The organism is Thiorhodococcus mannitoliphagus (genome assembly GCF_010915725.1).
GTDB classification, from domain to species: domain Bacteria; phylum Pseudomonadota; class Gammaproteobacteria; order Chromatiales; family Chromatiaceae; genus Thiorhodococcus; species Thiorhodococcus mannitoliphagus.
The window spans coordinates 1-57671 of sequence record NZ_JAAIJR010000015.1 but is presented as its reverse complement, the minus strand read 5'-3'; the positions used below and the strand labels follow the sequence as shown (position 1 = coordinate 57671).

Annotated in this window: 39 protein-coding genes, 2 tRNA genes, 1 pseudogene and 1 riboswitch (1 of these 43 running past the window's edge); of the genes and pseudogenes, 17 read left to right on the top strand and 25 right to left on the bottom strand. The window is 61.9% G+C overall.

All coding sequences use genetic code 11. The annotated features are described in order from the left end of the window. The 6 genes from pyk to G3480_RS05540 form a co-directional block, all read right to left on the bottom strand. A protein-coding gene (gene pyk / locus G3480_RS05565) for a pyruvate kinase (RefSeq protein WP_164652686.1) crosses the window boundary here: on the bottom strand, positions 1-977 show its 5' portion. Its footprint begins 466 nt before the window's first position; only the first 977 of its 1443 coding nucleotides appear in the window; the start codon lies at positions 975-977; its stop codon lies off the left edge, out of view. 69 nt (positions 978-1046) lie between these two features. Continuing rightward, on the bottom strand, positions 1047-2228 hold the full coding sequence (locus G3480_RS05560; RefSeq protein WP_164652685.1) for a phosphoglycerate kinase: 1182 nt from the start codon (positions 2226-2228) through the stop codon (positions 1047-1049). 342 nt (positions 2229-2570) lie between these two features. Next, positions 2571-3572 (bottom strand): type I glyceraldehyde-3-phosphate dehydrogenase, encoded by a 1002-nt coding sequence (gene gap, locus G3480_RS05555; RefSeq protein ID WP_164652684.1) that lies wholly within the window; start codon positions 3570-3572, stop codon positions 2571-2573. Between the two features lie 146 nt (positions 3573-3718). Further along, the gene (gene tkt / locus G3480_RS05550; RefSeq protein ID WP_164652683.1) at positions 3719-5722 is read right to left on the bottom strand and encodes a transketolase; all 2004 of its coding nucleotides are present in this window, start codon (positions 5720-5722) and stop codon (positions 3719-3721) included. Positions 5723-6086: 364 nt separating this feature from the next. Beyond that, on the bottom strand, positions 6087-6644 hold the full coding sequence (locus G3480_RS05545; RefSeq protein WP_164652682.1) for a thioredoxin family protein: 558 nt from the start codon (positions 6642-6644) through the stop codon (positions 6087-6089). Between the two features lie 163 nt (positions 6645-6807). Continuing rightward, on the bottom strand, positions 6808-8556 hold the full coding sequence (locus tag G3480_RS05540) for a diguanylate cyclase (RefSeq protein WP_164652681.1): 1749 nt from the start codon (positions 8554-8556) through the stop codon (positions 6808-6810). Positions 8557-9174: 618 nt separating this feature from the next. On the opposite strand from G3480_RS05540, the gene metK reads away from it, so the two are divergent. The 11 genes from metK (at position 9175) to G3480_RS05480 (ending at position 27900) form a co-directional block, all read left to right on the top strand. Further along, positions 9175-10365, top strand: a complete 1191-nt coding sequence (metK, locus tag G3480_RS05535) for a methionine adenosyltransferase (RefSeq protein ID WP_164652680.1) — start codon at positions 9175-9177, stop codon at positions 10363-10365. Positions 10366-10897: 532 nt separating this feature from the next. After that, positions 10898-10986, top strand: a riboswitch (S-adenosyl-L-homocysteine riboswitch). A 22-nt stretch (positions 10987-11008) separates the two neighbouring features. Next, positions 11009-12415 carry an adenosylhomocysteinase gene (gene ahcY, locus G3480_RS05530; protein WP_164652679.1) on the top strand — a complete coding sequence of 469 codons (1407 nt, stop codon included), beginning with the start codon at positions 11009-11011 and terminating at the stop codon, positions 12413-12415. A 193-nt stretch (positions 12416-12608) separates the two neighbouring features. Then, on the top strand, positions 12609-13472 hold the full coding sequence (metF, locus tag G3480_RS05525; RefSeq protein WP_164652678.1) for a methylenetetrahydrofolate reductase [NAD(P)H]: 864 nt from the start codon (positions 12609-12611) through the stop codon (positions 13470-13472). A gap of 375 nt (positions 13473-13847) precedes the next feature. After that, positions 13848-14357, top strand: coding sequence for a bacteriohemerythrin (locus G3480_RS05520; protein WP_164652677.1), 510 nt, complete (start codon positions 13848-13850; stop codon positions 14355-14357). Positions 14358-14728: 371 nt separating this feature from the next. Continuing rightward, on the top strand, positions 14729-16039 hold the full coding sequence (locus G3480_RS05515) for an MFS transporter (protein WP_164652676.1): 1311 nt from the start codon (positions 14729-14731) through the stop codon (positions 16037-16039). A gap of 378 nt (positions 16040-16417) precedes the next feature. Next, positions 16418-17659 (top strand): ABC transporter substrate-binding protein, encoded by a 1242-nt coding sequence (locus G3480_RS05510; protein WP_164652675.1) that lies wholly within the window; start codon positions 16418-16420, stop codon positions 17657-17659. A 14-nt stretch (positions 17660-17673) separates the two neighbouring features. Next, complete coding sequence (locus G3480_RS05505; RefSeq protein ID WP_164652674.1) at positions 17674-18555, top strand: carbohydrate ABC transporter permease; 882 nt, start codon at positions 17674-17676, stop codon at positions 18553-18555. Further along, positions 18552-19403, top strand: a complete 852-nt coding sequence (locus G3480_RS05500) for a carbohydrate ABC transporter permease (protein WP_164652673.1) — start codon at positions 18552-18554, stop codon at positions 19401-19403. Before G3480_RS05505 ends, G3480_RS05500 begins: the two co-directional genes overlap by 4 nt. Before the next feature lie 75 nt (positions 19404-19478). Continuing rightward, complete coding sequence (locus G3480_RS05495) at positions 19479-20630, top strand: ABC transporter ATP-binding protein (protein ID WP_164652672.1); 1152 nt, start codon at positions 19479-19481, stop codon at positions 20628-20630. A 673-nt stretch (positions 20631-21303) separates the two neighbouring features. Continuing rightward, entirely contained in the window at positions 21304-25818 is a 4515-nt protein-coding gene (locus G3480_RS05485) for a transporter substrate-binding domain-containing protein (protein WP_164652671.1), read from the top strand. A gap of 3 nt (positions 25819-25821) precedes the next feature. Further along, entirely contained in the window at positions 25822-27900 is a 2079-nt protein-coding gene (locus tag G3480_RS05480) for a putative bifunctional diguanylate cyclase/phosphodiesterase (protein WP_164652670.1), read from the top strand. 310 nt (positions 27901-28210) lie between these two features. Here the strand turns inward: G3480_RS05480 and G3480_RS05475 are convergent, their stop codons facing one another. From G3480_RS05475 to G3480_RS05390, 18 genes and pseudogenes are all read right to left on the bottom strand, one after another. Then, complete coding sequence (locus tag G3480_RS05475; protein ID WP_164652669.1) at positions 28211-28939, bottom strand: M48 family metallopeptidase; 729 nt, start codon at positions 28937-28939, stop codon at positions 28211-28213. Beyond that, positions 28929-32099 carry a type I restriction endonuclease subunit R gene (locus G3480_RS05470; RefSeq protein ID WP_164652668.1) on the bottom strand — a complete coding sequence of 1057 codons (3171 nt, stop codon included), beginning with the start codon at positions 32097-32099 and terminating at the stop codon, positions 28929-28931. Before G3480_RS05470 ends, G3480_RS05475 begins: the two co-directional genes overlap by 11 nt. An 80-nt stretch (positions 32100-32179) precedes the next feature. Next, a complete protein-coding gene (locus G3480_RS05465) occupies positions 32180-33331 on the bottom strand; it encodes a Fic family protein (protein WP_164652667.1) in 1152 nt (383 codons plus the stop codon). Between the two features lie 159 nt (positions 33332-33490). Then, positions 33491-34804 carry a restriction endonuclease subunit S gene (locus G3480_RS28245; protein ID WP_164652666.1) on the bottom strand — a complete coding sequence of 438 codons (1314 nt, stop codon included), beginning with the start codon at positions 34802-34804 and terminating at the stop codon, positions 33491-33493. Further along, positions 34804-35532: an HIRAN domain-containing protein gene (locus G3480_RS05455; protein ID WP_164652665.1), complete on the bottom strand. Its 729-nt coding sequence runs from the start codon at positions 35530-35532 to the stop codon at positions 34804-34806. The genes G3480_RS28245 and G3480_RS05455 overlap by 1 nt, the downstream gene beginning before the upstream one ends. Then, the gene (locus G3480_RS05450; protein ID WP_164652664.1) at positions 35529-36434 is read right to left on the bottom strand and encodes a HipA domain-containing protein; all 906 of its coding nucleotides are present in this window, start codon (positions 36432-36434) and stop codon (positions 35529-35531) included. The genes G3480_RS05455 and G3480_RS05450 overlap by 4 nt, the downstream gene beginning before the upstream one ends. Positions 36435-36448: 14 nt before the next feature. Continuing rightward, a pseudogene (locus G3480_RS05445) lies at positions 36449-38911 on the bottom strand (type I restriction-modification system subunit M); the annotation flags it as partial. A gap of 80 nt (positions 38912-38991) precedes the next feature. Next, the gene (locus tag G3480_RS05440) at positions 38992-39285 is read right to left on the bottom strand and encodes a ribbon-helix-helix protein, CopG family (protein ID WP_164652662.1); all 294 of its coding nucleotides are present in this window, start codon (positions 39283-39285) and stop codon (positions 38992-38994) included. 127 nt (positions 39286-39412) lie between these two features. Further along, on the bottom strand, positions 39413-39760 hold the full coding sequence (locus tag G3480_RS05435) for an HGGxSTG domain-containing protein (protein ID WP_164652647.1): 348 nt from the start codon (positions 39758-39760) through the stop codon (positions 39413-39415). Continuing rightward, positions 39757-40359: a hypothetical protein gene (locus G3480_RS05430; protein ID WP_164652661.1), complete on the bottom strand. Its 603-nt coding sequence runs from the start codon at positions 40357-40359 to the stop codon at positions 39757-39759. The genes G3480_RS05435 and G3480_RS05430 overlap by 4 nt, the downstream gene beginning before the upstream one ends. A 58-nt stretch (positions 40360-40417) precedes the next feature. Then, entirely contained in the window at positions 40418-40930 is a 513-nt protein-coding gene (locus G3480_RS05425; RefSeq protein WP_164652660.1) for a hypothetical protein, read from the bottom strand. Further along, positions 40927-43965 carry a hypothetical protein gene (locus G3480_RS05420; protein ID WP_164652659.1) on the bottom strand — a complete coding sequence of 1013 codons (3039 nt, stop codon included), beginning with the start codon at positions 43963-43965 and terminating at the stop codon, positions 40927-40929. The genes G3480_RS05425 and G3480_RS05420 overlap by 4 nt, the downstream gene beginning before the upstream one ends. A 285-nt stretch (positions 43966-44250) precedes the next feature. After that, positions 44251-44466 (bottom strand): hypothetical protein, encoded by a 216-nt coding sequence (locus G3480_RS05415; protein ID WP_164652658.1) that lies wholly within the window; start codon positions 44464-44466, stop codon positions 44251-44253. A 133-nt stretch (positions 44467-44599) separates the two neighbouring features. Next, positions 44600-45208 carry a hypothetical protein gene (locus G3480_RS05410; RefSeq protein ID WP_164652657.1) on the bottom strand — a complete coding sequence of 203 codons (609 nt, stop codon included), beginning with the start codon at positions 45206-45208 and terminating at the stop codon, positions 44600-44602. Then, a complete protein-coding gene (locus tag G3480_RS05405) occupies positions 45205-46302 on the bottom strand; it encodes a tyrosine-type recombinase/integrase (protein WP_164652656.1) in 1098 nt (365 codons plus the stop codon). The genes G3480_RS05410 and G3480_RS05405 overlap by 4 nt, the downstream gene beginning before the upstream one ends. 468 nt (positions 46303-46770) lie before the next feature. Further along, positions 46771-46857, bottom strand: a tRNA-Leu gene (locus tag G3480_RS05400). An 83-nt stretch (positions 46858-46940) separates the two neighbouring features. Beyond that, positions 46941-47384, bottom strand: a complete 444-nt coding sequence (locus tag G3480_RS05395; RefSeq protein ID WP_164652655.1) for a tetratricopeptide repeat protein — start codon at positions 47382-47384, stop codon at positions 46941-46943. Between the two features lie 245 nt (positions 47385-47629). Beyond that, the gene (locus G3480_RS05390) at positions 47630-48448 is read right to left on the bottom strand and encodes an inositol monophosphatase family protein (RefSeq protein ID WP_164652654.1); all 819 of its coding nucleotides are present in this window, start codon (positions 48446-48448) and stop codon (positions 47630-47632) included. Between the two features lie 91 nt (positions 48449-48539). Here G3480_RS05390 and G3480_RS05385 point away from each other — a divergent pair, with 91 nt between their 5' ends. The 3 genes from G3480_RS05385 (at position 48540) to G3480_RS05375 (ending at position 51384) form a co-directional block, all read left to right on the top strand. Then, positions 48540-50036, top strand: a complete 1497-nt coding sequence (locus G3480_RS05385) for a mannose-1-phosphate guanylyltransferase/mannose-6-phosphate isomerase (RefSeq protein WP_164652653.1) — start codon at positions 48540-48542, stop codon at positions 50034-50036. A 120-nt stretch (positions 50037-50156) separates the two neighbouring features. Continuing rightward, a complete protein-coding gene (ychF, locus tag G3480_RS05380; RefSeq protein ID WP_164652652.1) occupies positions 50157-51248 on the top strand; it encodes a redox-regulated ATPase YchF in 1092 nt (363 codons plus the stop codon). Between the two features lie 59 nt (positions 51249-51307). After that, positions 51308-51384, top strand: a tRNA-Met gene (locus G3480_RS05375). 66 nt (positions 51385-51450) lie between these two features. Here G3480_RS05375 and G3480_RS05370 read toward each other — a convergent pair. Next, positions 51451-51816, bottom strand: a complete 366-nt coding sequence (locus tag G3480_RS05370) for a helix-turn-helix domain-containing protein (RefSeq protein WP_164652651.1) — start codon at positions 51814-51816, stop codon at positions 51451-51453. Positions 51817-52119: 303 nt separating this feature from the next. On the opposite strand from G3480_RS05370, the gene G3480_RS05365 reads away from it, so the two are divergent. The 3 genes from G3480_RS05365 to G3480_RS05355 all read left to right on the top strand — a co-directional run bounded on the left by G3480_RS05365 (position 52120) and on the right by G3480_RS05355 (position 57264). After that, the gene (locus G3480_RS05365; RefSeq protein WP_164652650.1) at positions 52120-52524 is read left to right on the top strand and encodes a bacteriohemerythrin; all 405 of its coding nucleotides are present in this window, start codon (positions 52120-52122) and stop codon (positions 52522-52524) included. A gap of 837 nt (positions 52525-53361) precedes the next feature. Then, a complete protein-coding gene (locus tag G3480_RS05360; RefSeq protein WP_164652649.1) occupies positions 53362-55734 on the top strand; it encodes a tetratricopeptide repeat protein in 2373 nt (790 codons plus the stop codon). A gap of 240 nt (positions 55735-55974) precedes the next feature. Continuing rightward, positions 55975-57264, top strand: coding sequence for a TIGR03790 family protein (locus G3480_RS05355; RefSeq protein ID WP_240905605.1), 1290 nt, complete (start codon positions 55975-55977; stop codon positions 57262-57264). Positions 57265-57671: the final 407 nt, after the last annotated feature.

The following is a 57671-nucleotide window of genomic DNA, read 5'->3' as shown; positions in this document are numbered from 1 at the left end:
TCCACGACCTTGGCGGGGTTCTTGCCGATCGAACTCTCGGCAGAGAGCATGACCGCGTCCGTGCCGTCGAGGACGGCGTTGGCGACGTCGAAGACCTCGGCGCGGGTCGGGATCGGGCTCTCGATCATCGACTGCATCATCTGCGTCGCCGTGATGACCACAGCGTTGAGTTCGCGCGCCCTGCTGATGAGGCGCTTCTGCACCGCCGGTAGCTCGGCGTCGCCGATCTCCACGCCCAGGTCGCCGCGCGCCACCATGATGGCGTCGGCCGCGTTGATGATGTCGTCGATGTCGTCGAGCGCCTCGGCGCGCTCGATCTTGGCGACGATGCCGCCGCGTCCGCCGGCCGATTGGAAAAGCTCCCGGGCGAGCCGGATGTCGTTGCCGTTGCGTACGAAGGAGACGGCCAGATAGTCGGCGTCGATCTCGGCGGCGAAACGGATGTCTTTCTTGTCCTTTTCTGTCAGAGCAGGAGCGGAGAGTCCGCCGCCCTTCTTGTTGATGCCCTTGTTGTTCGAGAGTGTGCCGCCGACGACCACCTTGCAGTCGATGCGGCCGTTAGCGACCTTGTCGACCCAGAGTTCGATGGCGCCGTCGTCGAGCAGCAGGCTGTCGCCGTGACGGACGTCGTTGGCGAGGGGCGCGTAAGTCGTCCCCACCTGTGTTTGATCACCGTCGTCCAAACCACAGGCGGTGTCGATTGCGAAGGCGTCGCCGTAGCTGAGCTGGATCTTACCCTCGGTGAACTTGCCGATGCGGATCTTGGGGCCTTGGAGGTCCATGAGGACCGCGACCTCGCGCCCGGCGGCGGTCGCCCGCTCGCGGATGCTCTTGGCGCGCTCGCGGTGGCGCTCGTGACTGTCGTGAGAGAGATTGAGGCGAACGACATCGACGCCGGCGGCGAGGATGTCATCAGCGACGGAAATTGGGTCTGTCGCTGGACCGAGGGTCGCGACGATCTTTGTGCGTCTAGGCATATGCAAGCTTCCAGCTTCCAGCCGTCAACCCCCGGCCGATACGGCCGGAGGCTGGGTGTGGAAGTGTGATCAGTCCTTGGAGCGGGCTTCCAGCATGGCAACCGCGGGCAGGGTCTTGCCCTCGAGGTATTCCAGGAAGGCACCGCCCGCAGTGGAGATGTAGGACACCTTGTCGTAGATGTCGTATTTCTGGATGGCGGCGATGGTGTCACCGCCGCCGGCCAGGCTGAAGCCGGGGGCGTCGGCGATGGCCATGGAGACCGTCTTGGTGCCCGCGCCGAACTGGTCGAACTCGAAGACGCCGACCGGGCCGTTCCAGACGATGGTGCCGGCCTTGGCAATGATGTCGGCGAGCGCCTGGGCGGAGTCCGGGCCGATGTCGAAGATCATGTCGTCGTCGGCAACCTCGTCGGCCGACTTGGCGACGGCAGGCTCGTTCTCGTCGAACTGCTTGCCGCAGACCACGTCGGTCGCGATCGGGATGGTGGCGCCGCGCGCGGTCATCTTCTTCATCAGGGCCTGAGCCGTCGGGATGAGGTCATGCTCGCACAGGGACTTGCCGACGTTGTGACCCGCCGCCGCGAGGAAGGTGTTGGCGATGCCGCCGCCGACGACCAACTGGTCGACCTTCTCGGACAAGGCTTCGAGCACGGTCAGCTTGGTCGAGACCTTGGAGCCGCCGACGATGGCGACCATGGGGCGTGCAGGATTGGCCAGGGCCTTGCTCAGGGCATCCAGCTCCTCGCTCAGCAGCAGACCGGCGCAAGCGGTGGGCGCGAACTTGCCAGCGCCATGGGTCGATGCCTGGGCGCGGTGAGCGGTGCCGAAGGCGTCCATGACGAAGACGTCGCAGAGGGCTGCGTACTGCTTGGCCAGATCCTCGGCGTCTTTCTTCTCGCCCTTGTTGAAACGTACGTTCTCGAGCAGCACCAGCTCGCCGTCGGCGACTTCGGGGGCCGTCTCCAGATAGTCGCGGACCAGCCGGACCTCGCGGCCCATCTTGGCGCCGAGATCCTCGGCGACCGGCTTGAGGGAGTTCTCCTCGGAGAAGACGCCCTCCTCGGGGCGGCCCAGGTGCGACATGACCATGACCTTGGCGCCGGCCTTGAGGCAATGCTCGAAGGTGGGCATGGAGGCGGTGATGCGCGCGTCCGAGGTGACCTTGCCGTCCTTGACCGGGACGTTGAGGTCGGAGCGAATGAGAACGCGCTTGCCGGCTAGGTCGAGGTCGGAGAGCTTGATGAAGGACATAGTCGTACCCTCTTGAGTCTTGTAGTTGTGTAAAGGCTTCAGGGCCAAGGTGGGCCTTGCCTCAAGCCTCTTGTTTTGGCTGTCAGCGACCAGCCGCCAGCTTGCGGTGGACTGCGCTGCGCTTGTCCACCCTACGGCTCGGAGCGAGCACTGTAGGGTGGACGAGCCTTAGCGAAGTCCACCAAGCCAGCTTGTAGGATGGGTAGAGCGGCTGCCTCTGTACCGGCAATTTCACGCCGACGCGAGCGCCGCGAAACCCATCAGCTTCGGGATGCGCAGCGAACCCCATCGCGACGCCGGTCGGTCCGGCGCCTTGATGGGTTTCGCTGCGCTCTACCCATCCTACTTCGCGACGTGCTGGACCATGCGCAGCATGTTGCAGGTGTAGCCGTACTCGTTGTCGTACCAGGCGACGACCTTGACGAAGGTCGGATCCAGGGCGATGCCGGCCTCGGAGTCGAAGATCGAGGGGTTCTGGCAGCCGCGGAAGTCGGTCGAGACGACCTTCTCGTCGGTGTAGCGCAGGACGCCGGCGAGATCACCGGACTCGGAGGCTGCCTTCATCGCGGCGCAGATCTCCTCGTACTTGGCCTCCTTGCTCAGCTCGACGGTGAGGTCGACGACCGAGACGTCGGAGGTGGGCACGCGGAAGGCCATGCCGGTCAGCTTGCCGTTGAGTTCGGGCAGGACCTTGCCGACGGCCTTGGCGGCGCCGGTGGATGAGGGAATGATGTTCTCCAGGATGCCGCGGCCGCCGCGCCAGTCCTTCATGGAGGGACCGTCGACAGTCTTTTGCGTAGCCGTGGCGGCGTGGACCGTGGTCATGAGGCCGCGCTTGATGCCCCAGTTGTCATGCAGCACCTTGGCGACCGGAGCCAGGCAGTTGGTGGTGCAGGAGGCGGCGGAGACGATGGCCTGGCCGGCATAGGTGTTGTGGTTGACGCCGTAGACGAACATGGGGGTGGCGTCCTTGGAGGGCGCGCTCTGCACGACCTTCTTGGCGCCCGCGTCGATGTGCTTCTGGCAGGTCTCTTCGGTCAGGAAGAAGCCGGTGCACTCGATGACCAGTTCGGCGCCGACGTCGCCCCACTTGAGATTGGCGGGATCGCGCTCGGCGGTCAGACGGATGTTCTTGCCGTCGACGATCATGGTGTTGCCGTCGACGGCGATGTCGCCTTGGAAGTTACCGTGGACCGAGTCGTACTTGAGCATATAGGCCAGGTACTCAGGGTCGAGCAGGTCGTTGATGCCGACGACCTCGATCTCCGGGAAGTCCTTGCTGATCGCGCGGAATGCCATGCGGCCGATGCGGCCGAACCCGTTGATGCCAACCTTGATTGTCATGCGTGTTGCTCCTGTGGGGGGAAGTTCTCAGTTGTCAGTTGTCAGTTGTCAGTTGTCAGTGCGTAGGATGGGCAAAGCCCCTGTCACTCAAGTCGAGTCAAGTGCCGAGCGAGGTCGGGCGTGCCCATCCTCCAAGCGAAGTCGGCTCAGAGAATCCCCTTCACCGTAGCGACCAGATTGTCGACGGTGAAGCCGAATTCCTTGAAGAGTGCGCCTGCCGGGGCGGATTCGCCGAAGCGGTCGATGCCGAGCACGGCGCCCTGGCTGCCGACGTATTTCCACCAGCCGTCGGTGACCGCGGCCTCGACGGCGACGCGGGCGGTAACGGCCTTGGGCAGGACGGACTCCTTGTAAGCCGCATCCTGGGCGTCGAAGGCGTTGGTCGAGGGCATGGAGACGACGCGGATCGCCTTGTCACTCATGGCCTCGGCTGCCTGGACCGCGAGCTCGACCTCGGAGCCGGTGGCGATGATGATCGCGTCCGGCGTGCCCGCGCAGTCGCGCAGCACATAGCCGCCGCGCGCGACGTTGGCGAGCTGCTCGTCCGTGCGGGCCATGTGCGCCAGGTTCTGGCGCGAGAAGATGAGGCAACTCGGGCCGCTGGTCCGCTCGACGGCGAGCTTCCAGGCGATGGCCGACTCGACGGCATCGCAGGGGCGCCAGACGCTCATGTTGGGGATCATGCGCAGCGTCGGGATCTGCTCGACCGGCTGGTGGGTCGGCCCGTCCTCGCCCAGACCGATGGAGTCATGGGTGTAGACGAAGATCGACTGGATCCGCATCAGGGCCGCCATGCGCAGGGCATTGCGGGCGTACTCGGAGAACATGAGGAAGGTCGCGCCGTAGGGAACGAAGCCGCCGTGCAGGGCGATGCCGTTCATGATGGCGGACATGCCGAACTCACGCACACCGTAGAAGATGTAGTTGCCGCCGTCGCTCTTGCTGACGCCCTTGCAGCCCTTCCAGAGGGTGAGGTTGGAGCCGGCGAGGTCGGCCGAGCCGCCCATGAGTTCGGGCAGCAGCGGGCCAAAGCCGTTGAGCGCGTTCTGCGAGGCCTTGCGCGAGGCGATGGTCTCGCCCTTCTCGACCACGGAGGCGACGAAGGCATCCGCCTTTTCGGACCAGTCGGCGGGCAGGTCGCCGGCCATGCGGCGCTTGAACTCGGCGGCTTCGGCCGGGAAGGCCTTGGCGTAGGCGTCGAGCTTGGCGTTCCAGTCGGCCTCTGCCGCAGCGCCACGCTCTTTGGCGTCCCAGCTCTGATAGATGCTGCCCGGGATCTCGAAGGGCGGAGAATTCCAGCCCAGGTTCTCGCGGGTTAGCGCAATCTCGTCCTCGCCGAGCGCGGCACCATGGCACTCTTCCTTACCCTGCTTGTTCGGCGAGCCATAGCCGATGATGGTCTGGCAGCAGATCAGGGTCGGCTTGTCGCTGTTGGCCCGTGCCTGCTCGATGGCGGCCTTGATGGCCTCCGGATCATGGCCGTCGACCTTGGGGATGACCTGCCAACCGTAGGCCTCGAAGCGCTTGGGCGTGTCGTCGAGGAACCAGCCGGGCGTGTCGCCATGGCCGCGGACCTCGCCGTCGATGGAGATATTGTTGTCGTCATAGAAGGCGATCAGCTTGCCCAGGCCAAGCGCGCCGGCGAGCGAGCAGGCCTCGTGGGAGATGCCTTCCATGAGGCAGCCGTCGCCCAGGAAGACATAGGTGCTGTGATCGACGATCTCGTGGCCGGGCTTGTTGAACTCGGCGGCCAATGCCTTCTCGGCGATGGCCATGCCGACGGCATTGGTGATGCCCTGGCCGAGCGGGCCCGTGGTGGTCTCGACGCCTGGGGCATAGCCGTACTCGGGGTGGCCCGGGGTCTTGGAGTGCAACTGGCGGAACTGCTTGAGATCCTCGATGCTCAGCTCATACCCGGTGAGGTGGAGGAGGGCATAGATCAGCATGGAGCCGTGACCGTTGGAGAGCACGAAACGGTCGCGGTCGGCCCAGGCGGGGTTGGACGGGTTGTGGGTCATGAAGTCGTTCCACAACACCTCGGCGATGTCCGCCATTCCCATGGGTGCGCCCGGGTGGCCGGACTTGGCCTTCTGCACGGCATCCATGGCGAGCGCGCGGATGGCGTTGGCAAGTTCTCTGCGTGAGGACATGAGCCTCTCCTCTAAGCTAGCGGTGACAAAAATGTTGCCCGGGCCGCAACCGTCGGCAGCCGGTTTATGTTGAAGCAGCAGTCGATGAGACGGAACGTGGCACAGTGCCGATAGGCGCTTGGTGGGCTTGCTGCCACATTCGACGCGGGATTTCGTTACTCGAAGCGGGAGCCCCCGCTGAAACGACGATGCCAGGCCGTGGCGCCCTCAAAGGAGCGACATTCTGTACCAAAACACCCAAGCCCCAGAATCAAAACAAACTTATGCCGCCAAAAACAAATTTATAACTTCCTAATATTAAGAATTGGCGGCGGAAATAGCCAGCATTTTCCGCCGCCAATTCTTAATGTCGGCATTTGTTCGGCTAATCAGCGCGCCATTTGATGGAGCAGCCGATGCTGGGGATCTGGTCCTTGGGGCCGGCGCCAGTCTGCGCCACCAATTTCATGGACTCGAAGAGATCGCGGCGGACGTCGGCGGGTGCGGCCTCTTTGCGGCTGGCGTCCAAGCGGCCGCGGTATTGCAATCCCAGGTCGGCGTTGTAACCGAAGAAGTCGGGCGTGCAGACGGCGCCGTAGGCCTTCGCGACCTCCTGACTTTCGTCGTACAGGTAGGGGAAGGGGAAGTCAAATTCCTCCGCGACGCGCTTCATGTGATCGAAGGAGTCCTCGGGGTAGTCGGCGACATCGTTCGAGCTGATGGCGACGCAGCCAATGCCGAGCTTCGCGAGTTCGCGGGCGTCACGCACCAGGCGATCACGCACGGCTTGAACGTAGGGGCAGTGGTTGCAGATGAACATGACCAAAAGACCACGCTCGCCCTTGCAGTCGTCGCGAGTCCAAGTCTTGCCGTCGACGCCGGGCAAGGAAAAGTCCGGCGCTGGGGCACCGAAATCGCAGACTGGTGTCTCAGTCGAAGCCATGCGAAACCTCCGAGTTCTTTGCTTGGTTACAGTGATCGCGGCATGGTACCGGAAGCGCCGCGAATTCCAAATCCCGGCGTCGCTCGACCAGCCGGTGTTGCGCCCGTCGATTCTGAAGTCATGTCTGATGGCACGACTTTAGCTTGTTCGCGGCGTCTTGGCGTCAGGCGTTGGGGATCTGGTCGAGCCTTTGCGGCGCGACTAGGTAAGGAAAGAAGGTGCGATCGGCTCTGAGCAGGTGCAGGGCAATGACGTCGTGGGCCAAAAAGTGGAACAACTCTCCGGTGTCGAGGCTTCCGACCCGGAAGCGGTTGGCCAAGCTGCGCGCCTGATCGATGAGCGCGCGGTGGATGGCAGCATGATTCGCCGCGCCAGGATAACCTGCGGCCGTGATGATGGCCTCTTCGTCCTTGAAATGCTGGATCGTATCGTGGATGAGGAGTTCGATCAGGCCGGCGATCTCGTCGGCGGGTTGGGACAAGAGCAGAGCATCGAGCAGGCGGTTGACGTGCTCGAATAAGGCGCGGTGCTGCTGGTCGAGCAGGGGATGACCGCAGGCATACGCCTGATGCCAGTTGAGTTGCACCAGGTTCGCGGCAGCTTTGTTGCTGCCGTCGTGTGGCGGTGTTTCGGGCGCGGTCTGAATCTGGTTGCGGCCCCCCGCCTTGGCGCGATAGAGCGCGGCGTCGGCCCTGGCAAACCACTGTTCCCAGCATTCCTGGGGTAGGCATTGGGCCACGCCAAGACTCACGGTGATCGTATCGACCGCTGGGAAGACGGTCTTGGCAATCTGCTCGCGCAATCGCTCGGCGATCAGCGCTGCGCTCTCTAAGGTTTCGCAGGGGGTCAGGACGATGAATTCCTCCCCGCCCCAGCGTGCTAGCGAATCCGTTGGGCGCAACATCGATCGGACGACCGCCACCAATCCGATCAGCACTTGATCGCCTGCCGCATGACCATGCACATCGTTGACCTTTTTGAAGAAATCGATGTCGATCGCGATCAGGCTCAACGGCTGGCCGTACCGTTTGAGGCGTTGCATCTCGTTGGCCGCAGCTTCTTCTAGGCGCCTTCGGTTCCAGGCGCCGGTGAGCGCATCCGTGGTGGCGAGCTGACTGAGTTCCGTATTGGCGGTTTGCAGCGCACGGTTGGTCGTCTCGGCGACATCCCGAGCCTGCCGCAGTTCGACCTCGTGGCACTTGCGCTCGATGATGTCCTGCTCCAGTTGCGTCTGAGCGATCCGTAACTCGTATTCCAGCCGCTGAGTATTCATGATGACTTGGCTCAAGGCGATCAGGAGCGACGCGAAGAGGATGAGCGGAATCCAGAGACTCAGGAACACGGGCGCGTTCAGCGCGGGCGTGATCAGGAAGTCGGTTAGCGGCGGCACAGCCATCAAGACAAACCAGGCGTGGCTCAGGTTGAGCCCTGCAAGGCCACCCCAAATGCCTGCCTGCCAGCGATCAATGAAACCAAAATATGGCGGACGACGGGTCAGGAGCACCCGGACCATCCAGGCATTCCAGGCGGCGCAGTAGAGCGAGATCACGGCGATACGGGCGTTGAGGCTCGGCGTGATGTAGGTGAAATAGACGCAGAGGGCGATGAAGGTCACGGACGCGGCGATTTCCCAACCGTAACCGACCACTTGCCCCCGAAAGACCAGTGTTCCCCGCCGGTAGAACATGATCTCCGCGAGCAGCAGGTAATTGGCCAGGATGATGGTCAGCCAGAGCGGCAACTGATCGCGGGGCAGCAGAAAAAGCACTGCCGCCAAGACGCGGCAACTGCTCCCGATGACCCAATACCCGAAGCCAGGATAGGTGCGGCTCGTCCAGAAGACGGTGGCCATGCTCAGGGTGATTGCCAAGGCAGCCGGCAGCGTGAGAATGATCAGCGTGTTGATGTCCATTTCGGTGCCCGGTGATCAGTGGGGTGACGCTTCCAAGGTGCGCTTGACGGGGCACCTCATACCAGGTGGCGCCGGATCGAGGTTCATCCGCCTAGAGCACCAGCGGGAACATCGCCGAGCGCTGTGACTGCCGCTGTGAGGCGGAAGGCGGACCAGAAGACACCTCAGGCTGGTCTGAGATTTGATGGGATTTGTCTGCAACCATACTGCTTTCACGCCGCACCTTCTTCGAGCCTCAACGTGGACTGCTCCAGTATCCACATTTTGACTCCTGAGAGCAGCTATTCCTCTGTGCATGCTTCGGCGCTTGTCGGAAAATCTCATTCCAAATGGGGCAGGTCGAGGGCTGTCATCAAGGGGCGTCGACGGGAGCATCGCAGGGCTCTGTGGTCGCCGGTGCGACACGGAAGAGGGGGCGAGACAAGCCGGTGCCGATGAGCTTTGACAGAAGTCGCCTTGGCACAGGCAGCCGTCACAATGAGCCTTCGGACGCCGCGCTGACGCGAGGGGAGGATAAATTCGACGTCAACCCCTGGGTTTGAAGGCTGCGAATGAAGCGGTATGATGGCCGGCTTCAGCAACGCGCTTCAAAGCGCCCCGATCAGGCCTCATCTTCTTATGGGCAAGGACTACATCTTTACCTCTGAATCCGTTTCCGAAGGCCATCCAGACAAGATGGCGGACCAGATTTCCGACGCGGTTCTCGATGAGATCTATCGCCGCGATCCTAACCACGCCAAGGCGCGCGTCGCCTGCGAGACCCTGGTCAAGACCGGTTTCGTGATGTTGGCTGGTGAGATTACGGTGACCGATTCGGATCTGAAGATCGACTACGAGAATGTCGTGCGCCGGGTCGTCAAGGAGATCGGTTACGACAATTCCGAATGCGGCTTCGATGGCAACAACTGCGGCGTGCTCATCGCGCTGGGTGAGCAGTCGAAGGACATCAACCAGGGCGTCGACCGCGAGTCCGAGGAGGCGCAGGGCGCTGGCGACCAAGGCCTGATGTTCGGCTACGCCACCAACGAGACCGACATGCTGATGCCGGCGCCGATCGACTATGCGCACCGTCTGGTCAAGCGCCAGGCCGACGTCCGCAAGAACGGCACCCTGCCGTGGCTGCGCCCGGACGCCAAGTCGCAGATCACCATGCGCTACAGCGCTGGCAAGCCGGTCGCAGTGGATGCCGTGGTGCTCTCCACCCAGCACAGCGACGACGTCAGCGAAAGCGTGCTGCACGAGGCCATCATGGAAGAGGTCATCAAGCCCGTGCTGGATTCCACCGGCTGGCTGACGGCCGAGACCAAATACCACATCAACCCGACTGGCAAGTTCGTCATCGGCGGCCCGGTGGGCGACTGTGGTCTGACCGGCCGTAAGATCATCGTCGACACCTACGGCGGCATGGCCCGTCACGGCGGCGGCGCCTTCTCCGGCAAGGATCCGTCCAAGGTCGACCGCTCCGCTGCCTATGCCGGGCGCTATGTGGCCAAGAACATCGTCGCCGCCGGCCTGGCCGACAAGTGCGAGATCCAGGTCTCCTACGCCATCGGTGTCGCTGAGCCGACCTCGGTGTCCATCGACACCTTCGGCACTGCGCGTGTCAGCGAGGACCGCATCATTGAGCTGGTCCGCGCCCATTTCGACCTGCGTCCCTACGGCATCATGCGCATGCTCGATCTCACCAACCGTGAACTCATCAAGTATCAGGACACGGCGGCCTACGGCCACTTCGGCCGTTCCGAGCCTGGCTTCACCTGGGAGCGGACGGACAAGGCTGCGATGCTGAAGGAGGCTGCCGGGATCTGAGGACAGGGCAGATTCGATTGGCTAAGCAAGTGTCCATCAATTGTTTCCCGATGCGAGCGACGCCGCCCGAAATCCCCCTAGCCCCCCTTTGCGAAAGGGGGGAAGTTGTTGATGGACGCTTTCTAAGGGCGCTGTCTCATTGGCCGCTCGCAAGCGACCGGGTCTCGAGATTCAATGGGTCTCACGCTCAAGACGGAGGGTTGTCATGTCGCCCGTGCTCAACAAGGAAGATGCGCATCGCCTGGTCGATCAATTGCCGAAGCATGCAACCTGGGGCGATCTGATGCAGGAGATCGATTGTCCGAGAGGCCATCGAGCGAGGGCTGGAGGACAGCGACGTCGACAGGGTTCGGGAGGTCGGCGAGGTGAGGGCGAGGTAGGGCCTCTCCGCGTGAGGGTCTGTTGAACGGCAGTAGCCGAGCGCCATCTGGGCGCTATCCATGCGTCTATCGCGCAGGATTCCGAGCCTATGCCCGTCGGACCGTCGACCGGATGACGCCATGATCAATCCAGTCTAGAACTAACAACCCCCGCCGCCGAGGAGCGTTGCGACCCGATCCCAGTCAGGATCGGGCCAGGCTCGGCGATTGGGTCGACTCTTCAAAACGGCGCTCACTCACGATTCATCAGGAGCTGATCAACCATGAGTGAGTTTACCGACTACAAGGTTGCCGATATTTCCCTGGCCGCGTTTGGCCGCAAAGAGTTGAACATCGCCGAGACCGAGATGCCGGGTCTCATGGCCCTGCGCGAGAAGTACGGCGCCTCCAAGCCACTCGCCGGCGCCCGCATCACCGGCAGTCTGCACATGACCATCCAGACCGCGGTACTGATGGAGACCCTGGTCGCCCTCGGAGCCGAAGTGCGCTGGTGCTCCTGCAACATCTTCTCGACTCAAGATCATGCCGCCGCCGCCATGGCTGCCGCCGGCATTCCGGTCTATGCCTGGAAGGGCGAGAGCCTCGAGGAATACTGGTGGTGCACCGAGCAGGTACTCAACTGGCCCGACGGCAAGGGTCCCAACATGATCTTGGACGACGGCGGCGATGCGACGCTCTTGGTCCACAAGGGTGTTGAGTACGAAAAGGCCGGCGCGGTTCCGGCGCCGACCGCCGACGACAACGAGGAGTGGACGGCCGTGCTGGGCGTGCTGGGCCGCACCTTCGACAAGGACAAGGAGCACTGGCACAAGATTGCTCAAGACATCAAGGGCGTGACCGAGGAGACGACCACTGGCGTGCATCGTCTCTACGAGATGGCGAAGGCGGGAACCCTGCTGTTCCCTGCCATCAACGTCAACGACTCGGTCACCAAGTCCAAGTTCGACAACCTTTACGGCTGCCGCGAGTCATTGGTCGACGGCATCAAGCGCGCGACCGATGTCATGATCGCGGGCAAGATCTCGATGGTCTGCGGCTATGGCGACGTTGGTAAGGGTTGCGCCCAGTCGCTGCGCGGGCTTGGCGCGACTGTCTGGATCTCCGAGATCGATCCCATCTGTGCCCTGCAGGCAGCGATGGAAGGCTTTCGCGTCGTCACCATGGAAGATGCCGCGCCGCTCGCCGATATCTTCGTCACCACGACCGGCAACAAGGACATCATCACCCACGACCACATGGCCGCCATGAAGGACCAGGCCATCGTCTGCAACATCGGTCACTTCGACAACGAGATCGATATCGCCAGCGTCAGCAAGTACGAGTGGGAAGAGATCAAACCCCAGGTCGATCACATCATCTTCCCGGACGGCAAGCGCATCATCATGCTCGCCCAGGGGCGTCTGGTGAATCTGGGTTGCGCGACCGGCCATCCGAGCTTCGTGATGTCGAACAGCTTCACCAACCAGGTGCTGGCCCAGATCGAGATCTTCACCAAGCCCGAGGAGTATCCGATTGGCGTCTATGTGCTGCCCAAGCACTTGGATGAGGAGGTCGCGCGGCTGCACCTCGGCAAGATCGGCGCCAAGCTGACCAAGCTCTCGGAGTCGCAGGCGGCCTACATCGGCGTCAGTGTCGAGGGTCCCTACAAGCCCGAGCACTATCGGTACTAGGGAGCCGCCAGCTTCCAGCGGCCAGCCTTCAGCGAGCGTCTTGCGGCGCTCGGCTGGAGTGCTGGAATCGAAGCGCTCTGCAGACCCTGCGTCTGCGGAGGGCAGATGACTAGCTGGGTCTCCAGCCGTCAGTGTCGAGCCAAGCCGCCATCAGGGCTGCTGGTCGCTGGCGGCTGGAGGCTGGAGGCTCAAGATGTCGACTGATACCCATCGATTACCCATCTACAGCGTCGAGCTGTTCCCGCCCAAGACATCCGAGGGCATGGCGAAGCTCAAACGCGAGATCGATCGCCTCAGCGCCGTGGGGCCGCGCTATTTCTCGGTCACCTACGGCGCCGGGGGCACGACCCGCGAGCGCACCTTCGAGACCGTGGATTGGCTCCGTAGCCAGGGGATCGACACCGCGCCGCATCTCGCCTGCATCGGCTCGACGCGCGATGAGGTGCGCGAGATCCTCGCGCGCTACCGCGATCAGGGCATGCGTCGTCTGGTCGCGCTGCGCGGGGACATGCCGTCTGGCATGGGCAGCGGGCATGGCGGGGATTTCCGCTATGCCAATGAACTCGTGACCTTCGTGCGCTCGGAATTCGGCGACGCCTTCTTCATTGAGGTCGCTGCCTATCCCGAGTATCACCCCCAATCGAGGAATCCGGCGCAGGACCTCGAGAACTTCAAGCGCAAGGTGGATGCGGGCGCGGATGGCGCCATCACGCAGTACTTCTACAATGCCGACGCCTACTTCGGTTTCCTCGAGAGCTGCCACAAGGTTGGGATCGATCTGCCTATCATCCCGGGCATCATGCCGATCACCAACTACACCCAGTTGGCGCGTTTCTCGGATGCGTGCGGGGCGGAGATCCCACGCTGGGTTCGCCGTCGGCTCGAGGGCTACGGAGACGACGTCGAGAGTATCCGCGCCTTTGGTCACGAGGTGGTCGCTAGCCTCTGCCGTCAACTCATCGATGGCGGGGCGCCAGGGCTGCACTTCTACACCATGAATCAGTCAAAGCCAGTCGTCCGGCTCTGGGAGGAGCTTGGGCTGCCGACACCCGGCTGATTCGATGGTGCGAATGGGATACACAATGGGGTGGTTTTCTCGTTGAATTGCGAAATCGCATGTTCACTCGGCAGTCGGGGTTGATAACCTCCTCCTCGCGAAATCATCCACTCCTCCTTAGAAAGCCGCTCATTTCCTTCGAGCGGCTTTTTTTCTGTCTGAGCTCTGTCGCGGCCACGGGCAAACCGCTGCCGTTCGGCGGATCTTCCTCTGATCGCATTCAATCTGTGAACTCGAGCCGACCTTGGCAATAGTACGGCTTGTCCGCTGTCGGTATGCTTTGGGGCGATCCCGCTGGAAGTGGCTCGGCGCGCCCAGCGCCGCACTGGATCGAACTCAAGAAGGATCAGTTGAACCGTCAGAGGACCACTCAGCATGAGCCAGCACGATGAAAGTCTGCCGCCGTTGATCGAATGGAGCCAGGATCTCAGCGTCGGCATCCAGGAGATCGACGATCAGCATCGCGTGCTCGTTGATCTGCTGAACCAGATCAACGAGGCAATTCACAGCCATCATGGCAGTGATGCGAGCCAGGCGATCCTCAAGGAGCTGGTGGACTACACCAAAATCCACTTCGCCGTTGAGGAGAGTCTTATGCGGGTGCTGGGCTATCCAGGCTATGGGGAGCACAAGGCCCGCCATGAGGAGCTGATTCACGAGGTGGAAGCGCTACAGGACAAGCTGCTCAGCGGCAAGAAGGGCCTGAGCTTCGAACTCTTGCACTTTCTCAAGATGTGGCTGACCAAACACATCCTGACCGAGGACATGAGCTATGCACCTTTCTTCCTCGAAAAAGGGGTGCTCCCCGGCTCACCGCGCCTGTCGCCGGGGCGTCGTCTTTGGCAATTCGTGACCGCTTCCGGGCGGCGTCAGGACCAAGAGTGACCCGCGTCAGCCATCGCGATTGCCAAGACTGTGCGAATTGCTGGGCCTTTTTGTCTCGCACGGTCGGGGATGTTTGCTGATACACCTAGCGAGGCTTCGCCTCAGATCGACGCGTCATGCCATCGGGATCGCTATCGTCGGTTCGATCCCGATCCCGATCCCGATCCCGATCCCGATCCCGACGGCCTTTTGCGCCCCCAAGGATTCTAGCGGGCACCCGACATCTGACGCGACTCAGGTGCCTTGAGTCGCCATCTTCGTCTCAGGATTCTCGGCGTCCGAGTAGGCGCGAGGCGCAAGTGATGGAATAATCGCGCCCTTCACGCTATCCATCCAAGAACGAACGGCCAACGGCCCAGAGACGAGCCCCTATGTCTGACCTTGACCGAACCTACCGGATCGGCCCGATCCATCTCGCCCCGACGGTGACGCGCTTGCAGGGCTGGACCCTGCTGCTTGGCGCCTTCTTCTCCATCGGCCTGATGACCTTCATCTCCATCGGTCAGACCTACATCCTCAACGAGCATCTGGGCATCCCGACCTCCGAGCAGGGCACCATCAGCGGAGACCTGGTGTTCTGGACCGAGATCATCACCTTGATCTTCTTTATCCCGGTCGGCATCGTCGTCGATCGCATCGGCCGCAGGAGCATCTTCGCGCTCGGCTTCCTGCTCTTGGCCGCGACCTATCTGCTCTACCCGAACGCCGCCGGGGTGGATGACCTCTACGCCTACCGCTTCGTCTATGCGCTGGGCGTGGTCACCATCGCCGCTGGGCTTTCCACCGTATTGGCGGACTATCCGGCGGAGCGTTCGCGCGGCAAGCTCGTCGCCATCGTTGGTCTGCTGAGCGGGCTTGGCATCGTCTTTACCAATCAGGGCTTCGGGGCCTTGCCAAAGGCCTTGATCGAGCGCGGCATGGATGGCGTCCAGGCGGGTTACTACACCCACTATGCCGTGGCCGCGCTCGCCATCACCGTCGCAGTCCTGGTCTTCCTGGGGCTGCAGAAGGGCATCCCCGTGCGCCGCGAGGAGCGCCCGAGCGTGCGTGATCTCTTCCTGAGCGGCTTCAGTCACGCCCGCAATCCGCGCGTGCTGCTCTCTTACGCGGCCGCCTTCATCGCGCGCGGGGATCAGTCGGTCAACGCGACCTTCCTCATCCTCTGGGGGACCACCGCAGGGCTCGCTGCAGGGATGGAGACTGCGGAGGCGGTCAAGAACGGCACCATCATCTTCGTGCTCGCCCAGGTCGCCGCCCTGGTGTGGGCGCCGATCATGGGTCCGATCATGGACCGCATGGACCGCGTCAGCGGCTTGGCCTTGTCGATGGTGCTGGCTGCCATCGGCAATCTCTCGGTGATCTGGCTGGTCGATCCCATGCCAGGAACGGGCATGGTGTTCTACATCCTGCTGGGCATCGGCCAGATCAGCGTCTATCTGGGTGCCCAGTCGCTGATCGGACAAGAGGCGCCGGCCGCCAAGCGCGGCTCGGTGCTAAGCGCCTTCAATGTCGCGGGCGCCATCGGTATCCTGCTCATCACCGCTGTTGGCGGGCGCATCTTCGACGCTATCGACCCACGTGCGCCCTTCGTGCTCGTCGGCATCATCAACATTCTGCTCTTCTTCGGCTGCATCCTGGTGCGCCTGCGGTTTTCGTCGCCGGCAATGACGACCGCGGACTGAAGCGCGCGGGGGAGGTTGACCCTTGTGTTCAGGCCTTCTAAGGTCATGGCATGTGCAATCCAGGCGCCCGCATTGGCGATGCTTCAGGCGTCCTAGGGTGGAGGAGCAGCGCGGCCGGTGGATTTGGCCGCGCTCATCCACCCGACGCGTGCGCGCTTGGTCATTGCGTCCCTAGAATCCTTGAGGGCGCAAAATGCTTGCAGATGAGTCAAATTTCGATGAAGCGTCCGACCATCCAATCCCGTCGGTATCGGTATCGGTATCGGTATCGGTATCGGTATCGGTATCAGGATCGGTATCGAACCAACGATGGCGATACCGATCCCGATGGCATGACGCGTCGGTCTGATGCGAAGCCTGGCTAGATAGGGCGACGAGATGCTGGCTCCTCCCGCCGTCTTCCTCGCCCTTGCCGTGGTTGCGCTCGCAGGCTGCGATGGCTCCGAATCTGACGACCTACCGACGCTGCGCTGGTATGTCTTCAAGGAGCAGTCCGGCGCCTTCGAGGAGGCTGCACGCCGCTGCACGGCGCTATCGGAGGGTCGCTATCGCCTTGAGCTGGCCTCTCTGCCGACCGATGCCGACCTCCAGCGCGAGCTGCTCGTCCGGCGCCTGGCCGCCGGCGACAAGGATATCGACCTCATCGGGATGGACGTCATCTGGACCGCCGAGTTTGCCGAGGCCGGCTGGATCCTGCCTTGGCCGGACGACCGCGCGCGGGCCGTGCTCGACGGGCGCATCGCCGGGCCGGTGGCGAGCGGCGCTTATGACGACCGTCTCTGGGCCGCCCCCTTCACCACCAATACCCAGCTCCTCTGGTACCGCACCGACCGTGCGCCGACGCCGCCGACCACCTGGGATGCCATGATCGACCAGGCCGAGTCGATCGGGGAGGGCGGTCTGATTCAGGCGCAAGGCGAGCGCTACGAGGGGCTGACCGTCTTCTTCGTCTCGCTCCTCGCCTCCGCTGGCGGGGCCGTCCTCGATGAGAGCGGCCAGCAGGTCTCCCTCGAGCCGGAACCTACGCGCAAGGCACTTGAGGTGATGCGGCGCCTGGCGCGCTCGTCGGCGTCGGATCCATCCCTCGCGAGCAGCCGCGAGGACCAGTGCCGGCTCGCCTTCGAGAGCGGTCGTTCGGCCTTCATGCTCAACTACAGCTACGTCTGGCCGAGCGCCCACGCCAATGCGCCCGAGGTCGCCGAGCACATGGGTTGGGCGCGCTGGCCGGCCGTCGACCCCGCGATGACGAGCCGCGTCACCATTGGCGGCATCAACCTTGGCGTGGGTGCCAACAGCCGTCATCCCAAGCTGGCATTCGAGGCGGCGAGCTGTCTGGTGTCCGAGGAGAATCAGCGCCTGGCCGCGCGCCTGGGTGGGTTGCCGCCAACCCTCTCCGCCTTGTACGACGATGCCGAGATCCGCGCGATCTTCCCCTTCGCGGATGTCCTGCGCGCGACCTTGGCGGACGCGGTTCAGCGTCCAACCACGCCCGTCTACAGCGATCTCTCCATCGCCATCAGCCGCACCCTGCACCCGCTGCGCGAGATCGACCCTGAGCGCGATGTTGCGCGGCTGCGGCGGGCCGTGGAGCGCGCCCTGCACTCGGAGGGCCTGCTGTGAGCGGAATAGCTGCTATGAGCCGCCAAGCACTGGATGAGCGCCGCCTCGCTTGGTTGCTCTGCGCGCCGGCGGTGCTGGCGATGCTCTTGGTGACCGCCTATCCCATTGGCTATGCCGTCTGGCTGTCGCTGCACCGCTACGATCTGCGCTTTCCCGATCAGCAGGCCTTCGTCGGGCTGGCCAACTATGCGAGCGTACTGACCTCCGAGGTCTGGTGGCGATCGCTCTTCAACACGCTGCTGATCACGGCCGGCTCGGTCGCCGTCGAGCTACTGCTGGGCTTTGGCCTGGCCCTGGTGATGCATCGCGCCGTCGTCGGGCGCATCGCCGTGCGCACGGCCTCCTTGGTGCCCTATGCCATCATCACCGTGGTCGCCGCCCTGGGCTGGCGCTTCGCCTTCGATCCCACGACCGGCTTCGTCAACGCCTTGCTCGGTCTGGATCAAGCCTGGCTCTCGGAGCGCTGGTCGGCCTTCTTCGTCATCATCGCGACCGAGATCTGGAAGACGACCCCCTTCGTTGCCCTGCTGCTGCTCGCCGGCCTGACCCTGGTGCCCGTGGATCTGATCCGCGCCGCGCGTGTCGACGGGGCCAGCGCCTGGCAGCGGCTGGCGCACATCACGCTGCCGCTGATGAGGCCGGCCATCCTGGTTGCCCTGCTGTTTCGCACGCTCGACGCCTTCCGCATCTTCGACACCGTCTACGTGCAGACGCGCGGCGCCCAAGACACGGAGACGCTGTCTATCCTGGCCTACCAGACGCTGATCGCCCGGCTGAATCTCGGTCTGGGCGCGGCCGTGTCCGTCCTGATCTTTGTCGGGACCATCCTCATCGCACTCGTCTATGTTCGCTTGCTCGGTGCCGGTGTCCTGGGGCGCGCCGGGAGGCAGGTATGAGCGGACAGCCAATCCGCGCGGATAGCGCTTGGGCCGAGCGCCTCTTCTGGCGCTTCACCGTGGTCATTCTCATTGCCTATGCGCTGCTGCCGGTTGCTTGGCTGACGTCGCTCTCGCTCAAGCCGGCCAGTACGCTGACGGACGGGCACTTCTTCCCGCGCTCGATCAGCCTGGAGCACTACGCCGCCGTCTTTCGGGATCCGCAGTTTCCGGCGGCCTTGGGCAACTCGCTCGGCATCGGCCTCATCGCGACCGGCATCTCGGTGACGCTCGCGACCCTGGCGGCCTACGCCATCGTGCGCTTGAGCTTTCCCGGCCGTCAGGCGATCCTGGTCGGGGCGCTCGCCGTCGCCATGTTCCCGCCCATCGCCATCATTGGCCCCTTGTTCGACCTCTGGCGTCTGCTGGGGCTCTTCGATACCTGGCTGGGACTCATCATCCCCTACATCACCCTGACGCTGCCGCTTGCCATCTGGACCATCTCCGCCTTCTTCCGCGAGATCCCCTGGGAGCTGGAGCAGGCCGCCCGCGTCGACGGCGCGACGCGCCTGGGCGCCTTCCGGCACGTCATCCTGCCCTTGGTCGCCCCCGGTGTCTTCGCCTCCGCCATCCTGGTCTTCATCTTCGCCTGGAACGACTTTCTCTTCGCCGCCGCGCTGACCTCGACGACCAGCTCGCGCACCGTGCCGGCCGCCATCGCCTTCTTCACCGGCGCCTCGCGCTTTGAGCAGCCGACGGGCTCCATCGCAGCGGCTTCCGTTGTCGTGACCATTCCAGTGGTCGTGCTGATTCTGCTGTTTCAGCGACGCATTGTGGCCGGGCTGACGGCTGGGGCGGTGAAGGGGTGAGGGGAGGTTTCAGTTGTCAGTTGTCAGTTGTCGGTGGGCCGGGGCTCGGGCTGACTGCATTGATCAGGAGGTCGGATGGCTGAAATGGTACTAGATGGCGTGACGAAGCGGTTTGCGGATGGGACCTTGGCGGTTCGCGATGCCTCTTTCACCATCCGCGACGGTGAACTCTTCATTCTGGTGGGACCATCCGGTTGCGGAAAGTCGACCCTGCTCAACATCATCGTAGGACTGGAGGAGATGACCGGCGGGGACTTGCGGTTGGATGGTCGGTCGCTGCGGGGTGTCGATCCCAAGGATCGCGATATGGCGATGGTCTTTCAGAGCTATGCCATCTATCCGCACATGAGCGTGCGCGAGAACATCGCCTTTCCGCTCAAGCTCGCGAAGCTGCCCGCCGCAGAGGCCGACGCTCGGGTTCGCGAGGTCGCCGATCTGCTTGGGCTCTCTGCCTTGCTGGACCGCAAGCCCGAGACCCTTTCCGGCGGCCAGCGCCAGCGTGTGGCCATGGGGCGGGCCATCGTCCGACGGCCCAAGGTCTTCCTGCTCGACGAGCCGCTCTCCAATCTCGACGCCCAGTTCCGCGGTCAGATGCGGGCCGAGCTAGCGCGCCTGCAGCGCCGCCTCGGGACCACCACCCTCTATGTCACCCACGACCAGACCGAGGCCATGACCCTGGGCGACCGTGTCGCTATTCTGCGCGGCGGCGAGGTGCAGCAAGTCGGAACGCCGCGTGCGCTCTATGCTCAACCGGCGAATCTCTTCGTCGCGGGCTTCATCGGCACACCGCCGATGAATCTGCTGCCCGCTGTCATCACCCCCGACCGGCTGCGCTTGCCAACGACCGAGCGGTCACTGACGGCCGATGAGCGAGCCGCGATCCAGATTCAGAATGGCCCCGTGATCGTCGGCATTCGCCCCGAGTCGCTGGTGCCGACGGATGATGCGGGACTGGGTGCGGCCCTGACCGGACAGGTCGACCTCGTCGAATGGCTCGGCTCCGAACTCTACGTCCACCTGGACCTCGGTGACACCGATCTAGAGCTGCCGCAGGCCTTGCTGGAGTCCGGCGCCAAGGGGGCCGGCGGCGGGCTTCGGCTCATCGCGCGATTGGACCCCGATGCGCCGGTCCAAGAGGGGCGAGCGCTCAGTCTCGATCTCGCGTTCTCCGCGCTGCACTTCTTTCATCCGGAGACGGGCGTCAACCTCAGGCGGGCCAAGGCCTGAGTCGTCAGGATTGAGCGCCCGCCGTTGCGATCAGTGCGTCGCCATCGCATTCGAGGTGCTCAGCGATTCGGCCATCACACGCCGCAGGTGCGGGAACGGCCGCGGCGAGTCGCGATCGGCGAGATCGAGATTTCCGCGATCCTACTGGCTGTAAGGCGATTTCCGGGAAACAACATCCCAGCTCAGCGTCTTGCGAGATGGGCACGTCCGTCTGGCGTCGAGGTTGCGCTCGATCCCAGAGCGCGGACTTTGCCCAGCCTACCGACTCGGGTCTATATTGGCTAAAGCCGGAAGGACAGGCCGGTCTATAAATTCGACGATACCCACATCTATATTTTTGCTATTGGCGGGCACTAGGATTTCTTTGAGTCTTAACGTCTTATCTAGCCGGCCCAATACTGCGCTACCTCCGCGCCGATTTGTTGCGCTGAGCGATGTGCGCAGTATTGGGGCGGCGCTTACCGGCAAGTGTCTAGGCGCTGTCTTCTATTCGATTTCTCCGACGGGCTTTAGCAATCAATTGAATTGTCCTCCGAATTCGCACCAAGCGCTGCCCCGGCAAACTGATCAGGGGCGGCTGGTTCCCCAGCGCGAAAACTTCGGCAAATCCATGATCAGACAGGATCGATACAAGAAGATTGGTTGGGCGCTCTGTCTTGTTGTCCTTTTCAGCTTGGCCTGGACATGCGTTGCCGAAGCAGCGCGCGAGCCCACCGTCGAGCTGAGTCCCGAGGAGCGCGCCTGGCTGGCGGCCAACCCGGAGATCCTCATTGGCACGGCGCGAACCTGGACGCCTTACGTACAGACGACTAGTCGTGGCGAGGTCGTCGGCATCGAGCCTGACATTCTGGCACGCATCAAGGCGCTGACCGGCGCCAATATCCGTCTTGTCTTGGGGGAGTGGTCGGAGATGGTCCGCCAAGCCGAGCAGGGCGAGCTGTACGGTCTGGCATTGTCGGCCAAGCATCCCGAACGGGCTGATACCTTTCTATTCAGCAAGAGTCCTTTCCGCCTCTCGCGCTATGTCTACGCGCGCGACGGCGCCTCCGTGACGCGCATGGAGGATCTGTCCGGTCAACGCGTCGGCTATCTGGACGGCAACCTGGCCGAGTTCAAGACACTTCAACGCTGGCCGGAGATCGTGCCGGTGTCCTTTTCCTCGAATCAGGTGATCGCCACGGCATTGCTCAAGGGCGAAGTGGACGCGGCCATCTCGAGCATCAGTCTGCTGCTGACCATTCGCGAAGATCTGTTTCCCGGTCTCGGCATCGCCTTTAGCGTCCCCGGCAGCGAGGTAGAGCTGCGCTATTCCATTCGCAAAGAATATCCCGAGCTGCTCAGCATCATCGACAAGGCGCTGGCGGCGATCGGCGCGCGGGAGATTGATGCGATCCTGGACAAATGGGGTGGTCTGCCAACGTCGCACATGCCAAGGCTCGACCTCAGCGACGAGGAGCGCGACTGGTTGGCGGGGCACCCGAGGATCCTGCTCGGGATCAGTGATCAATTCCAGCCGGATATCATCCTCGGCCCCGACGGGAGTCGCGCTGGCCTGGTTGTCGATTACTTCGACCTGATCAACCGACAGTTGGGGGGGCGCCTCGAGCTGCATGTGGAACATGATTGGAGCGCGGTCACGGAACAGGCGATGCGCGGGGAACTCGACGGACTGGCCTCATCCGCCCCCAACCCCACCTGGGATCGATATTTTCTCTATACCAGACCCTTCTATCACGGCTATTTTCATATCTATGTCCGTCGCGATGCGGAGCCCGTGCAACGGCTCGACGCGCTCGCCGGCAAGCGTGTCGGTTATCTGTCTGGGATGAAGTTTGTCGAGCATCTCATCGCGTCGGTGCCAGGTGTGACGACGAGCGGATTCGAAACCAATGAGGATCTGGCAAAGGCACTGCTGGAAGGTCGGGTCGACGCCCTGATCGGCGGCATCGATCTGGAATGGTGGCGCAAGCAAAACAGCCTCCTCGGTTTCAAGATCTCCGGATTCATCGAGTCGAGCCGACACCCGGTGCTGATGTCGATACGCAAGGATTGGCCGCTGCTGGTGAGTATCCTCAACAAGGCACTGGAGAACATTCCCCTGTGGGAGCGGGAGCGTATCAGACAGACCTGGCTGGGTGTGCCTGAACCTGGCAGCGATGAACGTCTTCAGCTGTCAGCGCGGGAGCGCGCCTACCTTGATACCAGGGTCTTTCGGCGTGCCACGGCTCGGGGTTGGCCGCCATTGAATTTCATCGGCAACGATGGCCGGGTGGTGGGGATTAGCGAGGACTACTGGTCACTGGTCAAAAATAAGCTGGGGCTAAAGGAAGACACCCTGGAACCGGTGGACTTTGCCGAAGTCTTGCAATCCATGCAGCAGGGGGAGGTGGACATCTTTGCCAGCACGACCCGCACCAGTAGCCGCGAGGCCTACGCGGTGTTCAGCAACAGTTGCGAACACTATCCCATTGCCATTGCCATGCGTCGCGAGAGTGGCTTCATCACCGATGCCGCGGCTCTGCAAGGCCAAGTTGTGGCGGTGGGTAAGAATTACAGCGCCTATCACATGCTCAAGGCCCGCTACCCCAAAATCGAGTTTCTTCCGGTGCGAGATACCCGCGCCGCAATCGCCGCAGTCGCCGCAGGCGAGGCCTTCGCGGCGGTGGATATTCTACCGGTCTTGCAACAAGAAATTGCTGAGCGCGACGACCACGAGGTGCTCCTGTCCGGTGTCACCGACCTGATGTTCAAGCTGCAAATCATGGTGCGCAAGGAGGACGCGCGCCTGGTGCCCCTGCTCAACCTCGCGATTGCCGCCATTACTCCTGAGGAACGCCTGGAGATTCATAAAAAATGGATGTGGCGCGATGTGCTCACGACGCGCGAAATCGACTACGGCTTGCTGTGGCGAGTGATCGGTATAGGGGTGCTGGTCATTTTGGCGATCCTGTATTGGAACCAACAGCTCAGCCGTCAAATCAGACAGCGCAAGGGCGCCGAGCGGCAATTACAGGAAACCGGGGAGCGCCTGCGCTCCATCTTGGCTTCGATGGAGGATCTGGTCTTCGTGCTCGATACCGAACAGCGCTTTATCGATGTCTACTATCAAGATGAGCGGCGTCTGTGGATGCCTCCCGCGCAATTCCTGGGCAAGCCCTGTTCTGAGGTGATGCCGCCAGCGCTCTACGCGAAACTGGATGACGCCATCAAAACCATTCGCGGCCAGGGCGCGCAACAATTCGAATATTTCATACCGCTGCCAGAGGGTGGGCGCTGGTCCAATGCCAGCGTTTCAGCGCGTTATGACGACAGGGGGGACTTCATTGGCGTCACGATGGTGACGCGCGACTTCACCGACCGTAAAGAGGCCGAGATCGCCTTGCGTCAAAGCCACGCCAAGTATCAGCGTTTGATCGATGACATCGGCGGTCAGCTTGTTGTCTATGCTCATGACAAGGCCGGGATATTCACCAATGTGAGCAAGAACGTCGAACGGGTATTCGGTCTGACTCAAGCCCAATGCATCGGGCAAAGTTTCGCGGAAATCATCGACTGGCTGCCAGAATCCCTTGAGCGCGCCTGGGGGAAGATTACCTGCATGCTGCAGAGTGGCGAGGCGCTGCCGCCCTGGGAAATCGAGTTCAATCGACCGGATGGTCAAGTCGGCACACTCTTAGTGATTTCCAGACCGGCCAAGGATGACGCGGGCAACTTTGCTTCGATCGAAGGTATTGTCGAGGACATCACCGAGCGCAAGCTGGCCGCTGAAGAGCTGCGCCTCGCCAAGGAGGCCGCGGAAAGCGCCAATCAGGCGAAGAGCGCATTTCTCGCGAACATGAGCCATGAATTGCGGACCCCGCTGAATGTCGTTCTCGGGTATGCGCAGATCCTCGAACGCGAGGCTACGCTCACCGAGATGCAGCGGGAGAGCATTGGTATCATCAAACGCAGCGGCGATCATTTGCTCAAGCTGATCAACGATGTCCTGGATCTGGCGAAGATCGAGGCCGGTTACCTGGAATGCTCGCCGGCTCCTTGTCGGTTACAAGAGGTGGTGAGGGAGTTGTGCGAGCCCTTCCAGTTACGCGCCGAGGAAAAGCGGGTCGCCTTCCGCTATCGAGAAGGGATCTTGCCCGCGAGCGTGGAGGTGGATGCCAAGCGCCTGCGGCAGATTTGCATGAATGTGCTCGGCAATGCGGTGAAATTCACCGAGCAGGGAGAGGTCAGTCTGGAGGCCGATTATCAGGCGGGAGCCCTGATCATTCAGGTGGCCGATACCGGCATTGGCATTCGCGCCGCCATGCGTGAGGCGGTGTTTGAGCCTTTCGTTCAGGCTGGCGAAGGGCGCCATAAACAGCAAGGCACGGGCCTGGGCCTGACCATCAGCCGCTCGCTGGTGGCCAATATGGGGGGGCGCATCGAGTTGGACAGCGAGGAAGGGCGCGGCACTTGCGTGACCCTTTCGATTCCCGCGCCTATGCTTGAGTCGGAGCTTCCAGCGCCGGCCTTGGTGCCCGATGCCGCCATGTTCGATGGCTATCGGCGCACCGATGGTCGGCACCAGCCATTGCGCATCCTCGTGGTGGATGACGAACCGACCAATCGCCTCTTGCTTGAGCGCCAGTTGGAGCCCTTGGGCTTTAGCGTCACCTCGGCGATCGATGGCCAGCACGCGGTGGCGATGACCGCTGAGTCGGATTTCGATTTGATTCTCATGGATATGGTGATGCCGAATCTCGACGGTCCGACGGCCACGCACACCATCCTCTCCCGACCTGGTGAACGCAATCGGTGTATTGTCGCCGTCACTGCACGCGCCTTTGAGGAAGACCGTCTCGAATGCATGGCTTGCGGCTGCCGTGACTTCCTCTCCAAGCCCTTGGACTGGAATCTGCTCTTTCAGGTGTTCCAGGCGCATCTGCCGCTGCTCTGGGTGAGATCCGGGCGGGCCGCGTCGATCTCCGCGGCCAACGCGCCGCCAGCCCCCTCGGGCGGCCCGCTCCCGCCAGCCTGGCTCTCGGCGTTGGAACACACCATCATTCGCGCCAAACCGGATCGGGCCATCGAACTCTTGGCGGAATTGCCCGAGCAGAACGCAGTGCTGAGCGAGCATCTGCGGCATTGGATCGAATACTATGACTATCAGCGCGTTCTGGACTGGATCGCGGCCCAGAAGCGAGAGGCATAACGAATGGCCGAGAACAAGCCCGTCAGCATTTTGCTCGTCGACGATATTCCGGAAAATCTCAGAGTCCTCAAGTCCATTTTCTCCGCCGAGCGCTACGAGGTTCGTCCGCTCTCCTGTGGCGAACTGGCCGTGCGCGCGGCCCTGTCCGAAGTGCCGGATTTGATCTTGCTCGATATCATGATGCCCGGCATGAATGGCTATGAGGTCTGCGAGCGGCTCAAATCTGACCCGCTCACCCGCGACGTGCCCGTGATCTTCATCAGCGCCCTGCACGACGCGGAGGACAAAGTACGGGCCTTCGCCGCAGGCGGGGTCGACTATGTGAGCAAACCCTTTCAGGTCGATGAAGTGCTGGCGAGGGTCGAGACCCATCTGCGCTTGCATGCCCTGCAACAGGCCCTGCGGAGTCAAAACCAGCAATTGCAGGAGGCCGCCACCCTCTTTGAGGTGAGCAGCGAGGGTATTCTCCTGACCGATGCGGATGGCGTGATCCGCCGGGTCAATCGCGCCTTCACCGACATCACGGGTTATGCCGCCGAGGAGGTGATCGGCCAAACGCCACGGCTCTTCAAGTCGGGACATCACTCGCCCGAGTTCTACGAAACACTCTGGCGCGAGTTGCTGAGCAAGGGCGTCTGGGAAGGCGAAATCTGGAACCGGTACAAAAATCGCTCCATCGTTCCACAGTGGGAGACGATCACCGCGATTCGCGACGATGACGGCAAGGTGACCGGCTATGTGTCGCAATGGAGCAATATCGCACGGCGCCAGCTGACGGAACGGGAAATCCGCGATCGTGGTAACTATGACGCATTGACGGGGCTGGCCAATCGCTCCCTGCTCCTGGAGCGGCTCGACATGGCGCTCAAGAAGCATCGACATAATGGACGCCGATTGAGCCTCTTGTGCATCAGTTTGGATAGGTTCAAGGCGGTCAATGAAACCATGGGTTACACCCGTGGCGACCGGCTGCTGCAACAGGTGGCCGCGCGGCTGACGGCGGAGGTTCGTGACATCGACACCGCCGCGCGGATCGGTGGCGATGAGTTCGTGCTCATGATCGTGGATCAAGCCGACTATGAAGAGACTGAACGCCTGGCCTATCGGCTGCTCGAAACCCTGTCGCAACCCTTTCCCCTAGAGGGGGCGTATGCCGAGATTGGCGTGAGCATTGGTATCGGCCTCTTCCCCGATGACGGCGACGGTGTCGAGGTCGTGCTGCGCAACGCCATGATCGCCATGTCGCGGGTCAAGGAGCATGGCGGACGGCAAGTCCGCTTCTTCACCGAGGCCATGGGACGCGAGCTGTTCGAACGCCATCGTCTGGAAGTGGATCTGAAACAGGCGCTGGAGCGTGGCGAGCTGGAACTCTATTACCAGCCCATCGTGGACCTCTCCAGTGGCCAGCCCCAGGGTGTCGAATGTCTGTTGCGCTGGCAGCATCCCGAGCTTGGCGCCATCAGCCCCGTGACCTTCATTCCCATCGCCGAGTCGTCGGGACTCATTCAGGCCATCGGCACCTGGGTCATCGAAACGGCCTGTCGCCAGCTCGTCGACTGGCAGCGTCGGGGCTGGACGCTCTATGCCTCGGTGAATGTCTCCACGCGGCAGATTCCAGACGGTGTTCCTCCGGATTGGCTGCGTCAGCTCGTCAGCCGCCTTGGGCTGGAGCCTGGATCCTTGGTCTTGGAGATCACGGAAAGCCTGTTTGCGAGCGAGATCCAATCTGTTGCCGCCTGGCTGAAAACGGTTCGTGCCTTGGGGTTCAAGGTCTATCTGGATGATTTCGGCACCGGGTATTCGTCGCTTTCCTATCTCAAGAACTTTCCTGTAGACGCGGTCAAGATAGACAGTGCTTTCGTACGCGACATGGTCGAGCAGGAACGTGACCGGGCACTGATCCGGGCGATCGTGGCCATGTGCCATGAATTGAACTTGCAGGTCGTGGCCGAAGGCATCGAAGACGAGGTGCAACGACAGTTGCTGAGCGATCTCGAATGCGCCTACGGACAAGGCTATCTGTTTTCGCGCCCTCTACCGGCCGCCCAGATCGAAGCCTTTCTGAGCCCTCGCAAGGCTTGATCCGCGTGGTCGCAGGCTAGCCCGCCGTCGTGTCAGTGCGCCATGGCCATCGATAGGCAAAGAAAAGGGGCTAGGCTTTTGGCCTAACCCCTTGATCCTATATTGGTACCGAGGGCCGGACTCGAACCGGCACGGGGTTGCCCCCGTCAGATTTTGAGTCTTGGTCTCACGATAGCCTGCAATAACCCACGACAATAAAAACAAATGGTTAGGATTGTTGCCTTGTTGCGTTTGATGGTCGTAAGTCGCTTTGATTTGTGCTCAAGTGCGCCATGAGTGCGCCACCGTTGATTGCGGAGCGCCGTTCCGCTCACTCGTTCCATTCTTCATGTCCAAGCGGCATTTGATTCAGGATATCCCGCGACTGTCGCCAGGACGGGAGATGAGCGTCCAGCAAGGCGATGAAGCGCTCGTTGTGATGGCGCTCCAGCAAGTGCGCCAGCTCATGGACGAGGATGTATTCCAGGCATTGCGGGGGCTTCTTGGCCAGCTCCAGGTTGAGCCAGATCCGCCGAACGGCGATGCTGCAGCTTCCCCAGCGGGTCTTCATCTTCTTGATGCGCCATTCCGAGGCTTCTACGCCGAGGGCGGCCTGCCATCGATCCAGTAAGGGCGGGATGCGTTCACGCAGTCTCTCGCGGTACCAATCGAGCAGAATCGACTCGCGTCGCCTGGCGTCAGTGTCCGGGCGCACGCAGAGATCTAGCCAGTCGTTCCCGCGCAGCATGACCTTGGGTGGTTCGTTTTGGATGTGGATCTGCAGCCGACAGGGTTGGCCAAATACATAATGCGTTTCACCGCTGACCATCTCGCGTACCGACTGGCGGGGCTGCTCGGCGAATCGGAGCTGCTGCCGTTTGATCCACCCCAGTTTGTCGATGATGGCCAAGCGGACGGCCTCGTCGGTCAAGACCAGGGGCGCGGCGACTCGGACCCGTCCGACCGGCGGATAGACGCCGAGATGCAGGTTCTTGATGTCCTTGCGGACGACTTCGACCCGAATGCCGGCGACATCCAGGTGATGGGCTTCAATAGTCATGCTGGTGCTTCGCGAGGTCGAGGAGACGGGTCGTTTCTGCCTCGATGTCATAGGTTGTCGCGCCTTCATCCGCCACGCTCGGCGTTGGAATCTCAGCGCTGGCATGCGCGCGTTCGAGTATGCCTCGAATCGCCCTGCGAACGCGCTTCAGCTTCATCGTGCTGTCCCGCCAGCCGTCCATGAGACTATCGCGGATCGCGGCATCGACCGCCAAGGCGAGCGCCTGGTCCTCACCAAGATTACTGAAGAGCGCGCGTTGGGCGGCTGTCTTCAGGCTCGACGGCCCGGTGTCTGGCTGCGGATCCGTCCGCTTGGCTTGTCGCGTCAGTGTGGCGATTTTCTCCAGGTATTCCTTGTAGCTGAGGGCACCCTTGCGCCGCTGCTCGATCAGGGCGTCCAGCAGCTTGGATATCTTCTCGTAGTAGGCGGGATCGATCGGCGACTCGTCGATGATCAGACGACGGACGTTGTTTTCGATGGTCTCGGCGACTGCATCCTCGTTCTTTCGGATGCCCTTGGGCAGGGCGTTTACGGCCTCTGAGCCGCGCTCGACGATCAGTTGGACCAGGCTCAGATCGTCGAAGGCCGAGATCTGCTCGCTCTCGGACGCCGAGATGTAGTTATCGATCAGATAACGCATCGCCGGCTCATACGCCTTGAGGTCGATGTAGTCGCCGCTGTTGCGCTTGACGGCGTCGCCGACCTTGGTGAAGTGGTCGACCTCGGCCTTGATCTGATAAATGTCCTGCGGTGAGTAGCCCGCCTCGGCCAGCTCGCTGGCGAGGTTGGCATAGCTGCGCAGCAGTCCCGCCAACAGCTTGTAGAGCTTGAGGCGCTTCGGCTCGTTCTCCTTGAGCTGTTCGGCGCTGCCGGAATCCTGGGCGCAGAAGTAGCGGAAATACTCCAGCTCGCCGCGTGGTGGCGTCACCGGATCGCACAGCGCCTTGATTGCCTCGCGCGCCTGCTCCAGATCCTCGTGTGCCTCACTGAGGCGGTTCTTCAGCAGCCCTTCGACATCTTCCTTGTCATAGGCGTCCAAGGAGCCGCTGGTATAGTCGGCGACCGCGCACTCCAGGCTCTTGAAGAGGTCCTTGTAGTCGATGATGTAGCCATAGTCCTTGCTCTCGCCGTCGAGCCGGTTGACGCGGCAGATGGCCTGGAAGAGCCCGTGGTCTTGCATCGTCTTGTCGATGTAGAGATAGGTCGCGGAAGGCGCGTCGAAGCCGGTGAGCAGCTTGTCCACGACGATCAGCAGCTTCATCTGTCCCGGCTCCTTGACGAACCTTTGCTTCACCTGCTTCTCGAACGTCTCCACCTTTTTGACGGCGGTTTTCTCTGGCTCATTGAACCAGTCGGCCAGCATCCGGGCGTAGACGCCATACTTGAGCAGGTTGTCGGTCTCGCCCTCGCCGGTCGTCTCGCCCTTGGTGTCGGCGATGCTCGGTGTATAGCTGGTGACGATGGCGCACTTGCCCTTCAACTCGGTGTCGGCGAAGAGTGTGTAGAGCTTGCACGCCTCGTAGATGCTGCCGGCCACCAGCAGGGCATTGCCGTGGCCGTCCGCCAGACGGGGCCGGGTGCTCATGTCGAGCAGGATGTCGGCCACGATCTTGGACAGCCGCGATTGGCTCGACAGCACGCGCTGCATGGTGCCCCACTTGCGCTTGAGCTGGGCCTTGGCCAGGTCGTTCAGCCCCTTGGTCTTGGCGTCGAACCACTGGTCGACCTTGGTGGTGTTGGTCAACTGCTGGTCGATGTCGCGGGCCTCGTAGCGCAGATCGAGCACCACGCCTTCGAGTACCGCCTGATCGAACTTGTAGGTATGGATGTAGCGGCCGAAGATCTCGATGCTCTTGCGCTTATCGGCCTTGAGCAGCGGCGTGCCGGTGAAACCGATGAAGAGCGCATCCGGCATGAGCTTCTTCATGGCCTGATGCAGGTCGCCGGACTGGGTGCGGTGGCACTCGTCGACGAAGACGTAGAGGTCGCCCTTGGCCCGGAAATCGGATGGAAGCCGCTGGATGGATGCGATGAACGCCTTGACGCTCTCGCGCTCGCTCGATGCGTCTTGCTCCTTGCCGCCGAACTTGTGCACCAGGGAGCACATCAGGGACTCGGTGGTCCCGTTCAGCGTGTCGATCAGGTCCGCGCCGCTCTGGGTGCGATAGATGGCCTCGCTGACGCCCTTGAAGACCTTCTCGATCTGCTCGTCCAGCTCGGTGCGGTCGGTGATGATGAGCACCCGTGCGTCTGGGCGGTGCTCGCGGATCCACTTTGCCAGCCAGACCATGGTCAGCGACTTGCCGCTGCCCTGGGTGTGCCAGATGATCCCACCCTCGCGGCGCCGGATGAAGTCTTGGGCGGCCGTCACGCCGAAATACTGATTGTGACGACAGAGCTTCTTGGTACCGGCGTCGAAGACCACGAAGTCGTGGATCAGCTCCAGGAAGCGCCGCTTTTCGCACAGTTGCAGCAGGTGGCGGTCGAGCGGATTCGACTCGTCGCCATGCTCGCCGCCGTCTTCGGTCCACTGGAGGTAATACTTCTCCGGGGTCTCGATGGTGCCGTAACGCAGACCCTCGCTGTCGTTGCCGGCCATCAGCCACTGCATGGTCGAGAAGAAGGGCTCGATGAAGGTCTTCTTCTGGTTGTCCAGGTTCTGACGGATGCCTTCGGCGACCGAGACCGTGGAGCGCTTCAGCTCCAGCAGACCCAGGGCGATGCCGTTGACGTAGATGACCAGGTCCGGGCGCTTGGTGTTGGCCTTGGCATCGGCGCCCGCGACCCAGACCTCTTCGGCGATCGCGAAATCGTTGCGCTCGGGATGTTTCCAGTCGATCAGCCAGACCGTGACATGGTGCTCGCCCAGGGCGGGGCGCACCTTCACGCCATAGCGCAGCAGGTTATAGACCGCCTGATTACGGTCGTAGAGGGTCTTGCTGGTGTCCGTGGCTGTGCGCTGGAATTCATGCACAGCGCGGCGGATCAGTCCATCGGCGATGCCTTGATCGCGTAGCCAGGCAGTGAGCCGCTCGGGCTCGATATTGGCGTTGCCGGGGCGGTCGCTCCAATTGCCCAGATAGGTGTATTTGAGACGTTCCTGAAACAGGGCGACGACGCGCGCCTGGGCCTTCTTTTCGATCTGGCCAACAGTGCTCATGGGCTCGTTCTTCCTTTTAGGCTCCAAGCCATTGGGGCTCTATCCAGCGCGTCGGGCGTGCCCTGGTCCCCATGAGGCATTCATCCAGCAAGCGGACCCGAAATGAAGCCCGCGTCAGACAGGGCGTGAATGACTCCGCGCATCAGATAATTGCTGGTAAACCCCATCGTATATTGGCGGGCATTGGGCTGGATCGGTTGCAGCATCTTGCGCTCCACCAACTTTTTAATCTGGTAGGTCCGCTGAGTGGTGCTCAACCCTGGCATGGCGGCCGCCAAGTCACCCGATTTGGCGATTCCCTCCTTCACACTCGCCACCAAGACCGCTTCTTCCTGGGGCGTGATCAGCGCCCGCTCCCGCGAGAAGGCCAAGGCGGGGAGTAAAACCCGTTGCGTCAGGTAATCGTACTGGGTGAGCTGGTCGACCTTCTGTAGCTCGGTCAGCACGCCTTGCAAGACATAGATGCACCACTGCTCAAGCCCGTCCGTGGTGCCCGCGTCGGCATCCGCCAGCATTCGGTAGTAATGCTCACGGTCATTACAGAAGACGGCCGTCGGATTCAGCACGCGTCCCCGTGCCTGCACATTGAAACCATACTTGATCAGCAGGGCATAGGTCAGCAAACGCACCACGCGCCCGTTGCCATTGCGAAACGGATGGATCCAGCCAAACCGATGGTGAGCGAGCGCGATCTTGATCAGATCGTACTTCGGCGGGTCCGTCCGATTGATGAAGGCCACCAGCTCCTGCATGTAGCCGGGCACCTGCAACGCCTCGGGCGGGAGATGGTCGGACTGCGCGATCCTGACCGGACATGAGCGGTAGGCGCCGGGTGTCTTGTCGCCCTCGCGGTCCAAGTCACGCACGGTCAGTGCGTGCAGCTCGCGCACAAAGGACTCCGCCAAGGGCTCACCGGGCTGCTGGACCGTTTCCACGTACTCCATGGCCGTTTCGATATTGGCGATTTCGCGCAGATGGTCCTGTCGATGGGTCGCGCCTTGCACCGCGCTCTCCACATAGTCGGCCAGGGTGGTGTGATTTCCCTCGATGCGCGCCGAGCCCAGGCTCTCCAGAATGTGGAAGACCTGTTTGAGCTGGAGGAAGATCGGTTCGGGGGTACTGCCTTCGAGGCGCAGCCGACGCAGATGCTCAAGCTCGGTCAGGACATCGACCAGCGGCGAGTCGAAGGCGGGATTCAGGAATTGCAGGTCGAAGTGGCGAAAGCTGGGCACGGGATGGCGCTTCTGGAAATCGCTGGTTCGATATCTGCAATTTTCTCACGTAACAACATGTCAAGAAGAATCTTTTTTGTGGCGCGCCTTGTCCGGGATCTGTAAATCGGACATCAGGCATGTCGAGACTCGTGCGCGGATGCCGCTGTCAGCCAGGGATCAGACCAACCGGATCCGCCCGGTCAGCAGCTCCTGCATCATCCCCTGCTTGAGGGCGCGGGTCTTGTCGCGGCGGGCTTCGAGCGCGGTGATTTCGGCGTCCATGTCGGAGAGGACGGCGGCGATAGCGTTTTGTTCTGTTGCCCCTGGCAGCCGTAGCTCGACGTTTGCGATATGTGACCGGCTGGTGGCATAAACCTTCGTACCAGTCGCAAGGCGTCTGAGGTGGTGCCGAAATTCGGGTAGAAACTGCAAATAGGCTTTGAATCTGTCCGCGAGCACCGATTTGTCGAAGCGGGCTGCAATGGTGTGGAGTCCAGCTACGATCTCCATATCTTCTGCACCTGATATCTCTACAGACTTTCCGACTCCATCAAGATCCTCGGAAGCATCTATGAATACCAAGTCTCCATCGCGTAAGCGGTCCAGTGCTTGCGCACGATCCGCGGCCAGACTCGGCATCTGCATTTCCTTGGGGTTGAGGCGAAGTTGGGTTGATGTATGAATATCTCCGTAGTGGAGATATTTCACGACACCGTCCGCACTGAGTTCGGCGCGAGAATTGGTTCCATGTCGCAGGAACTTGACGTGATCACCCAACAGCCTTAAGTCCCACTCCCCGCTGAAACCAGGCAACCGAGTCTGACCAGTAAGAAGCTGCTGCATTGCCGCCTGCTTGATGTCGCGCTTCTTGGCGATGAGCTGGTCGAGCTTGGCGAGTAGGGCATCCACGTCCGAGAGCGCGGTGGCGATGGCGCGTTGCTCATTCGGGTTTGAAGGCAAGGCGATGAGGAAATCTCTTAGGTCTTGGAGATTCAGCCCTGGCTTGCTTTGTCCAGACTGACTTCCTGCTATCTGCGGGTTGCCGGGTGAGTTGGGGGATAGATAACGACAAATGTAAGCACCCCTTGTCGGTTCTTTGAGACGAACCAGTCCAACATGCTGGCTGACGTAGGCTTCATCGAACTTCTGTTCCACCAATGCAACATTACCAACGCTGTTGCCAGTTATCGTGATCAGTAAATCGTTCAGCTTGACCTCGGTTCGATTGCTTTCTGCTCCAATTGGCGCTGAAACGTATTGAGTATCTTCGAAGCTGAGTCGTCCATCTCGCACGTTTTGGCTACGAATGAACAGCGCTCCGCTTTCTGAATAGAACTGTGCCCAGCCCCGCGAGCCGCTGGTCACAAATTCTGACTGTTCGCCGAGCCGTTCAACCCTCCAATCCTCCGGAATCACTCCTACCTCGGTCTGCTTGTAACCAGATGGAATTTCTGCAGCACTGTGCATATCGGATCCAACCTCTCGATTCATCAGGCCGCCGCCAGCAGTGCGAGCGGCCGATGCTCATCCGATCCATAGAACTGCTTTCCAGCCTTCCCCGGAAAACGCGCCTCGCATAGCAACCGAAACTGAATCGGCGCCTGGTGGTTGTTGCGCGCGACCCTCAGTTGAATCGGCGTCTCGCGCAGGACCGCGCGCAGGCTCTGATTTAGATAGCGCGGGCAGTAGCCGAGCGGTTGCGCCGCGCCATCCTCCAGCCGCAAGGCAAAACGATCGTGCTGGTGCTCCTCGGGGACCAGTTGCAGGGCTGTGCCAGGCTGGAGTTGGTCGAGCGCCTCTAGTGCATCGGGCGGCAGATAGCGCAGACCGTGGCTGAAGAAGTAGAGCCTCATCCAGCCCGCGTCGTCCGGCTCCACCTCGGGATAGACGCAGAGGCTGTCGGTCGCCCGCCGTCCGCCGGAGCGCGCCAGCAGCTCCATTGGGGTGGCATCCGCATCGACCCCCAGCCAGTCCAGATAGCAGGGGAACTCGGGCCGGGAGCGGTTGAGGATTCGGTTGGCGAAGAGCGGAAACAGGGTGTCGGAGTGATAGCAACGGTAGAGGTCGTGCATCCGCCCCAGATAGTCGAAGCGAGGAGACGCCTCGGCGCCGGCGGTATAACAGAAGCGGTAGCCGGTCTCGCTCGACTGGGTCAGACGGCCGACGGTGTGCCATTGGCGCGTGTCGGGATCCTGCCAGGCGATATAGAGTGTGTTCATGGTGTCAGGCTCTTCAGCAGTCGTTCTCGATTCAGCTCGAGCAGGCGCATCGCAAAGGTCTTGGCAATCTGACTGGCCTCGCTCTCCTGAAGTTGCGCGAACAGTGCCGCAATGTCTTGTGTGCCGATTCTTTCGAGTTGTCCGAGCCAGGTCTGCGCGGCCGCCGGTGATCGGCTGGCGGCTTTGTCGAATAGCTCGACCGTCTTCAACGGCTTGGCGCTGTCCTGGCGCTCGTAGATGGCGGATCTGGCTCGGATCACATAGGTCGAGATGTGACGCCCCCGGTCGCGGGTGGTCAATCGTTCCTCACGGTTGCAGTCGGTCTCGTTCTGACCCATCGAGGCGGCATGGTCGAAGCTCGGCGACAGATAGATCCGCCGTTGATGATAGATGACACCCCAGTTCTCATGATGGCGGTCCTGATTGGCGATCCAGGCGTCGAGCAGCAGATAGCCAAGGAAAAGGTCGTAAGCGGTCATGATCGAGTCGGAGGGCGGCCTCCAGTCAGGAGGGAAACCGATGGCTGGATGTGTGAGCAAGCCATGGATCCTCCTGAGTGTGTGATCGCTGACCTGTCTGACCTCGTGGACCCGATATTCCGGGTGGATCTTGGCCAACAATTCGTTCCCTGCGATCAGGCGGCCCCCCTCGGGGACGATGAGCGGCGAGAGCACGCCCTTTTCATTCCCACGCACGGCGAGTTCATAGTCGGCATGGGGGATGCCCAGCATGGACGCGAGTCTGGCCGCGATCACCTCGGCCCAATTCTCGCCGGTGCCGGGGCGGCCGATCTTGAACAGATAACGGCAGTCATCCAAACGGACCCAAGATTTTTTCTTGGTCCCAAGCTGTTCGAGCAGCTCCGGAACACCGGTGTCGATGATCCGGACCGGGAACGCCATCAGCCCAGGTCCTGGCCCATGCGCTTGAGGTGCTCCCCCACCTTCGCGGCCAATGCTTCGACCTCGTCTGTGAGCTGCGGCAAGGGCGCCGCATAGCGCTCCGCGAGCTGACGCACGCGCCCGGTGAGCGTCTGGCTGACCCGATCCAGCTCGCCCTGCACATCAGCCGACAGCCGGGCGAGCCACTTGTCGTCGACCACCAGCGTCGTGACCTCGTCGTCGCTGAGCCGTCCATACTGAGCGGCAACCTGAGTATCGAGTGTCTGTTTGGCGTCCTTCCATTGCTTACTGCTGGCGGCTTGTCGCTCCATCAGGTCCAGGTAGGCTTGCAGCACCTGGCACTCGTCGTCTTTGCTCTGGTCGTCGCGAATCTTCCGCAGCCGATTCTTCAGCGATGCCTTGCTGATCTTGCCGTCCTCCATCGCCTCCGTCAGCAGACCCTCTTCGCCCCCATGCTCCTCGCGCAGCTCCTCCAGTTGCTGGTCAAGTGCCGCGATCTCCGCCTCCATCTGGTCGAGCGCGGCTTGCTCGGCGCTGAAATAGCGCGCGATCATCAGGGCCGGCGGGATGATGTCCGCCTTGTAGCGTTTGCGGTTGAAGACGAAATCATGGGACTCGCGGTAGACGAGCTTGCCCTTCTGATCCTTGCTGGGGATGAGCTGTCTGACCACCTTGGCCGCCTCCCAGCCCTCCTCGGCGAGCAGATCGACATCGTCTTGCATGGTCTCGGCCCAGTAGTCCATCAGGTGTTGATAGACCGCATAGGGGTCGATGAGTGGCTCTTGGCCATCGAAGAGTGCGCGGAAGGTCTCCAGGAGATCTTCCGAGAGGAGTCCGATCAAGCGCTTGGGGCGGTCGCCGAGACGGATCCTGATGAGCCGGGGGCGGTTGGCCTGCCGCCAGGTCTCGAACCGCGCCGTCACCTGGTCGTTGAAGGCGGTGAACTCGGGATGCTCGAAGATGGTGGTCTTGATCTGGCTGGTTTCGACCTTGAGCTGGCTGTAGCCAGGACGGTGGGTCGCTGCAAAGAGCTTGCTCCTCACGCCGGGCAGGATCTCCCAGTAGGCGGCCAGGCGATCGAGGTCAGGGTCGGGAATGCCGCCGTGGAGATGGGCCGCGATGTCTTGCAGATCCTCGGGCTCGCTGCTGTCGATGTAGCGCGGTAGGTTGAGGTTGAAGTCGTTGGCCGCGATCTCGGCGACGGGTACTAGACGCGAATACTTGGGGATCTCCTGAAAGCGCGTGAAGGTATCGACGATCTTGTGGATGTCGCGGGAGCGCAGACGGTTCTTGTTGCCGTCCTTCATGAAGCCCTTGCTGGCATCGATCATGAAAATCCCGGTGCGCCAGGACGCGCCTTCCTTGTCGAGCACGATGATGCAGGCGGGGATGCCGGTGCCATAAAAGAGATTCGCCGGCAGCCCGATGATGCCCTTGATGGTGCCCTGACGGACGATGCGTCGGCGGATCTCGGCCTCGGCATGGCCACGGAAGAGCACACCATGGGGCAGGATCACCGCCGCCTTGCCGGTGCTCTTGAGGCTCTTGAGCATGTGCAGCAGGAAGGCATAGTCGCCGTTCTTGTCCGGCGGGGTGCCGTACTCGAAGCGCTCGAAGGGGTCGTTGGCGGTATTCAGACCGCTAGTCCAGTTCTTGTTGGAGAACGGCGGATTGGCGACGACATAATCGAAGGTCTTGAGGCCGCCGTCCGGGTTCTTGAAGTGCGGCGCGGCGAGTGTATTGGCCTGCCAGATCTCCGCCTCGGGGCAGCCGTGCAGGACCATGTTCATGCGTGCCAGTCCGGCGGTAGCGTTGTCCATCTCCTGCCCATAAAGCGTGAGATCTCGCCCGGTGCGATCCTGTGCCTCGTTGTGGGCCTTGAGCAGCAACGAGCCCGAGCCGCATGTTGGGTCATAGATGCTCTGGGTGCCGCTGGTGGCCTGCTCCAGGCCGATCACCTTGGAGATGACGCGCGAGACCTCCGCCGGGGTGTAGAACTGGCCCTTGCTCTTGCCGGACTGCTCGGCGAAGTGACGCATCAGGTATTCGTAGGCATCGCCCAGCAAATCGTCACCCTCGGCCCGGTTGCGGCCGAAATCCAGGCTCTCGAAGATCGCCACCAGCTTGGTCAGACGGTCGACCATCTCCTTGCCCCGGCCCAGCTTCTCCTCGTCGTTGAAGTTGGCGACCGTGATGGCACCGCGAAGACTCTCGTTGGCGTCGGCCAGCTTATTGGTGACCTTGTTGAGCCGCTCACCGATCTCCTTGTCGCCCTTGGCCGCCACCATGTCCGCGAACCGTCCGCCAGCGGGCACCTCGATCAGGGCGTCCGGATCCTCGGCAAACTTGTCGGAGACATACTTGACGAACAGCAGGACCAGCACGTAGTCCTTGTACTGGCTGGCATCCATGCCGCCACGCATCTCATCGCAGGATTTCCAGAGAAAAGAGTAAAGCTCGGATTTCTTGAGGGCCATCGGGGGGCGGATTCCTGTCGTACTGGTCTGGTTGCGGGCGCGTTACCGTCGATCAGGCTTGATGCAAGCTCTGACCGAAATCATTGGCGATGAATCAATAGGTCCACTCGGCCGCTGGCATTCACTGCCCTTGTCAGTGACTCGCCGGTTTGCTTGAAATAGGCGCGAAGCAGGTGGGCGGCGAATGATACCAGCCAGATGGGTTCCGGGGCCGATGCCGTGAGGAGGTCTTCAAGAATTTCGGCTCGACCTGATGCGCCGCGCTTTCTCACAATCCTGTCCAAGACGTCCACCGCGTCTGGAGATAGCCGAACCTGCACCAGTTTTTTGTCGTCCCGCGCCCGATAGCGGGCCTGTTCCGCTGTTGTTGCCATCGATTTGATCCTCTACATGCTTCGTCGGTTACATGGCGATTCAATGTCTTGGCCCCGTCGTTCAATACGCAACTGGTCATCACCAAGCCCAAGACGCGCGCGCACGATATTGGTCACAAAACCCTGCTCACCATGTTTTCTCCACTGCCACGAACCACCAAGCAGACATGCCAGCTTGCCGCCCCAATTCGATCAGTCTGCGCCGTTCTGCCGCGCGTCGTCGGGTTTTCCACCCCTTGAGCGCACGCTCACGCCGGGCCTCGGCATGTAGAGGCGAGTTGAGCGCCGCGCGGGCTCGCTTCAGGTTCTCCGTCGACTGCGCCTTGCCCTCGGTCGTCGTCGGTCCCGTGCTCGCGCCGCCATGCAGCTTGCAGCGTCCGCCCCGCACCGGCTTGCACTGACATCGAGTGCCGCGTCGGGTGCGTGCGCCACAGATCGGCTTCCCAGGCTTCTTTCGGCTCACTGTTTCGGTCATGTCTTCTTGCTCTTGATTCGTTTCTCCAGGGCGTGGTGCTGCTTGTCCAACCACGCATCCAGTGAAGTCAGTACCTTCTGCAATTCCGCGTCATGCTTCCACACCAAGCGATAGTATTCGCGCCATCGCATGCCCTCGGGCTTGGCGCCGTCCGGCTGGAACCAGGCGATCGGCCAGCCGAGTCGTCTCCGAATGGCTTGAACCCGGAGCAAGGCGCGATCCCGAGGCGTTTGCCGGGTGCTGGGATAGTTCAGCTCGGCACAGGTTCGGCACAGAAAGCCATGTTGGGTGAAGTAGAGGATGGCGCACCGCCGCCAGCAGACTGGGCAGTGAAACCAGGGGCGGGAGCCACCGAGATGGCAGGGTGTGCGCTGGATGTCGAGCGTTTCCTGGCGTGGCTGCCACTCACCGCCGTCGACCTGCCGGCTGTATTCGGCGATCAAGGTGTCACCTTCCGCCCGCAGAGACATTGAGTCGTAAGGCTCGCTGCCACGGTTCCAAGACATGACCGTGGACATGCCCGAATAGAGCCGCCCCTTGCGGGCCAAGTCCCGGACATCGAGCTGGCGCATGTCGGTGGTCGCGCCCTTGTGCCGCACCTGATAGCCTCCTGAGCCCCATCCGCCCATGTCGTGAACCTCGCTGGTTTTGCCTAAATCAATTGGAAAACAGAGGTTTCTTTGGGGGCGTCTCGACGTTGGTGTCCAACGTCTGAAACCCCTGATCGATGGCCTCTCGTACCTCGATCAACCGCTGCTCGCCGAAGCGCCAGATGAGCGCTTTCCGTGCATCGTCCAGGTCGCTGCCAGGAGCGATCAGGGTCAGCCAGTCGTTCGGATGGTCTGTGACACGATAACGGTAGACGCGCATAGCGTGCGCAGCCTGGACCTCGGCCTGCTGGCGCGTGAGACCGCCATCGTGTTCCATGATGGCCGCGCGCTCTCCGATGGCCTCGGTGATGGCGGCCCGCTGCTCGGCGCTCAGTGGTGGAATGTCTGGTGGATGGCAATTGCGCAACAGCCCGATCAACTCGGTCTTGTACTTGCGGATCTGCGGCAGCCAACCATGCACGGCGGCCTTGTCGCCCTGGTAGCGCAAGGTGCCGCGATCGGTGACCCTCAACTCAATCCCATGCGCGGCCAGATCAGCGAGGAGGGCGGTGGCGGTCATAGCTCGCCCTCGACGACCTGACCCGTTTCGCGGGCACCGGCAAATAACTCGTCGGAACTCACAAACTCACACTCGGCGCCGACATCCCAAGGGGTTGGTCGTCGCGCATCGTCATCTTTCGGGTGTGAGTTTGTGTGTTTCTGAGAGTTGATTTCGACATGGCTCGAAACATCGGCCACCACCCGCCAGCGCTTGGCACGACGCAGCTCTCCATCCTGGACGAAGCGCAACCCACTGACGCGCCGCTCGGCGTTGCGCTCGATCCAGCGCCCCAGAATGCGCGGATTGATGGTGCCCGAGCGCTCGGCCGCGATCTCGCTCAAGGCGTCGTGCAGGCTCTGTCGGGCTTCGCGCTGCGCGTCCGAGTCGTCGTGCTGCTCGGCGTTTGCCCAGGCGATCATCTGCGCCACGGTGTGGCTGATCGTGCCGCGACTGGTCGGAGAGGCATCTTCGGTCATCGCGCGAACGGCTTCGAGCAACGCGCCGAGTTTCGCCGTCTCGGGATCGGCCTCGAAGGCGCGCTCGGTCGCCTTGAGGGGATCGTCGAACGACAGTGTCTGACTCCAACTTGCGACCCAGCAGACGGGCTGTCGAACCAGCTCGTCCCAGGTCTCGAAGGAGGCGGTGCGACCGGCTCCCAGTCGTGATCGTCCGGCCGTGATCCAGGTGCGGATGAGCGTCAGGGCCGCGACCACCAGCTCATCGCGGCGCGCGACCGCCATCTGTGCCGGGTCGAAGTCGAACTCGCGGGCGTAGGGCTTCTCGGTCTGGGCGTCCAGTCGTGCAATCAGGATGCGCCGGCAGGTGTCGCCCACTAGCCGCAGGTTGTTCCCGGTGGCCAGGAAGAGCGCGCGATTCGGCAGGGTCGCCGTCTCGGACTTCCCCAGGATACGATCGGTGAAGGTCGGCGCCGTCAGGAAGGCGTCCAGCGCCGCATTGCCGAACGGCTCGCGGATGTTGTCCCAGAGAATGGTGCGGTGATTCTCGCGCAGGGCCGAGAAGAGGCGCTTGCGGGCTTCCTCGTCCTGCGCCGAGGCCGGCGGTAGCGCGGGTGGAATGTCGCCCGAGAGAAGAACGCCGATGGTCTGCGCCAGCAGGGTCTTGCCGGTGCCGGCGGCGGGCGCATCCCAGGCGAAACCGGGCGCCGTGGTCAAGCTGGCGCGGATGCAGGCGGTCAGCATCGCGGCTAGGGTGACGCCGCGCGCCACCGCGTCGACCAAGGGGAACTCGGCCACGGGTGCCCAGAGCCGCGCGAGCGCGCGGCGGGCGTCGTCCAGGCTCGGATTGAGCGGCACATGCGGCAGCTCGGGGACGTTCGACAGCAGTAACAAGCGGCTCGGGGCGTCGTACCCAGGGGCCGACAGGATCGATCCGTCCGCCCGCAGGGTCGGTGCCGTGATCACCGCATTCAGTCGCGACAGACCGCGCTCGCCGTCCTTGGCCAGGATGCGCGAGGCCGCCCAGGTCGGGGCATCCGTGTCTTCCTGTTTGACGACATCGACGCCATCTTCCTTACGCAGCACCTCCACGTAGAAGCGGATGGTGCGATCGAAATGATCGACCAGCCAGTCCCGCGACACCGGTACGGCTCGCGCGTCCTCGGTCATCCGCACCAGGGCCGCGCCCTCGCCGAAGTCGAACAGCTCACCGCGCTCGCGCAGCAGGTCCAGACAGTTGTCGACCACGCGCCCACGCTCGCCTTTGACGAGGCGGACGCGCTTGCTCGGACGGACCAGGTAGAAGCGCCGTCCGCCATGCGCATGGGACCAGAGGTAAGGCCGACCGCCACTGCGCAGGTTGACCCAGGCGATGCGCCGATCCTGGCTGTACTCGGGCTCCAGTGGGTCCGCGAACCGTTTGCCGTGCCAGCGGGATGGGTTGTCCAGAATTGTGCCGACACTGACTTCAGCCCCATCGCTTGCCAGCAAGCGGAAGTCGCCGGTGAGCGTGAACTGGGTCGCGGCGGTGCGCAGGGTCGCGCGCGCCGACTCCAGCGTGATCTGGCCCTTTTCGGCCAGTGCGGCCGCTTGCTCCTCGATCCATGCGTCACGGGCCAAGGTAAGAGCGTCACTCTTGCCGGATTTGGCCGCCTTGATATTCGCGGCGGCTTGCGCGCGAATCGTCCCATCCGCTAAATCGATGAGCGTCTGTAGATCGAACTGCCGGTTCGAGTCGCCGATGAGACAGGCTGGCGGGGCACGCCGGGTCAATCCGTCTTTCAGTGTGGGAGGGGCCACGAAATCGAGGCGTTCCGGCTGCCAGACGGTCGTGTCGATGAGCGTCCGCGTGAGTGCCTGTCCCGCCTTGCCGACCTCGATCCAGCCGTCGCCGTTCGCCCACAACAGCGCTTCGAGCGCCTTGCCGGCCTCGGGAATCAGGGCGGCATTGGTCACGGGAAGATAGAGGCGCTGCCCCTGCAAACCGGTCTCGGTCCCATCGGGCAGGACGACCCCACTGGAGGCCGAGGGACGCCAGAGCAAGGATGCCTCCTGCAGGACGGGTGCCGCGCGATGGAGTGCGGTAATCAGGTCATCGGGCGAGAGGCGTCGATCCCCGTGCGGGTCGTGGTCCAGCATCATGAGGCCAGGGGCACGGCGGAATCCGAAGAAGCGGCGGGTGCGCGTGATCGCGTCGCCCTCTTCTTGGAAATGCTTGGTCGAGACCAGAGGCGCCGTTGCGCGTTCAGTGACTCCGTAGAGCACGGCCACGTTCGGAGCGATGCCATCCAGCAACTCGGCGAAGGCATTCAGATCAGCGACGAATCGCCGCTCGCAGCGTCCGCGCGTCAACTGCGCCGAGGCGGTCTTGGTGAGTCCGTCTTCGGTCCAGGTAAAGACCTTGTTCAGTTGAGCTGGGCGTTGGGAATGGACCAGCGTGACGGCAAGATCGCCGTGAATCGGTGACTGATGCGCAATCTCCGCGTCGTTGGCGATCGATGATGGCGACGACTGGATCGGGGGCGACTCGTCAGGGATGACGGTCGTGCCGATGTTTTGCTTGATTTGGATGCCCTTGCGGGCGTTATTCTTGGGCATGGTCGGTTCCTCGTCAAAAGAGTGAACCGACCGCACACAGGCGGGCAGGGGCAGGCGCAAGACGCCCTGGGATCAGGTAGAATTGTCCTGCCGGTGCAAGCCGAGTAACGGTCGGATTGCTTTATGCGGGTTGCCTTGCCGGGCGCCCGCGACGGCTCAAAGAATACGCTGAATCTCTCTGCGTCTCAAAGCCACGGTCATCACCCGTGGCTTTTTCATATCGACGTTGCTGCTTTTCGCGCCAAGCCGCGCGATGAGATCTTGTCTTACTCATTGCGCGTTCTCCTAAGCGGCTTGGTCATTCGTGTTGCGGGCCGCCACGATGCGGAAGAATTCCGACTCGTCGATGAGGACGCGCCGACCGACCCGATTGAAAGCGCTGGCGAAACCATTGGTCTCGGCGTAGAAGATCAGGTGACGCAATCCGCCTTGAGGGGGCCAAGCGTGGTAGTCGTTCCAACGCGGAACGGGAATCAGACGGGTTTCTGGAATTGTGGGCATGATTCGCACCTCGCGGTCACTGCAAGCCACGGATTGAGGCTTGCGATGGTGCGAACTATTGGCGGTTTCGGCGGGCGGTTTTAGTGGGTACAGGTGCCACTTGCGAGGTGGCACCTCAGGCGTGAATGGGCCTTCAGCCTTTGTGTTTGCTGGCTTTGCTAGGTGGTACCTGGGGCGAAGATCGCCGTCTGGAGTCATGCCGCGTCACCAGGTCCACGGCTTCCGCCTCGTTCTGCGTGAGTCCATGCAAATCCTTGAGCTTCTCAACGACAAGCTCCTTGGTCGGCCAAAGCTCTGGGTCTTTGTCCTCCCAATACTGCTGGATGACCCAGCGGACCATCTCTAGCAATTTCGTGTCGTGAGTGAATGGCCATCTTGAGGGTGTCTCTTCCTCGCTGATCTCCTCCCAAAAAAGAAAGGGCGGGCGTTCCGACCTATAACGCCAAAACCAATCCTTGAGGTCGTCTCTGCGCACGACTTTGTGGCGCCATTGAATACCTTCGCCTCTGCTGTAGCGGGACTTCTGATCCCGAGCGGCCTCATGCCGTAATTGGTAGGACTCGATAGCGTCTACCAAAATATCCGTGCGGACTTTGATCTCGGGGTGGTCTGGATCAGCCACTGGTAGGCGCGTCTTTGGGTCGAGAGACAGGTTCTTCTGATCGGGCAGCTTGCACCAATAGCGCACGATTTCCGCAATAGTGTAGTGGGGGCGTTCGTAGAGAGACCAGTCGACCGTCATGCGAGAAACCTCGCGTTCATCCGTTCCACCACCGAAGCCGTGTGGGCCTCGCTCAGGTGCGCATAGCGTTTCACCATGGCCAGGGTCTTGTGGCCCAAGACCTCGGCGATCTCGGCGAGGCTGGCACCGTTCATGGCGAGATAGGAGGCCGTCGTGTGGCGAAGATCATGAAAATGGAAATCCTTGATCTCCGCCCGTTTGAGTGCCGCTTCCCATGCGGCCCGAAGGTCGACGGGTTGAACTGGACTCGAGGGGCGGGCCTGTCCTGGAAAGACCAAATCGGTATCCAGCCGTTTAACCTTCGCGTGCTCCTTCAGCAAGGCGAGAGCAGGACCAGTCAGTGGAACCACGCGAGTCTCGCCGTTCTTGGTTTCACGCAAGGTAATCCGACCTCTTGGCAAATCCACGTCAGGCCAGCGAAGACCCATCAGTTCTCCTTTGCGCATCCCCGTGGATAAGGCCAGAACAACAACCGTGTGCAGCCACGGATTACGGGATTCACGGCAGGCAGTCAGCAGCGCCTCACGTTCCTCGTCGGAGAGGAAGCGCACACGCCCATCCGGCTCAGTGGGCCGCTCCACTTTTCGCATGGGAGAGTCGTCGATCCAGCCCCACTCACGGACCGCGATACCAAAGGCATGGGACAGTGGTGCCATGTAGCGGACCACGGTCGAGGAGGACATGGGTTGGCCATCTCGCTTGATGGTGCGGGTGAGTTTATCTCGCGCTTCGACGATCTTGGCGGGCGTAAGATCGGCCAAGGTATAGGCTCCCAACTCGCCTCGCCACCACTCAAGCTGTGACTTGATGATGGCAATACTCCTAGCACTGCGGGGCCGCTTGGACTTCCGGGGTGGCCTGGGCAAGACATCTCGGATGTAACGATCGATCAAGTCCGACAAGGTGTGTCGACGAGACTCGATGGTCTTGAAGTGCCGGCCTTCGCGGATCGCAGCCTCGGTCTGCTGCGCCCACTTCTTGGCGTCGGTCTTGCGAGTGAAGGTGGCACGCTGCGCCGGATGACCCTTCAGTCGAACCTCGACGCGATAGCTGGTGGCACCGGTGCTGTCGGTGCGTTCGGTGATGGTGGCCATGGGTCAATTCCCCATGGCCGAGCAGTTGTGGGCGATATACTTAGGGGTAGCCATTGCCGGGCCTCCTGTTCAGGTCGGGTAGTGGTCAGGGCCTCGGGTCGGGTACCAGCCGACTCGGGGTCTGTTCGTCTACAGCAAAAGCTTACGACAAACGGCAAAAAAGACCAACATCAGATATGAAGTCTGATGGAGAGTAGCCGCAAAATATTGGTTAGTAATGTATTTTTTTCGCATCACGGAGTTATGGCGCACTGAGGGCGCATTCGCTCGCGAAAACGAGCCTGCGACGAGAATGATTGGCCTTGCTTGGGCTGTGTCTCGGGGTGCAGGTGGGATCGCGGACTCCGGGCGGGCCGGACGCGCTTTTGTTGTGGAATGTTGCGGGGAAGTGCGCCGTGAGTGCGCCATGGAGCATCACAGCAAAGAAAAAGGGCCTAGGCGGTGAAGCCTAAGCCCTTGATCTGATTATGGTACCGAGGGCCGGACTCGAACCGGCACGGGGTTGCCCCCGTCAGATTTTGAGTCTGATGCGTCTACCAATTTCGCCACCCCGGCAACGCAGTTCTTAAGTATAGCGAAATCGGTGCGGTGAGTGGTAGTGCTGGCGGCTCTATTTGCCGAGATTTGTTGTGCCTGACTCAGCGCTCCTCGAAACCGGCAAGTCGATAGAGCCGCTTGGCCTCTTCAGGGTCTTTTTCGACCCCTTGGCCTTCCTCGTACATCATCGCAAGTGTGGTCAGGGAGCCGATCAAGCCCTGGTCGGCGGCTTTCTGGAACCAGGCGATGGCCTTTTCCGGATTCTGGTCGACGCATTCACCTTGCATGTACATGAAGGCGAGGCCGTGTTGCGCGAGCCCCAGGCCGGCTTCAGCGGCATGCTTCATGTATTTGTAGGCCAGAAGCGGATTTGGCAGCATTCCGAGCCCGTTCTGCGCCATGATGGCCATGCGGTACTGAGCCTCGATGTTGCCTTGCTCCGCGAGCGGTGATAGCAGGCCCGTTGCTCGGGAGAACTGTTTCGACTCGAAGGCAGCGATTCCGCTGGCGAGATCCATGTCGAGACCAGATTGGTCTTCGCTCATCATGACTGCTCCTCTGTTCGTGGGGTGATCGTAAGAAAGTCTCCACCAACAACTTCCCACCCCCTTTTGCAAAGGAGGGCTAGGGGGGATTTCGGGCGGCATCGCTCGCAGCGGGAGACAATTGATGGACACTTGCTAAGTCGCGACGCGTCGGCAAGTCGGCTATGAGCAAGCTGCGGCTAGGATGAGTTGATTCAACCCTCACTGACCCTGTGTGGCGCTTGATGTCGGGGTGCTTGGATCGCTCAGTCACCTGCTTCAGTGAAGGGTAGGTCGACGAAGCCGACCCAGTCTTCTAGAAGAGCCTCATGAGCGGCGCCAATGGCCAGGTGCGGCTCCAGGCTGGATGACGACGCTGCTTGTGTGCCCTTGGCGGCGAAGAGCCGGGTCGCGGCCCCGGCCTCGTCGGCAATGAGCCTGCCCGCGGCGTAGTCCCAGAGTTTTTGTCCGCCGTGCAGGTAGAGCTGGAAACGGCCAGACGCCAGCCAGCACCAGTCCAATGCGACTGAGCCGATGTTGCGCTGCGACCTGAAACCGCCCGGGCGGAAGAGGCCAGCTAGGCGCTCTCTTGGGATCCGTTTCAAGTCCATGACGGCGATGCATTCGGGCAGGCTCGCTGGATGGGCGTCGATGCGGATTGGGCGCTCGTTTAGCGTGGTGCCCTGACCCTTGGTTGCGCAAAAGCATTCGTCCCTCGCTGGGTCGAGCACGAGGCCGAGCACCGGCTCGCCGTGCTCGATGAGTGCCAGCGAGATGGCGAAGAAGGGAAAGCCGCTCGCGTAGTTGCTGGTGCCGTCAAGAGGGTCGAGAGCCCAGAAGCTCGGGGAGGAGCCTTCGAGCACGCGCGCCTGCTCCTGCGCACTCATCTCTTCGCCAAGCAGCGGAATCTCCGGAAAATCCCGGGCGAGGGCGTCTGCGATGCGGCGCTGGGCGGCGATATCGGTCTCTGTCACCAGGCTGCCGTCACCTTTGCTCCTGGCCTGAACTTGGTGCCAACGGGGGATGATCTCTTCTGCGGCAGTCTCTCTTAGCAGGGCTGCAAGATGTCTTAGCTCGATGCTCATGTACGGCTCACTTCGCTAGTGGGTTTGACCCTTGAGGGCGGCGTTGCTCTAATCTACGGCTCGAATTGCCACTCTGAAACAGGACTTCGCCATGTCACTGCAGCCCGTCATTCTGTCCGGTGGATCTGGAACGCGACTCTGGCCCTTGTCGCGCCAAGCTTACCCCAAGCAATTTCTGCCGCTGACGAGCGATTACACCATGCTGCAGGAGACGGTGCGGCGCTTGGATGGTTTGACGGAGGAGCATCCGCGGGAGGCAATCGGTCAGCTCGATCCCTTGGTCGTTTGTAATGAGGCACACCGCTTCCTGGTCGCGGAGCAATTCCGCGTCATCGGTCGCGATGCGGCGCGCATCCTTCTGGAGCCTGCCGGCCGCAATACGGCGCCGGCGCTGACACTGGCCGCCAAGGTCGCGACGGAATCGGGAGAGGATCCCGTGCTGCTGGTGATGCCTGCGGACCACACCATTCGTGACGAGGAGGCCTTTCGTGCGGCGGTCGCGGATGCCTACCTGATTGCTCGCGAGGGTGCGGTCGTGACCTTCGGCATCGTTCCAGGTAAGCCGGAGACAGGCTATGGCTACATCCGTCAAGGGGCGGCTTATCCTATGGCGGGGCTCGCCAATCAGGCCTTCGCGCTCGATGAGTTCGTCGAAAAGCCGGACATTCCCACGGCGGAGGCCTATTTGGCGAGCGGGGACTACGCTTGGAACAGCGGTATCTTCGTGCTCAAGGCGTCCGTCTGGCTGGATCTGATCGAGCGTTTTCGTTCCGATATCGTAGGCGCCATCAGCGACGCTTTCTCGAGCGCGACCCTGGATGGCAATTTCTTGCGTCTCGACACTGACCGCTTCTCGGCCTGCCCGAGTGATTCCATCGACTATGCGGTGATGGAGCGGCTCTCCTCCGGCAAGCAGGCGTCCGCGAACTTGCCGACGGCTGTCGTCATCCCGCTGGATGTCGGCTGGTCGGATGTCGGCGCATGGTCGGCCCTTTGGGAGGTGCGCGACCAGGACGCGGCGGGGAATGTGCTCGACGGGGATGCCTTCGTGCATGAGTCCGCAGACAACCTCATCGTGGCGCAATCGAGAATGGTCGCCGCAGTCGGTGTGAGCAACCTCATCGTCGTCGAGACGCCGGATGCCGTGCTGGTGACGACCAAGGACGCGGCGCAAGATGTCAAGGCGGTCACTCAGTTCCTGCAGAGCGAGCAACGGGATGAGTGTATGCACCATCAGCGCGTTCACCGCCCTTGGGGCTCCTATGAGTCGATCGGCCGGGGCGACAGGTATCAAGTGAAGCGGCTGGTCGTCCATCCGGGGGAGTCGCTTTCTTCGCAGATGCATCATCATCGCGCCGAGCATTGGATCGTTGTCTCTGGTACGGCGCGGGTGACCTGCGGCGACAGCAGTTTTCTGCTAACGGAGAACCAGTCCGCCTACATTCCTGTCGGCTCGACGCATCGACTGGAAAATCCTGGGAGCATTCCGCTCGAGGTCATCGAGGTGCAGTCCGGTAGCTACCTCGGAGAGGATGATATCGTTCGATTCGAGGACCGCTACAACCGCGAACCAGCCGAGAAGCGCTGATTCCTGCCGCAGCGCGCGCGGGCATCCTCATCGGCTTCGCCGGACGTCTGGATTCGCTCGGATAGCGCCTGCTCCCTGGTCTCCTGTAGAATCGGCGAGTTTTTCAGCGGGATCACGCTCATGGGATTCAAATGCGGTATCGTCGGCCTGCCGAATGTTGGCAAGTCGACGCTCTTCAATGCGCTCACCAAGGCCAGGATCGCGGCCGAGAATTATCCGTTCTGCACCATCGATCCCAATGTCGGGGTCGTGCCCTTGCCAGATGCACGGCTCGACGTCGTTGCTGGCATTGTAAAGCCGCAAAAGATTTTGCCGACGACCATGCAGTTCGTCGACATCGCCGGACTGGTGGCCGGCGCGTCGAAGGGGGAAGGGCTGGGCAACAAGTTTCTCGCGAACATCCGCGAGACGGATGCCATCGCCCACGTCGTGCGCTGCTTCGAGAACGATGATGTCGTTCACGTCGCCGGCAAGATCGACCCCCTGGGCGACATCGAAGTCATCAACACGGAACTCGCGCTGGCTGACCTGGATACGGTCAGCAAGGCGCTGGATCGCGCTCAGCGCATGGCGAAGACCGGCGATAAGCAGGTGCTCAAGCGCAAGGCCATTCTAGAAGAGGTGCAGGCACACCTCGATGCCGGTCGGCCGGTGCGCGCCATGGGTCTCGACGAGAGTGCGCTGGAGGAGCTGCGCGATCTCTTTCTGCTGACCGCGAAGCCAACCATGTACATCGCCAATGTGGCAGAGGATGGCTTTACCGATAACGCCTATCTGGAACGCGTATCGGCGCTCGCGGCGGAGGAGCAAGCGGAAGTCGTCGCCGTTTGTGCCGCGATCGAGGCGGAGGTCGTCGAGCTGAACGAGGACGAGCGCGATGAGTTTCTCGCCGATCTGGGATTGGATGAGCCAGGACTCAACCGCGTCGTGCGCGCGGGCTATCGGCTGCTCGGATTGGAAACTTATTTCACCGCTGGCCCCAAGGAGGTGCGTGCCTGGACGATTCCCGCCGCAGCCAAGGCTCCGCAAGCAGCCGGTGTCATTCACTCGGACTTCGAGCGCGGCTTCATTCGTGCCGAGGTGATCGGCTACGAGGATTTCGTCGCCTGCAAGGGTGAGCAGGGGGCAAAGGAGGCCGGAAAGCTACGCTCCGAGGGCAAGGACTATGTCGTGCGGGACGGCGACGTCATTCACTTCCGATTCAACGTCTAGCATCGCTCCGCTCGGCGTTGACAGGGTAAGGGTGCGACTCTATACTTCGCAATCTTTCCGGCTACGTAGCTCAGTTGGTTAGAGCATCGCACTCATAATGCGAGGGTCCCCTGTTCGAGTCAGGGCGTAGCCACCAGAATCCCACAAAGGCCGCTTTCATGCGGCCTTTTTCGTTGGTGCAAGCTGACGCGCTGTCCTCCTCCTAGGACGCTGCTCGATCTGCATCCTGCAACTTCTTGTTTCGCGCCAAGTCAATGACTTGTTGCTGGCTCTTGGTATCCAAGGCTCGGAAGTCCTTGATGAGCGCCAGCTCTGTGTCGCTCAGGCGGCTGTCCTCTTCGAGTAGGAGGAGCCAGGCTGGGGTCACGGTCTCTAGGGCTGCAGCGAGGTGCTGCGCGGCCTCCAATCCCATGCGCCGGATTCCTTGCTCGTAGTTGCTAATCCTGGATTTGGACAAGGCGCCATCGGTTCGGGTGGACAGGTCGTTCAAGGACCAGCCGCGCCGCTGGCGTTCGGCGCGCAGCCGTCTGCCGATCCGCTGGGAGCGTTCTGCAAATTCAGGTTCCACGATCAGTTAACTCCAAAGTGATGGCGGGACCAGGCAATCCCGATCACTCTACTCTAGCAAAGAGATCGGATCATGGAAGGCTGGTTTCGTGGTTTGCTGGTACCGACCGTCCGCGCTTGACGTCATGCTGATGGCTTTGTCGGGGATCGGGGGCTCTGTTCAGGGCGATTCCAAAGCGGCCGCCACTGGCTTAGGATGGCGGCTTGGTGGAGCCAAGACTGCCGACGTGCCTGTTCGGCGCGGCGGCTCGCCTTGGTTCGACGATGCGTAATATCTTGATAACGCTTTTAATTCAGGTGTCGAATGCTAAAAGACTGGTCCGACGTTTATCTCATCGGAATCCCCGACATTGATGAGCAGCACAAGGGATTCTTCGTGGCTTCCCATCAGCTCTACGAGGGTATTCTGGGGCGGGAGGGCAAGAGCGCCGTCGTCGACGCCATCACCTTCATGAGGAACTACGCAGAAAAGCACTTCGACACGGAGGTGGACTTCATGCGTAAGCATGCGTATCCCGGCCTGAAGGAGCACCTGCAGCAGCACGCCGCCTTTTTTAGACGTCTAGACGAGCTTGACAACGACCTGATGATCTTCGGTCCGAGCGAAGATCTGGCGGACCGCGCGCTGGAGATCACGCAGGATTGGCTGATCGACCATATTGCGGATGAGGATATGCTCTACGCTTTGCACGTGAAAACGTCGAACTAGGATCCTTGAGGGCGCAAAATGCTTGCAGATGAGTCAAATTTCGATGAAGCGTCCGACCATCCAGGGCCGTCGGTATCGTGATCGGGATCGAACCGACGATAGCGATCCCGATTCCGATAGCGATCCCGATGGCATGACTCGTCGGTCTGAGGCGAAGCCTCGCTAGAGGTGTCAACAGCAGGTGGCAAGGATAGCCGCACTAGTTGCATCCTTAACCCGGCTAGGGCCGTCGATTCAGCTGCCACGCCTTGCGGATTTTGAAGATTAGCTTGCTTTGGTGAAGCTCTCGAGCAGGCATTGACCATACTCTGGTCCAACCGCGTGGTCGGTGGGAGCGGTACCCTGCCGCGATTGCGCGACCGTCGCGGCGAGGCGCTGCTCCCAAGTCGCCTTGCCTGAACGACGCTCGGTGCCGGCTCAACCGACTGGACGATCCGGCGATCAACACCACAACTCGCAACGCCCAAGCGGCGAGTCAGGCCGAGTGCGCCGCCACCTGGCTGGATCAGGCCGGCTTTCGCCGTCGCGCGTTGCCCAAGGAGCTGATCATGGGTGTGGTCGATCTCCAAGAGCGCGACGCGCAGTTTCGCCACATTGCAGCCTTGCGCCGTTAGGCACAACGCAAAGGCATCCCGGTGTTCAGCGTCGATGCTGCAGAGAAAGAACTGTTTGTCGCACTGCATCGCCCTGGGCCTGCTGCAGCAGCGAGGAGCAATACCTTCATGACCATGACTTCCGCCATTTGGCCGATGGGGTGTTAGTGCCGCATGGGGTCCACGTTAGCCATTTGAGAGAGATTGACGCTGAATGAAGATTTTTCTAAGGATTGGGCCTTTATTGGGCCTGTGTTTGCTGGTTGCCTGCGGTTCCGAAGACCGCCAACAAGCCTACTTCGACCGCGGCCTGGAGCTGCTTGAGGAAGGCGATCCGGTCAAGGCGCGGCTCGAGTTCAAGAATGTTCTGCAGATCGATCCCAAGCATCCGCAGGCTTGGTTCCAACTCGCTCAGATCGAGGCTGGTCAGCAGAACTGGAGCGCTGCCTTCGGGGGGTATAACAAGGCGGTCGAGCTGAAGCCTGATTATGCCGATGCGCACCTCAAGCGCGGGCAGTTGCTGTTCGATGCTGGCCAGCTCCAGGATGCGCTGGCGGACGCGGAGGCCGTGCTGGCGCTCGCTCCCAAGGATCCCGATGCCTTGGCCTTGCGCGGTGCAGTGCGGGCCAAAGAGGGTGACTTGGACGCGGCGACGCTTGATGCGCAAGCCGCGCTGGAGGTCGATCCCAGTCATCGCAACGCCCTCTTGCTGCTCGCCGAGGTGCGTCGCGCCGAGAACGCGACCGAAGAGGCGGTCAAGCTTCTCGAGCGCGCGGTGGAGGCGCATCCGGACGATGTGCAGCTGCGTTTGTCTCTCGCCGCGGGGTATCAATTGGTCGGAGATCCTTCCAAGGCGCGCGAGCAGCTCGAGACCTTGACGCGGATCGAGCCATCCCAGCTCGTCCATACCGCCAGGCTCGCGGCCTTTCTCACGCAGCAAGGTGACCAGCAGGCGGCCGAGCAGGCGCTGCGCGGCGCCATTGCAGCAAATCCAGATGAAGTACAACCAAAGCTCTTGCTCGTCGAATGGACGGTCAAGGAGAAGGGGGCCGAGGCTGGTCTCGGGATTCTGGATGGCTTCGTCGCCGAGGCTCCGGATGAGTACGACCTGCGCTTCGCGCTCGCTGAGCTGGCTGCGAGCCTCGGGCAGCGGGACAAGGTTGAGGCTGTCTATCGCGCCATCATCGAGCGGGATGGCACTGGGACGGCAGGCCTGAAAGCGCGGAATCGGCTGGCGGCGCTCAGGTTTGCTCAGCAGCAGACGGACGAGGCGTTGGTGCTCCTGGGCGAGGTGCTGGAGGAGGACGCGCGCGATGTCGATGCCTTGACGCTGCGTGCAGCAATCGCGCTGACGCGTGAGAAGCCGGACGAGGCCATTCCTGATCTGCGCGATGCCTTGCAGAACGATCCGGAATCGACGCGTGCGCTGCGGCTCCTGGCAAGGGCGCACGAGATGCGCGATGAGATCACGTTGGCGCAAGACGCCTTGCAGAAGGCGATCGACGTCGCGCCGGCGGAGCCTGCGGCCTATTTGGAAATGGCGCAGATTCTGGTGCGGAGCGGAGATATGGCTGGTGCTTCGCGCATCCTGGAAGGCTTTCTGGAGAAGGTTCCCGACGATACTCAGGTGCAGAGTGCTTTGGCCAAGCTCCAGCTTTCTCAGCAGGATTGGGAGGCGATGGCGCAGACTGCCGAGAGCATCCTGAAGCGTCGGCCTGACCACCCGCTGGGTTATTACCTCAAGGGGCTCGTGCTGCAGCGGGAGGGTCAGTTGTCAGAGAGCGTCGACGTGCTCAAGGTGGCGATCGAGAAGCGGTCCGACGCGGTCGAGCCGATGCTCGCGCTGGCGCGTAGCTATCTGCTCCTGGGGCAGGTCGAGGATGCGGAGGCGAGCATCACGGCTTACTTGAGTCAGCATCCCGCCAATGCCGCGGCACTCAATCTGCTGGGCGAGATTTACGCGTCCTCCGGGCGTTTCGACGAGGCCGCAGCCCAGTTCGCGCAAGTCATCAGCCTCTATCCGAAGACGCCGAGCGCCTACACGCGCATGGCGGACTTGTCTGTGCGGACCGGTGATCTGGATAAGGCCGTTTCGACCCTGCGCACCGGTATCAACGAGACTGACCGCAATGCCTTCCTGGTGTTCCGATTGGGGATTGCGCTCCAGGATGCGGGACGTTACGACGAGGCCATCGCTGCTTATGAGGAGGTTCTGAAGAGCAACCCTGAGGCGGACGCAGTAGCTAACAATCTCGCCATGCTCTTGGCGAATGCCCGTAAGGACGATCCGGTGAGCCTGTCCCGCGCCATGGATCTCGTCCAGGGTTTCGCGGGATCTGAGCAGTGGGTCCTGCTGGATACCTTGGGTTGGGTGCAATTCAGGAATGGCGATGCCGAGGGCGCCTTGTCGACCTTGGAGAAGGCGGTGAGTCAGCTTGAGTCAGTGCCAGCGGAGATGCAGTTTCATCTCGGCATGGTCTACGCGAGCCTGGGACGCGACGACGAGGCGAAGGCGATGTTGACTGCCGCGGTGGATTCTGGGTCGACCTTCCCTGGATTGGATGAGGCGCGCGCGACCTTGGGGGCTCTGTCGTCCAGGGCCGCAACCGCGGGCTGACCGGAGATCGGTCGGCTTGACTTCAGCCTTTCGAGTCGATGTTTCATGGGCGGGCATCAGGTCTCTGTGCGCGCCCACGATCGACTGCTCGAGGGGTCGCTTCGCACCCGCCAAGGACCTGGAGGATGGTCTGGCATCTTATCGAATTCGACTGAGCATGCCGGCGACCCTGCTGTCAGCGAACAGGCGCGGGGGCTCTCTCCGCGCACTCGAGTTCCCCGTCTACCCGGTCCTCGCGTCTTGACGTTGAACTCCCTCGGCAGTGCCAGCTCATGGCTCTGGAGCGGCCTGCTCCTCGGTCTTTGCTTGAGTGCCAAGGCGCCGGTTCAGGCGGCCCCCGTGGTGCTGCTCCCGAAGCAAGCCTTGGCAGCGGAAGACATTGCGATCATCGTCAATCGCCGGGACCCGATCAGCGTTGCCGTTGGTCGCTATTACCGTCGTGCGCGCGGCGTGCCTACGGATCATGTGATCGAGGTGTCGTTTCGAGCGGGCAGTTCCGAGATCGCGGCGTCTGAGTTCGAGTCGGTCTACGCCCGTGTCCAATCACAGACACCGGAGGAGGTTCAAGCCTACGCCTTGACCTGGACGCAGCCCTATCGCGTCGACTGTATGTCGATCACGACCGCCTTTGCGCTTGGCTTCGATGAGGACTACTGCGCCTCGGGCTGTCGTCTAACCAAGGCGAGTCCCTACTTTGCCTCCAAGAGTCGCCGGCCGTTCGCGGCTGACGGCATCCGGCCGACGATGATGATTCCAGGTCCAACGTTCGAAGCGGCTCAGGCGTTGATCGATCGCGGCGTGGCTGCGGACAACACACGACCATCGGGGACGGCTTACCTGGTTAGCACCTCCGACAAGGCTCGGAACGTGCGGGCGCAGGGCTACGCCGAGACGATTCGTGAGCTGGGTGAAGCGCTGCGGATCCGGCGTCTGTCCGCCGACTTCATTCAAGGAAAGTCCGATGTGCTCTTCTACTTCACAGGCGCGGTTGAGGTGCCGAGGCTGACGACCAATGGCTTTCGCCCTGGCGCGATCGCGGACCACCTGACATCGACGGGAGGCAAGCTGACCGATAGCCATCAGATGAGCAGCCTGCGATGGCTGGATGCGGGCGCGACGGGCAGTTATGGGACGGTGACGGAGCCCTGCAATTTCGTGGCGAAGTTTCCTGATGTAAGGGCTGTGATCCGCGCCTACGTGACGGGGTCGACGCTGCTCGAGGCCTATTGGCAAAGTGTGCTGATGCCGGGGCAGGGGGTCTTCGTCGGTGAGCCACTTGCGCGGCCCTATGGTGGCTACCTCATGTCGAACCGCGGCGGTCAGTGGGTCCTGTCAACCTATGCGCTCAAGCCTGGCGCCTACCGTTTGGAAGGTGCCAGTTCGCCGCTTGGTCCCTACAAGTCTGTCATGACATTCGTGAAGCCCAGTGCGCAAAGGGTCGAGCTTAGGTTGCCCCTTCCCGTGCTGAAGTACTATCGAATCCTGGAAGGTCCTGCACCTGCCCAGGGCCGCGACTTGACTCTGAACTAGCATCCTTGAGGGCGCAAAATGCTTGCAGATGAGTCAAATTTCGATGAAGCGTCGGACCATCCAAGGCCGTCGGTCTCGGTATCGGTATCGGTATCGGTATCGGTATCGGTATCGGTCTCGGTCTCGGTCTCGGTCTCGGTCTCGGTCTCGGTCTCGGTCTCGGGATCGAACCGACGATAGCGATCCCGATGGCATGACTCGTCGGTTTGAGGCGGAGCCTCGCTAGCAGCTGCCCTCTTGGCGCGACTAAGAACCTTTTGGCGCGACTAAGAGCGTGTCCATCAATTGTTTCCCGATGCGAGCGATGCCGCCCGAAATCCCCCCTAGCCCCATAGCCGTCAGGCTAAGAATAGCCAACGTTATTCATTTTCCATAAACCATTTATATTTCAATCTATTGAACAACTC

Bases quoted from the DNA above. Each gene is read 5' to 3' on its own strand.
- G3480_RS05450 (WP_164652664.1), bottom strand. From the start codon at position 36,434: ATGGCGTTCCCGGTCCGGATCATCGACACCGGTGTTCCGGAGCTGCTC.
- G3480_RS05540 (WP_164652681.1), bottom strand. From the start codon at position 8,556: ATGGACATCAACACGCTGATCATTCTCACGCTGCCGGCTGCCTTGGCA.
- G3480_RS05545 (WP_164652682.1), bottom strand. From the start codon at position 6,644: ATGGCTTCGACTGAGACACCAGTCTGCGATTTCGGTGCCCCAGCGCCG.
- G3480_RS05475 (WP_164652669.1), bottom strand. From the start codon at position 28,939: ATGACTATTGAAGCCCATCACCTGGATGTCGCCGGCATTCGGGTCGAA.
- ahcY (WP_164652679.1), top strand. From the start codon at position 11,009: ATGAGTGAGTTTACCGACTACAAGGTTGCCGATATTTCCCTGGCCGCG.
- ychF (WP_164652652.1), top strand. From the start codon at position 50,157: ATGGGATTCAAATGCGGTATCGTCGGCCTGCCGAATGTTGGCAAGTCG.
- G3480_RS05505 (WP_164652674.1), top strand. From the start codon at position 17,674: ATGAGCCGCCAAGCACTGGATGAGCGCCGCCTCGCTTGGTTGCTCTGC.
- metF (WP_164652678.1), top strand. From the start codon at position 12,609: ATGTCGACTGATACCCATCGATTACCCATCTACAGCGTCGAGCTGTTC.
- G3480_RS05425 (WP_164652660.1), bottom strand. From the start codon at position 40,930: ATGACCGCCACCGCCCTCCTCGCTGATCTGGCCGCGCATGGGATTGAG.
- G3480_RS05440 (WP_164652662.1), bottom strand. From the start codon at position 39,285: ATGGCAACAACAGCGGAACAGGCCCGCTATCGGGCGCGGGACGACAAA.
- metK (WP_164652680.1), top strand. From the start codon at position 9,175: ATGGGCAAGGACTACATCTTTACCTCTGAATCCGTTTCCGAAGGCCAT.
- G3480_RS05395 (WP_164652655.1), bottom strand. From the start codon at position 47,384: ATGAGCGAAGACCAATCTGGTCTCGACATGGATCTCGCCAGCGGAATC.
- G3480_RS05510 (WP_164652675.1), top strand. From the start codon at position 16,418: ATGCTGGCTCCTCCCGCCGTCTTCCTCGCCCTTGCCGTGGTTGCGCTC.
- G3480_RS05420 (WP_164652659.1), bottom strand. From the start codon at position 43,965: ATGCCCAAGAATAACGCCCGCAAGGGCATCCAAATCAAGCAAAACATC.
- G3480_RS05410 (WP_164652657.1), bottom strand. From the start codon at position 45,208: ATGACGGTCGACTGGTCTCTCTACGAACGCCCCCACTACACTATTGCG.
- G3480_RS05385 (WP_164652653.1), top strand. From the start codon at position 48,540: ATGTCACTGCAGCCCGTCATTCTGTCCGGTGGATCTGGAACGCGACTC.
- G3480_RS28245 (WP_164652666.1), bottom strand. From the start codon at position 34,804: ATGAATCGAGAGGTTGGATCCGATATGCACAGTGCTGCAGAAATTCCA.
- G3480_RS05470 (WP_164652668.1), bottom strand. From the start codon at position 32,099: ATGAGCACTGTTGGCCAGATCGAAAAGAAGGCCCAGGCGCGCGTCGTC.
- G3480_RS05495 (WP_164652672.1), top strand. From the start codon at position 19,479: ATGGCTGAAATGGTACTAGATGGCGTGACGAAGCGGTTTGCGGATGGG.
- G3480_RS05390 (WP_164652654.1), bottom strand. From the start codon at position 48,448: ATGAGCATCGAGCTAAGACATCTTGCAGCCCTGCTAAGAGAGACTGCC.
- G3480_RS05435 (WP_164652647.1), bottom strand. From the start codon at position 39,760: ATGACCGAAACAGTGAGCCGAAAGAAGCCTGGGAAGCCGATCTGTGGC.
- G3480_RS05560 (WP_164652685.1), bottom strand. From the start codon at position 2,228: ATGTCCTTCATCAAGCTCTCCGACCTCGACCTAGCCGGCAAGCGCGTT.
- gap (WP_164652684.1), bottom strand. From the start codon at position 3,572: ATGACAATCAAGGTTGGCATCAACGGGTTCGGCCGCATCGGCCGCATG.
- tkt (WP_164652683.1), bottom strand. From the start codon at position 5,722: ATGTCCTCACGCAGAGAACTTGCCAACGCCATCCGCGCGCTCGCCATG.
- G3480_RS05520 (WP_164652677.1), top strand. From the start codon at position 13,848: ATGAGCCAGCACGATGAAAGTCTGCCGCCGTTGATCGAATGGAGCCAG.
- G3480_RS05455 (WP_164652665.1), bottom strand. From the start codon at position 35,532: ATGAACACACTCTATATCGCCTGGCAGGATCCCGACACGCGCCAATGG.
- G3480_RS05405 (WP_164652656.1), bottom strand. From the start codon at position 46,302: ATGGCCACCATCACCGAACGCACCGACAGCACCGGTGCCACCAGCTAT.
- G3480_RS05515 (WP_164652676.1), top strand. From the start codon at position 14,729: ATGTCTGACCTTGACCGAACCTACCGGATCGGCCCGATCCATCTCGCC.
- G3480_RS05480 (WP_164652670.1), top strand. From the start codon at position 25,822: ATGGCCGAGAACAAGCCCGTCAGCATTTTGCTCGTCGACGATATTCCG.
- G3480_RS05415 (WP_164652658.1), bottom strand. From the start codon at position 44,466: ATGCCCACAATTCCAGAAACCCGTCTGATTCCCGTTCCGCGTTGGAAC.
- G3480_RS05365 (WP_164652650.1), top strand. From the start codon at position 52,120: ATGCTAAAAGACTGGTCCGACGTTTATCTCATCGGAATCCCCGACATT.
- G3480_RS05500 (WP_164652673.1), top strand. From the start codon at position 18,552: ATGAGCGGACAGCCAATCCGCGCGGATAGCGCTTGGGCCGAGCGCCTC.